Here is a 56,796-nt window from a genome sequence, read left to right as displayed (position 1 = left end):
CACAGGGCCGTGCCGGGGGTGAGCGCCTTGACGCGGTACGGCATCGGCTCGCCGCGGGTCCAGGCGCCGAGGTCGAAGAACTGGCCGTCGCCCGCCACTTCGAGCAGCGCGTCCTCGCCGTACCGGCCGGTGACGCGCTTCTCCGCGCGGCCCTGCACGAGCACCCACAGCCGCTCGGCGGGGTCGCCCTCCTGGGCCAGGACCTGCCCCGCCTCGAAGGTCACCGGGGTGAAGGCGGCCGCGAGTTCGGTGAGCAGGGCGTCCTCGGCGTCGCGCAAGAAGGGCAGCTCGCGCAGGTCGCCCGGGATGACGCGCGGGGTGCCGTCCTCGTCGTACGTGCTGATCCGGTCGTCGCCCAGGACGAACGTGCGGCGGCGGTTGACGCGGTAGACGCCGGATTCGACATCCACCCAGGGCAGCGCCCGCAGCAGATAGCGCGGGGTGATGCCGCGCATCTGCGGAACGGTCTTGGTGGCGGTGGCGAGTTGCCGCGCCGAGTCCGGGCCGAGACTCATCCGCGGGTTATTCACAGGAGCATTCACCGGTACCTCCTCGATGGGGCTGGACGAGGACCGATCGTGTTCCTGGATGACGAAGACCACAAGATGTCATGTGCCACCGGCAGGCCGGAAAAGGCCGTGCAGGGGCCGCGAAAAATCGCTTCTGCGCAGGTCAGAGCGGATCTTGTGGACGCAATATGCGACTCATTATCAACTGAATGTACAGGCTATTAGATCCTGAAAGCCAAGCTTATGGGAACGGTAATTCAAGTCTAATTCTGGGGCTCGCGGCGTGAATTCACCGCCCATCAGCCGGACTGCGGCCCGCCGTCGGTCACGTACGTGATGAGGCGTTCGAGAAAGATCTGTTGACCGGTGATGAGCATTGGGGCCGCTGTTTCGGGGGGCAGCCAGGCGAAGCGGTCCATCTCGGGGAACTCGCGCAGCGTGCCCGATCCCCTCGGCCATTCCATGCGGAAGGTGCCCGGCACCGCGTCGGCCGGATCCAGGTCGCCCTCCAGGGCCCACACCGTCACGGTCTTGCCGCCGCGCTGCCGCGTCTCGCCCAGCGGCACGAGCGCGCCGTCGGGCGGCGGCAGACCGAGCTCCTCCGCGAACTCCCGCCGGGCGGCGGCCTCCGGCTCCTCGTCCGGACCGTACTCGCCCTTGGGGACCGACCAGGCGCCCGCGTCCCGCCCGGCGAAGAAGGGACCGCCCATGTGCCCGACGAGCACCTCGATGCCGTCCCCCGCGCTGCGGTACACCAGCAGCCCGGCGCTGCGTTTTCCGGCCATGCCGCCCAGTCTGCGGGCCCGCCGCGCGCGCCGCCACGGGGGCCCGGCCGCGCTCGGCCGACCCGCGCTCCTGTACGGCGGCTAACGCCCTTGCGCGCGCACCGTGTCCAGATATCCGCGGATCGCGTCCCGGTTCCGGCTGAGGCACTGGATCTTGGCGTCCATCTGCGCCCAGTGCCGCTCCAGGTTCTCGATCAACTCGGCGCTCGGCCCGTTCACATGGATCGAGCCCGGACCGTCGAGACACGGCAGGATCTCCTTGATGATCCTGGTCGGCACCCCCGCGTCCAGCAGCCCGCGGATCTGCACGACGCGCTCCACCAGCCGCTCGTCGTAGTCGCGGTAGCCGTTGGCGGCGCGGTCCGGGGTGAGCAGCTCCTGGGCCTCGTAATAGCGCAGCAGCCGCGTGGGCACCCCGGTGCGGGCGGACAGCGCTCCAATGCGCACGACGGCACCTCCTCCTCGGCGGGACTTTCCCGGTCGGGCTTCCCTTGACACTAGTGTCAAGGTTCCACGATGGGTTCATGATCATACGGAGACCGTCCGCCCCGGCGGCGACCCTGGCCGTCCTCTCGGTCGCGCAGTTCCTCATCGCCCTCGACTACTCGATCATCTACATCGCGCTGCCGAGCATCGCCGCCGACCTGCACCTCACGCCCTCGCTGGCCCCCTGGGTGGTGAGCGCCTACGCGGTGTTGTTCGCGGGATTCCTGGTCGTGGGCGGCCGTCTCGCGGACCGGATCGGCGCGAAGCGCCTGTTCGTCGCGGCGATCATCGCCTTCGGAGCGGCCAGCGCGGTCGGCGGCGCCGCCCAGGACGGCGCGGTCCTCCTGGCCGCGCGCGGCGCACAGGGGCTCGGCGCCGCCCTGCTCCAGCCCGCCGTCCTCGCCCTGATCGGCACGACCTTCCCGGCCGGCCCGGCGCGCGGCAGGGCGCTCGCGGTGTGGGGCTCGGTCGGGGCCTCCGGGCTCGCCGCCGGCGCCATCCTCGGCGGACTGCTCACCTCCGCCTCCTGGCGGCTCACCTTCGTCATCAATGTGCCGCTCACCCTGCTCTGCGCCCTCGGTGCGGCCCTCTGCGTGCGCGCGGCCCGCGAAACCTCCCCCGCCGCACGGATCCCGGTCCTCGCATCGCTGCTCGGCACCGGCACCGTCCTCACCCTGGTGCTCGCCCTCACCCTCGGCTCCGGCGAAGGCTGGGCCGCCACCCCGACCCTCGTCTGCCTGGGCCTCGCGCTGCTCTTCCTGGCGGCGTTCCTGCGCGGCGAGGCGACCTCGCACACCGTCCTCGTCGAACCCGTCCTGCGCCGCATCGCCTCGCTGCGCATCGGCGCGGCCGCGACCGCGCTCTACATGGCGAGCGTGGGCTCGGAGTTCTACCTCCTGACGCTGCTGCTCCAGTCCCTCAAGGGCTATCCGCCGCTGGCAGCGGGCCTCGCCTTCCTGCCGCTCGCCGTCATGGTGACCGCGGGCAGCGCGACGGCGGGCCGGGCCGTCCGCCGCACCGGCCCCGCGACCGTCCTCGTCGCCGGATTCGCGCTGGCCGCCGCGGGACTGCTGTGGATCGCGCTGGCCCTCGCGGGCGACTCGTACGCCGTGGACCTGCTGCCCGGTCTGCTGCTGAGCGGATTCGGCCACGGCGCCATCTACACCTCCATGTTCATCATTGGCACCCACGACGTGCCCGCCGCCCACCAGGGCACGGCCGGCGCCCTGTTGACCACGTCCCAGTACCTGTCGGGGGCGGTCACCGTCGCCGTGCTCACCCTCGTGCTCGGCCCGTCCCCGGACGACGCGCGCTTCCGGACCGCCTTCTGGCTCACCACAGTGGCGGCCGCGGCCGGTGGCGCACTGGTGGCCGCGCGGCGCGCGGCGGCGTCAAGGACGCGCAAATCCGCAGGCCCCCGGCGTCAGGAGAGCGTCAACGAGGGCCGCCCGTCGAGCTGTTGAGCCCGATGCTGGTGTGCACACGGGACCGTACGAGCGGGCCGTGGCGCGAGGCCGGAGGGCGAGTGACCATCACCGCCGCCGCCGAGCAGAGCCGGGGAACGAGGGTCCCCGGCACCTGCCGACATCAGCCTCGCACCGGCCGCTCGTAACGGAGTTGGCCCGTCGTCGCGGCCCGGAGGGGTCCGCCGCGACCAGCACGGTCGGGGCGACGGTCTCCCATCACCGCCGCCCCGGCCGTCCGCCTGCTGCGGGAGGCGGTCGCAGGCCGCTGGGCGACCGTGCCATGCGGCCCGAGGATTCCGCCGACCGGGTCCCGGGGCGAGGGGGAGCGGCCCCCGCGGCATCAGCATCCCGTCAGCACTCGCCCCCTTCCCGTCAGCATCGCGTCATGACGCACCGGCGGACCGGGGCGCGGGCATAGCGTCGGTGCCGTGCCCCGGCCCGCCTCCCCGTGCCGGGGCCACCCGCCCACTCCCCGGATCCGCCAGGAGCGACCCCATGGCAGAGCCCGTCAGCGGCGACGATCCCGAACCCGGCGCCCGCGCCCCGTGGTTCGGCTGAGAAGGGACGTACGTACGCCATGACCACCATGCACCCGCCGACCGCCACCACCCCGGCCGCCCCCGACGACCTGTCCGTCTGGCCGGCCTCCACCACCCGCCACGGCCACGGCGGGCTCTGCGTGGGCGGGGTCCCGCTCACCGAGATCGCCGAACGCTTCGGCACCCCCGCGTACGTCCTGGACGAGGGCGAGGTGCGCGACCGCTGCCGCACCTATCGCGGCGCCTTCCCCGAGGCCCAAGTCCTGTACGCGGCCAAGGCGTTCCTGTGCCGGGCGCTCGCCCACTGGGTCGAGGAGGAGGGGCTCGGCCTGGACGTGTGCTCGGCGGGCGAGCTCGAACTCGCCGTCACGGCGGGCTTCCCGCCCGAGCGGATCGTGCTGCACGGCAACGCCAAGTCCCCCCACGACATCGAGGCCGCGCTACGGCTCGGTGTCGGACGCATCGTCATCGACAGCCCGTCCGAGATCGCCCGCCTTGCCGCGGCGGTCGGGCCCGGCGGCCACCAGAAGGTGATGGTCCGCGTGGTGCCCGGCATCAGCGCGGGCGGCCACGACAAGATCCGCACCGGCACCGACGACCAGAAGTTCGGCCTCTCCCTCACCGACGGCCACGCCCAGCACGCCATCACCCGCATCCTCGGCCAGCCCCAGCTCGAACTGACCGGCCTGCACTGCCACTTGGGCTCGCAGATCACCACCGTCAAGCCGTATCTGGCGGCCGTGCGCCGCATGGTCGGCCTGATGGCCCGCATCCGCGACACCCACCAGGTGGTGCTGCCCGAACTCGACATGGGCGGCGGCCACGGCGTTGCCTACCGCCCCGGCGAGGAGGCGCTCGACATCACGGCGCTGGCCCGCCGCATGCGCGCCGAACTCATCGAGAGCTGCGCCGCGGCCGGGCTCACCGTGCCCCGGCTGCTCGTCGAACCGGGCCGCGCGATCGTCGGGCCCGCGGGCGTCGCCCTTTACCGCGTGCTCGCGGTCAAACACACCGGCGACAACGTGTTCGTCGCCGTCGACGGAGGCATGAGCGACAACCCGAGGCCCGCCCTGTACGGAGTGCGCTACGCGCCCCGGCTGATCGGACGGGCCTCCACCTCACCGCCCCGCCGGGCGACCGTCGTCGGCCGGCACTGCGAGGCGGGCGACATCCTGGCCGCCGGGGTGGAGCTGCCCGGCGACATCCACCCCGGTGACCTGCTGGCCGTACCGGTGGCGGGCGCCTACCACCTGTCCATGGCGTCCGGATACAACCTGGTGGGACGGCCGCCCGTGGTCGCCGTCGCCGAAGGACACGCCCGGCTCCTGGTCCGCCGCGAATCACTGGAGGACTTCCGCAGCCGCGACGTCGGGCTCTGAGGGCGGGCCGCAGAGCAGGCACGCCGGGGGCCCATTCGCCTCAACTACCCGTCTCGGCCAGGCTGTTGTAGCGCAGCAGATACTCCGCGAACCGGTCCAGATCCGCCGGGGCCCAGTCGGCGAGCCGGTCGTGGAAGGCCTGGCGGCGCAGTTCGGCCGCCTCCGCGAGCTTCGCGGTGCCCGCCGGGGTCAGCTGGAGCAGCTGGATGCGGTGGTCGTCCGGGTCGCTGATGCGCCGCACGAAGCCGAGCTTCTCAAGCGCCGCGACCTGCCGGCTGATGGTCGACTTGTCGAGCATGTAGTAGGCGGCCAGATCGGTCGCCCGGCAGCCCTGCTGGTCCTCCAGATGGGAGAGCAGGGTGAACGAGACGAGCGAGAGCTCGGGGTGCATCCGGGCGGCGGCGGCCCGGGCGCGCCGGGCGAACGCGGTCAGCTCACGCTGAATGGTGATGACCGACTGGTCTCGGCTGAGCACGGCTGTTCCTCTCCACGGTTCAGTTGTAGAATACAACGCCATCGTGGAGGCCGGACCCGCCGCGCCGGGCGGTGCGCTTGGGGTGTGACCGAGATACGCGCCAAAGGGGCAACGGGATGATCTTGAAGCCCTGAGCGCCCGTCGCCCGTCACCCATTCGGCTCAGTGTCGTTGGTGGTGATGTTGAGCGTCGTCTGGGGCCTGGGGTGGGTTGTGACATCGGTTGAACGGACCGCGTATCCGCGGTTCAAGCGGCTGATCACTGCGCATGAGCTGCATCTGTTCTTCTCGCCGAGCCGCGATGAGCTCGCCGAGCCGCGATGAGCTGGAGTGGGCGGCCGATGCCACGGACTGCGATGAACATCTGCTGGCCCTGCTGCTGATGCTGAAGTCATACCGGCGTATGGGGTGTTTCCCGGCGCTGGAGGACGTCCCGGAGATGGTGTGGACTTCGTGCGGCGAGCGGTGGAGCTGCCGGAGGGCACGCTGCCGGCGTACCGGGCGGAGCGGACCGCCAAGCACCACCGGGGCCCGGTCCGCAAGCAGGCTGGCGTGACGTACGACCAGGCCAAGGCCCGGCAGATCGTCGAGCAGTCGATCCGCAAGGAAGCAGCGGCGAAGAACCGCCCGGCGGACCTGGTCAACATCGCGCTGGAGAAGGTGGTGGAGGCCGGACTGGAGCTGCCCGGGTTCTCCACCTTCGACAAGATGGCCTCGAAAATCCGCACCGAGGTGAACGCCTCGATCCGTACGGGCATCCACGACCGCATGAGCGCCGCTCAGCGGGCGGGGCTCATGCGGCTGCTGGATGAGCGCGACGGCGACGGGACGACGCTGTTCAACCGGCTGAAGAAGCCCGCGCAGGGCCCTACCTGGTCGCACTTCAAGAACCTGACCAAACGTCTGGAATGGCTGGACGAGCTGGGCGACACCGATGTGTGGGTGGACGGAGTCGCCGCGGGGAAGGTCACCGACTTCGCTGGGGAGGCGGACGCGGCGGATGCCTCGGAGCTGCGGGACTTCGTCCCCGTCAAACGCATCGCGCTGGTCGCGGCCCTGACGCACAAGGCGAGGATGCGGGTGCGGGACGATCTGGCGACGATGTTCTGCAATCGCTTGGCGACAAAGATCAAGAAGCCCAAGGCGGAGCTGGAGGAGATCCGGCTCGCCGAGCGGGAGATCGTTGAGGCCCTGATCGGGAACTACCGCACGGTGCTCAAGTACATCGACGAGGGCGGCCCGGCCCAGGAGGCGCTCACGAAGGCCGCGGCCATGACCGCCGAGGTCCGCCAGACCCTGGAGGGTCTGGACGAGGAGGCGTCGGTGGACGAGGTCGCGACGCGGCTGGAGGGCAGGGTCTCCCCGGCGGTCCTCGCCCTGGTGAAGGCCCAGGTGGTGCAGGCCGGCGGGTTCGGCGCGGTCACCCGCGCGGTGGACGGCTTCGGCGGGTTCGCGAAGCAGTACGAGCAGATCGAGAAGGTCTCCGCCCACCATGGCAGCTTCTGGGAGGTGCTGCTGTACGGGCAGATAGGCCGGGACCGGGCGGTGATGTTCGACCTGGCCGACAACGACAAGCTGAAGTTCACCGCGACCAGCGAGGACAGCCGGGTACTGGACGCCCTCGCGCACGCCCAGCGGCACCAGGCGGCCCGCGGCGAATACATCACCGCCTTCAACGAGGAGGGCAAGGAGGTCGACCTCTCCTTCACCACCCAGAACTGGCGCAAGGCCGTCCTCGACAAAACCCGGACCGGGCAGTTCGTGCGCAAGCACTTCGAGGCGATGGTCTTCACCGCGCTCGCCGAGGAGCTGCACACCGGCGACGTCGCGGTGGTCGGCTCGGAGGAGTATGCCGACTGGTCCGAGCAGCTTCTGGCCTGGGAGGTCGTCCAGGAGACGCTGGGGTCGTACCTGGTGGAGGTCGGCCTCGCCGAGGCGGGCGAGAGTGCCGAGTTCGACGCGAAGTGCTTCCGCCGGCAGTTGGAGGACAAGCTGCGAGGTGCCGCCGCGGCGGCGGATGCCGGGTACCCGGAGAACGAGGGCCTGGTCATCGATCCGGAGACGGGCATCCCCTCGCTGAAGGCGTTCCGGGCTGACGGCCAGCGGCCCTCGGCGAAGCGGCTGGAGCAGGAGATCAAGGCGAGGATGCCGGAGCGTTCCCTGATGGGGATCGTGGCCCGGACCGCCTACTGGGTGGAGTGGTGGCGCCGTTTCGGCCCGCCGTCGGGCAACGAGCCCAAGCTCACCGACCCCTTGGGCCGCTACGTGATCGTCACGTTCGTCAAGGGCACCAGCATGGGTCCGTACGAGGCCGCCCGGCACATCCCCGGCGTGAGCGGGCACGAGCTGTCGTACGTCGCCAACAAGCACTTCTCGATCGTGCTGCTGAACGAGGCGATCTCCGACCTGGTGAACGCGCCCGCCCGCCTGGACATCTCGCAGGCGTGGGGAGATGGGACCGCCGTCGCGGCGGACGGCACCCACATGGACACCTATCTCGACAACCTGCTCTCCGAGACAAGCGTGAGGTACGGCAAGCCGGGCGGTATCGCCTACCACCATGTCTCGGACACCTACATCGCATTGTTCACGCACTTCATCCCATGCGGGGTGTGGGAGGCCGTCTACATCATCGAGGGCCTGCTGAAGAACACCAGCGAGGTGCAGCCGACCACCGTGCACGCGGATACGCAGGGCCAGAGCTTCCCTGTCTTTGCGCTCGCCCACCTCTTGGGCTTCGACCTGATGCCCAGGATCAGAAACTGGAAGGAACTGACCTTCTACCGGCCCTCCAAGCAGAGCGAGTACGTGCACATCGAGGCCCTGTTCGGGGAGCCGGGCAAGAACATCATCGACTTCGACCTGATCGAGTCCCAGTTCCGCCATCTGATGCGCGTGGCCGTCTCCGTACGCGAGGGCACCATCTCCTCCTCCACGCTGCTCAAGCGCCTGCGCTCGGGCTCGCGGAAGAACGCCACCTACGCCGCCTTCCGCGAGGTCGGCCGCGTGATCCGCACCGTCCAGCTGCTGCGCTACCTCTCCGACGCGCCGCTGCGCCGACGGGTGACCGCGGCGACCAACAAGGTCGAGTCGTTCAACCGGTTCTCCCAGTGGATCGGCTTCGGCAACCGCGGAGTCATCGCCGACAACGACCCCATCGAGCAGGAGAAGGCGATGAAGTTCAACGCGCTGCTCACGAACGCGGTCATTTTTCACAACGCCCTGGACATCGCGGAGATCGTGCGGCAGCTGCTGGAGGAGGGATGGGAGATCGACCCGGAGGACCTGGCCCATATCTCGCCCTACCTGACCGAGCACATCAACCGGTTCGGCGAGTACTCCACCCACGAACTCGGCATCCAGCCCGACGCGTACGACCCGAAGCTCGACGTCGACTTCACCCCGCTGCGCGAGCAGGACCTGAGTGCCGCCGGTCTCGGCTGGGCTGCCTGAACCGTGAGGTGAACCAGCTAGTGACGCACTTCACGGGAGCGGGCCGGTATACGCCAGAATCCTGCTGCGAGGGTCAGTCTCCAACACCGTGGCCTGGGCGGGTGATTCGATAGCGCCGCCGTGGGGACGGGGTTTGTGACGTTCTTGTGAGCCCTCGCCGTATTTCAGAGGGATACCCGCGCTGTTCTGCCAGCGGCAGAACACCGGCCGGACCGGGCTCGACGATCACTACAGTCCAGTCACATGACGACGATTGCGACGCGTACGGTCGAGTATCCGGCCGACGGTTTGACGATGATCGGGCACCTCGCTCTCCCGGCCGGTGTCGACCGCCGGCCCGCGGTGCTGCTCGGACCAGAGGGCATGGGGCTCAGCGACGTCGAGCGCCGCCGGGCCGATGCTCTCGCCGAACTGGGATATATAGCGCTGGCCTTCGACCTTCACGGCGGGCGCTATTTGGGCGACCCCGAGGAGATGCTGGCCCGTTGCCTGCCGCTGCTCGCCGACCCCGACCGGATGCGAGGCATCGGCCACGCGGCGCTCGACGTGTTGCGCACCGAACCGCGGACCGACCCCGACCGGATAGCCGCCGTCGGCTACGGCACCGGAGGCGCCATCGCGCTGGAACTCGGGCGCGATGGCGTCAACCTGCGCGCGATCGGGACAGTCAACGCAACTACCACGGGCCGACCGGGCGAGGCGGCGCGCATTCGCTGCCCGGTGTGGGCCGGGGTCGGGTCGGAAGACCCGATCATGCCGCCCGCGCAACGGAACGCGTTCACCGCTGAGATGCAGGCCGCGGGCGTCGACTGGCGCCTCGCGGTCTACGGCGGCGCCTTGCACGCCTTCCACCACCCGCCGGTCGACCACCCCATGGTCCCCGGCGTCGGCTACCACCCACAGCACGCGCAGCGAGCCTGGCGCGACGTCGTCGACCTGCTCGCCGAGTGCCTGCCCGTGACGGAGGATCTGGGGCATGACCCAGGTAAGCATGCTGACGCCGGGCACTGACAGCCCCCTCCCCTCAAGTCCGCACAGCAGAACCACATTTGGGCAGATGCTCGATCGCGGAGACGTATTCACAACTGCCGCAGTAAATACCGCATTTACCGCGGCGGAGCCCCTACCGTGATCATCGCGACCTGCGGCGGGGCAATCCGGCCGCCGGGGCGAGGTGTACGCATTTACTGCGGCAGTGCCGGGAGGACGGGGCGGGCGTGACGATCGAACCAGTGACCGAACTCGGAGCCGGGGACGCGTTACGGTTGCCGCGCGCCCGCGTCGTGCCCATGTCCGCTCCTCCGGCCACGTACATCGCGGCGGTCGAGCGGTACCTCACCGGTGCGGGTATCGCGAAGTCGTCCGCGCGGATCTACCGGATCTCGCTGACGACATGGGGGTGGATGCTCACCGGCGAACCGGCGCCGACCGGACCCGCCCGCCGGGGCGCGAAGCCGCCCCTCTTCCCCGTCGCCGCAATCGACGATCCGGCGCTGCCGGAGGTGCTGGCCGAGCTGGCGGCGGCGCGGGCGGACGAGATGGACGCCGACACCGTCAACCGGGAGCTGTCCATCGCGTGCAAGGCGATCGGCTGGTGGCAGCGCCAGGGCTGGATCGAAGGCGATCCGACGATCGGCATCGAACGGCGGCCGGCACCGCCGGACCGCACCAAGGCCCTGGCGGAAAGCCAGATCGCCGCCCTGTGGCGCCTGGACGTCGGGCTCCGGGAAAAGACCTGCTGGAAGATGCTCTACGAGTCCGCCGCACGGGCCGACGAGGCGCTGTGCCTGAACGTGGAAGACCTGTACCCGCAGGACAAACGTGGCAGGATCACCGCCAAGGGTGGGGCCACGGAGTGGATCCACTGGCAGGCCGGCACCGCCCAACTGCTGCCCCGGCTCATCACCCGGCGCACCCGCGGCCCGCTATTCCTCACCGACCGCAAGGCCCCGGCCGGAACACCGACACTGGACGTGTGCCCCGAGACGAGCCGGGCCCGGCTCTCCTACCGCCGGGCCGAGGAGATCTTCGAGGAGAACACCCGCCTGCTGGCCAACCTCCTCGCCTCCCCGGACGACATCGAGGACCTGGACGGCTGGACCCTGCACCGGCTCCGCCACAGTGCCCTGCCACACGACGCCGAGGACGGCACTTCCACCCCCATGCTGCTGGTCCGCTCCCGTCACGCCTCCGTCCGCTCCCTGGAGCGGTATGCCCGTCCCGGCGTCGACTCGGTCGCCCGACACGTCGCCGAACGCGACCCCGCCGCACGTCGCCGCACGTAAATCCGAGCGGATCAGGGCTTCAAGATCATCCCGTTGCCCCTTTGGCGCGTATCTCGGTCACACCCCCGCTTCACTTCTGCGGGGCTCTGCACCCCGTGTGCGGAGGGGCTCGGTCAGCCGGGCTCTTCGCCCAGCGTGTCGAGGGCCTCGGTCAGCCAGCCGATCCAGAACGTCTCCAGCTCGATGCCGCCGCGCAGCACCAGATGCCGCAGCCGGTCCTGCTCACTGTCCCGCTCGGGCGGGAAATCCTTCGTCTCGATCGCCCGGTACGTCGCCAACTGCGCGCGGTGCAGGGCGAGATGACGCTCCAGCTCGCCCCGCAGACCGCCCGTGCCGATCACCGCCGCCGCCCGCATCCGCAGCAGCAGCGGATCCCGCATCGGCTTGGGATCCTGGCCGGCCGCCGCCCACTGGGCCAGCTCCGCGCGGCCTGCGGGCAGCACCTCGTACTCCTTCTTCTGCCCGCGGGCCGGTGCGGCGGACGGCAGTGCGCGGATGAACCCGGACTGCTCCAGCTTTCCCAGCTCGCGATAGATCTGCTGGTGCGTGGCCGACCAGAAGTAGCCGATCGACTTGTCGAAGCGGCGGGTCAGCTCAAGCCCCGACGAGGGCTTTTCGAGCAGTGCGGTCAGGATCGCGTGCGGGAGAGACATGACCGCATCCTAGGTTCGGCCCCGCTTCTCAGACCGACGCGGCGAGCCGGGTGCCCTGGTCGATGGCGCGCTTGGCGTCCAGTTCGGCGGCCACGTCGGCGCCGCCGATGAGGTGCACCTGCGCCCCGGCCGCGCTCAGCTCCTCGTACAGGCCGCGCCGCGACTCCTGGCCCGCGCACAGCACGACGGTGTCGACGGCGAGGACCGACGACTCGCCGCCGACGGTGATGTGCAGGCCCTCGTCGTCGATCCGGTCGTAGGTCACGCCCGGAACCATCGTCACGCCGCGGTGCTTGAGCTCGGTGCGGTGGATCCAGCCCGTCGTCTTGCCGAGCCCCGCGCCGACCTTCGACGTCTTGCGCTGGAGCAGGTGCACCTGGCGCGGCGGCTTGGGCCGCTCCGGCTTGCGCAGTCCGCCGCGCTCGGCGTACGCGGTGTCGACGCCCCACTGGCGGAAGTACGTATCCGCGTCCAGGCTCGCCGCGTCTCCGCCGTCGGTGAGGAACTCGGCGACGTCGAAGCCGATGCCGCCCGCGCCGACGACAGCGACCCGCTCGCCGACCGGCGCCCCGTCGCGCAGTACGTCGAGGTAGGTGACGACGCTGGGATGCTCCGAGCCCGGGATCTCGGGGGTGCGCGGAGTGACACCGGTCGCGATCACGATCTCGTCGTACGAGCCGTCACCCAGGTCGGCCGCGCTTACCTCGGTGTTCAACTTGACGTCCACACCGTGCAGTTCGAGCTGCGTACGGAAGTAGCGCAGCGTCTCGTCGAACTCCTCCTTGCCGGGCACCCGCTTGGCGATGTTCAGCTGGCCGCCGATCCGGTCGGAGGCGTCGAACAGCGTGACGGCGTGCCCGCGCCCGGCCGCCGACACGGCGAAGGCGAGCCCGGCCGGGCCCGCACCGACCACCGCGAGGCGCTTGCGCAGCTTGGTGGGGGACAGGACCAGCTCGGTCTCGTGGCAGGCGCGCGGGTTGACCAGGCAGGAGGTGATCTTCCCGCTGAAAGTGTGGTCGAGGCAGGCCTGATTGCAGCCGATGCAGGTGTTGATGGTCTCGGCCCGGCCCGCACTCGCCTTGGCCACGAACTCCGGGTCGGCGAGGAAGGGCCGCGCCATCGACACCATGTCCGCCCGTCCCTCGGCGAGCAACTGCTCGGCCACTTCAGGGGTGTTGATGCGGTTGCTGGTGATCAGCGGGATTGACACCGACCCCATGAGCTGCTTCGTCACCCAGGTGTACGCGCCCCGGGGCACCGAGGTCGCGATCGTCGGGATGCGCGCCTCGTGCCAGCCGATGCCGGTGTTGATGATCGTCGCCCCGGCCGCCTCGATCGCCTTCGCGAGCGTGACGACCTCCTCCAGCGTCGAGCCGCCGGGCACCAGGTCCAGCATGGAAAGGCGGTAGATGAGGATGAAGTCCGGGCCCACCCGCTCCCGGGTGCGGCGCACGATCTCGACCGGGAACCGCATCCGGTTCTCGTAGGCGCCGCCCCAGCGGTCGGTGCGCCGGTTGGTGGCTCCCGCCACGAACTCGTTGATGAGGTAGCCCTCGGAGCCCATGATCTCGACGCCGTCGTATCCCGCCGACTTCGCGAGCTCGGCCGCCCGGACGAAGTCCTCGACGGTCCGCTCGACCTCGTCGTCGCTGAGGGCGTTCGGCACGAAGGGGCTGATCGGCGCCTGGAGCGCGCTCGGCGCCACCAGGTCCTCGTGGTAGGCGTACCGCCCGAAGTGCAGGATCTGCATCGCGATCCGGCCGCCCTCGCGGTGCACCGCGTCGGTGACGGTCCGGTGCTGGGCGGCCTCCGCCTCGGTGGTCAGCTTGGCGCCGCCCGCGTACGGGCGGCCCGCGTCGTTGGGCGCGATGCCGCCGGTGACCATGAGGCCGACCCCGCCGCGGGCCCGCTCGGCGTAGAAGGCGGCCATCCGCTCGAAGCCGTTCTCGGCCTCTTCGAGCCCGATGTGCATCGAGCCCATCAGCACCCGGTTGGGCAGGGTGGTGAACCCGAGGTCGAGGGGGCTGAGCAGATGGGGGTACGCGGTCATGGGGGCGCCTCCGGATGGGGTGTCGTCGCCTCCAGTTGTAGACCAGCGGGTCCAGGTTATGCAACAAGTTGCATAACCTGGACCGGGCGTGATCTCGCTCTCACACCCAGGGCGGCGGCCCGTCGGGGGCGAGCGGATGGACGTCGAAGAGCACGGCCGCCTCCACGCCCATGGCCGGGCCCGACGCCCGGGCCATCCAGGTGAGGAAGGGAGCCGGGGCGAACGTGTCCGCCTCCGCGCCCAGGCCGTTCGCGTACTCCGCGTGCGCCGCCAGGGACGCGATGCCCCGCTCCAGTGGATCGCCGGTCACCTCCACCCCGTGGGTGGGCCGCTCGGCACCCGCGAACGCGACGAAGCGGATCCCGCCCCAGGGTTCGAGGCCCTCCTCCGCCAGCTCGGGGAAGATCCAGCGGTTTCCCGCGTCCCGCGCCGCGTCGAGCGCCGTGAGGCCCACCGCCCGGTGGTCGGCCTGATTGACCAGACCGCCGATCATCCGCACCGTGTACGCCCCCGACACCACCACCTCCGGACGGAATCGGCGCAGGGCCCGCACGATGTCCCGCCGCAGCTCGATGCCGTACTCGACGACCCCGTCGCGATGCCCCAGGAACTCGACGTCCGTGACGCCGACCTCCCGCGCACCGGCCCGCTCCTCCGCCTCGCGCAGCGGCGCCGCCCGGTCCGGATGCATCCCGTCGATGCCCGCCTCCCCGCGCGTCGCCAGGAGGTAGCCGACCTGCTTGCCCTGCGCGGTCCAGCGGGCCACCGCGGACGCCGTGCCGTACTCGATGTCGTCCGGGTGGGCCGCGACGGCCAGAGCGCGGTTCCAGTCCTCCGGCAGCGGGGGGAGCGGCTGCCCGCCGGCAGCGCCCCATTCGGTGAAGGCACTCATGCCCTCATGATGACGCGGGGACGGGGGCCGCGACAGCGGAGCGGAGGCCGCAGGGGGCGGGTCTGTGTCGTCGGCAGCTGGATGCCGGGGGCCGCCCCCGGCACCTGGCGGCTCCGGGGGCCCATCGTCGGCTGGCGGGGGTGGGCCTGCGGTGGCGGCGGCCGGATGCCGGGGGCCGCCCGCCGGCGGATGGCGCCTTCGCGGACCCACCGCCATTCGGCGCCTGCCCGGTGCCGACGGCAGCGAGGCGGCCCGCCGCCCGCCCTCACACCTTGCGGTACCCGTACGCCTCCACCGCCGCCGTCTCCACCGCGTCCAGGTCCGCGCCCGCCGACGCGCTGACGACCGCGGCGACCGCGCCCTCCACGAACGGGGCGTCCAACAGCCTTGTCCCGGCCGGGAGTTCATCGCCCTCCGCGAGGAGCGCCTTGACCGTGAGGACGGCGCTGCCCAGGTCGACCAGTACGGCGACGCCCGCCCCCTGGTCCACGGACTCCGCGGCCCGCGCGATCAGTTCGGCGCTGGTGCCGAGGCCGCCGTCGGGCAGCCCGCCCGCGGGTGCCACGGGAGCGGTGGCCCCGCCGCCCGCGAGGCCCCGGGCCAGCTCGGCGACGGCCGCGGCGACCGCCGAGCTGTGCGAGACCAGCACCACCCCTACCAGCCCTGCGGGCCCGCTCACGCCGCGGCCTCCGCGACTTCCGCGAGTGCCCCGATCAGCAGCGCGGACGAAGCCGCCCCCGGATCCTGGTGTCCGATCGACCGCTCACCGAGATAGCTGGCCCGCCCCTTGCGGGCCTGCAGGGGTACGGTCGCGAGCGCCCCCGCGTCGGCTGCCGCGGCCGCCGCATCGAAGGACTCGCCGAGCGCCCCGACCGCGGGCAGCAGGGCGTCCAGCATCGTCTTGTCCCCGGCCGCCGCCCCGCCCAGCTGCGAGACCGCCGCGACCCCGGCCCCGAGCGCCTCGGCCAGCTGCTCCCTGGTGACCTCCGCGGCCTCCCCGAGCGCCTTGCCGGTACGCCGCAGGAGCGTCCCGTACAGCGGACCCGACGCACCCCCGACCGTGGAGATCAACTGCCGCCCGGCCAGCGCGAGTACGGCCCCCGGTGTGCCGGGCTCCTCCTTCTCCAGGACCGCCGTCACGGCGCGGAAACCGCGCTGCATATTGGCGCCGTGGTCGGCGTCGCCGATCGCCGAATCGAGATCGGTCAGCCGGGCCGCCTCCCGGTCCACGGCGGCGGCAGCGGTGGACATCCAGCGGCGGAAGAACGCGGCGTCGAGCACAAGCCCTCCTTCGGGCATCGGTTCACCGACCCCACCGCAGTGCGGGCGTGTCCACCGGGGCGTCCCACAGCCGCAGCAGCTCCTCGTCGACCTGACAGAGCGTCACCGAACAGCCCGCCATGTCGAGCGAGGTCACATAGTTCCCCACGAGCGTACGGGCCACCGCCACACCCCGCTCGGTGAGCACCCGGTGCACCTCGGCGTTGAAGCCGTACAGTTCGAGCAGGGGAGTGGCGCCCATCCCATTGACCAGCAGCAGTACGGGACTTGACGGCCGCAGATCCTCCAGAACGGCGTCCACCGCGAAGTCGGCGATCTCCCGCGACGTCATCATCGGCCGCCGCTCCCGCCCCGGCTCGCCGTGGATGCCGACCCCCAACTCCAGCTCGCCCGGCGGCAGATCGAAGGTCGGGCTGCCCTTGGCGGGCGTGGTGCAGGCGGCGAGTGCCACCCCGAAACTCCGCGCGCTCCCGTTCACCTGCCGGGCGATCGCCTCGACGCGTTCGAGCGGCGCACCCTCCTCGGCGGCCGCCCCCGCGATCTTCTCCACGAACAGGGTGGCGCCGGTACCGCGCCGTCCGGCCGTGTAGAGGCTGTCGGTCACCGCGACGTCATCATTGACCAGCACCTTGGCGATCCGGACGCCCTCGTCCTCGGCGAGCTCGGCCGCCATGTCGAAGTTGAGCACGTCGCCGGTGTAGTTCTTGACGACGAACAGCACTCCGGCGCCGCTGTCCACGGCCGCCGCCGCCCGCACCACCTGATCCGGCACCGGCGAGGTGAACACTTCGCCGGGGCAGGCCCCGGACAGCATCCCCGGTCCCACGAACCCCGCGTGCAACGGCTCGTGCCCGGACCCGCCGCCGGAGACCAGAGCGACCTTTCCGGCCACGGGCGCGTCACGGCGTACGACGACGCGGTTCTCGACGTCGACCGTGAGCCCGGGATGCGCGGCCGCCATCCCGCGCAGCGCGTCCGCGACGACGGTCTCGGGCACATTGATCAGCATTTTCACGCGTACCTCCACGGTGCGCCGGCCGCGGGGGCCGACCTCTTGCCAAGGTTCCTGCGGGACGGCCCCCAGTATCACGTCCAGGTGGGCTCCCGGCACATGCGGCACCGCGCGGCCCGGCGGCGACCCCAAGAACCCGTCGCTTTTCGGTCATGTACAGCTCATGTAGAGGTAAGGATTCAGCACGTCGTCATCTGTTCACTTCCAGGGTCTACTCGCATAGACCGCAGGGGTGGTGTCATGCCGTCAGAAGCCCGGCACACCCGGCCGGGCCCGACTCACGGAGCACCCCACATGCGTCCGATATCCCGATTCGGCTCTGCCGCCTGCGCGTTGACCCTCGCCGCCGCGGGTCTCGTGCTCGGCACCGCCACCGCCCATGCCGCTCCGGCGAGCACCGGCTCGTCCTGCTCGCAGGCCCGTCTGCCGCTGCCCGACCCGGTCTGTACGCCGGGCGCCTGGAATCCCGCTGTCACCCAGGCCACCATCAAGTCCACGATCTGCGTGTCCGGCTGGACCTCGACGGTGCGCCCGCCGACGTCGTACACCAATCCGCTGAAGGTCCAGCAGATCGCCGCCTACGGCTACAGCGACACCAACACCGCGGACTACGAGGAGGACCACCTCATCCCCCTCGAACTCGGCGGCGCCCCGCGCGACCCGCACAACCTGTGGCCCGAGCCCCGCTACGGCAGTGAGCCCGCGCAGAGCAAGGACCTGGTGGAGACCCGGCTGAAGACCGCCGTCTGCAAGGGCAGGGCCGGCCTCAACGACGCGCGCAACGCGATCGCGACCGACTGGACCACGGCGCTGGCCAAGCTCGGCCTCTGACGTACCAGGCGGACAGCAGCCCGGCGCGGGCGGTTCGGCGCGAAACGACCGCCGTCCGCCCGCGCCGTCCCTGTGCGCACAATGTCCCCGGTTGCCCCTGTTCGCGCCCGAGTTCAGGGGGGCCTCGTGTGCCCCTCGTGGAGCGGGACGGCACCCTGGTCCCATGCACTCGCTCTTCAGGCGCGCCCGCCCTCGCCGTCGCGCCCTCGTCCTCACCCTCGTCGCATCCCTCGGCGCCGCCGGCGCCCTCTGGTACGCGCTGCCCTCCGGCCGAGCTCAGCCGGGCCCCGTCGTCATCCGGGTCGACCAGGCCGGATACCTTGCCGACGCGAGCAAGGAGGCGTTCGTCATGGGCGGCGAGGACAGACTTGCCGGGGCGCGCTTCGAGGTGCTGGACGACGCGGGCCACAGCGTCCTGAGCGGCCCGACCGGACCGAGCACCGGCGCCTGGAACGACAGCTACGACTCGGTGCGGACCCTCGACCTGTCGGCGCTGACCCGGCCCGGCACCTACCGGGTCCAGTTGTCCGGCACCGCCACCGCCACCTCCCCGCGGTTCGAGGTCGCCCCCGCGGGCGAGCTGATGAAGGGCCTCGCCGAGGACAACGTGCGCTTCTTCCAGGCCCAGCGGGACGGCGCCGACATCGTGCCCGGCGTACTGGACCGCAAGCCCTCGCACCTCGCGGACCGGGCCGCGACCGTCTACGCCGCGCCGCACTACAACAAGGACGGCACCGAGCTGAAGGAACCGCTGCGCAAGGCCGGCGGGCCGGTCGACGTGTCCGGCGGATGGTTCGACGCGGGGGACTTCCTCAAGTTCACCCACACCGCCGCGTACTCGACGGCCCAACTCCTGCTCGCCCAGCGTTCGTTGCCCGCCTCGCCGGGTCTGGCGGCCGAGGCCCGGCACGGGGTCTCCTGGCTCGACAAGATGTGGGACGGCCGCACCGGAACGCTCTACGCGCAGGTCGGCATAGGCGCGGGCAACAAGGATGTCCAGAGCGACCACGACGTGTGGCGGCTGCCGCAGGCGGACGACGTGATGAACGCGGGTGCCGGCGCACCTGGCCACGCGCTCAAGTACCGGCCGGTGTTCCGCGCCAACGAGCCGGGCGCACCCATCAGTCCGAACCTGGCGGGCCGGGTCGCCGCCGTGTTCGCGCTGGCCGCGCAGACCGATGCCAAGAGCGACCCGCAGGGCGCCCGGCAGTGGCTGGAGAAGGCGGCGGCCGTCTACAAGCAGGCCGACACCCACCCCAGCGGCGATCTGGTCACCGTCTTCCCCGGCAACTTCTACCCGGAGGACTCCTGGCAGGACGACATGGAGTTCGGCGCCACCGAACTGGCTCTGGCCGCAAAGGAGTTGGGCGACGGGCGGGGTACGAAATGGCAGGGGGAGGCCGGTGACTGGGCGCGCAGGTACATCGCCTCGGACGCGCGCGGCACGCTCGGCGTCGCCGATGTGAGCGCGCTCGCGCACGCCGACCTCATCAGGCTGGGGCCGTCGGGCGCGGCCGTGGGTGACCTGCGCAGGCAGCTCGCCGACGGCGAGCGGCGCGCCGCGAAGGATCCCTTCCAGGCTGGCGCGGTCTACACCGACTTCGACGCCGTCCCACACACCTTCGGCCTCGTCGCCACGGCCCGCCTCTACGCGAAGGCGACCGGCGACCACCGCTACGACGCGTTCGCCGAGCAGCAGCGCGGCTGGGCGCTCGGCGCCAACGCCTGGGGCACCAGCTTCATGATCGGTGCGGGTGAGGTGTACCCGCACTGCCCCGGGCATCAGGTCGCCAACCTGGCCGGCAGCCTCACCGGCGAGGGGAAGATCCTGCGCGGCGCGGTCGTCAACGGCCCCAACGGCGCCCGGAATGTCACCGAGCACAACTCGTTCGACGGGATGCGCACATGTGAGGCCGGCGCGGCCGACTGGAAGCGGTTCGACGGGAAGGGCGCCCGCTACCTGGACCACGTCGGCGCCTGGCAGACGGTGGAACCCGCCGACGACTTCACCTCGACCGCACTGCTGGCCTTCGCGCTGACGGCGGGGTGAGACGCGGACCCGGCCGGTGTCCCGGCCGGATCACTCCTTGCCCTCGTAGCGGCGCTCGAAGCGGGCGATCCGGCCCTCCGTGTCCACCGTCCGCGCCTTGCCGGTGTAGAACGGGTGGCTCTCCGCGGAGATCTCCACGTCGATGACCGGGTAGGTGTTGCCGTCGTCCCAGTCGATCGTCTCCGCGCTCGTCGCCGTCGACCGGGTCAGGAAGGCGAATCCGGCCGCGCGGTCACGGAAGACGACCGGCTGGTACGGGGGCTGCTTGTCGCGCTGCATGGGATCTCCGGGGGCTTGGCGGGAATCGGTGCGGGCGGGGGGAGTTGGCGCCGCAGACATCGGTGGGCGTCGGAGTCGTCGGGGTCGCCCGCGTACCTACATGACGGCCGCGTCGTCCTCGTCGACGATGTGCATGGCCGCTTCCTCGGCCGAGGCGGCGGCGCCGTCCACACCCACGTCGGTGGCGATCATCCTGCTCTCCTCGTCGGGGTGGGCGCCCTCGTCGGGAGCCACGAGACGCCCGGCGCGGACGCCGCCGACCTCGTTGTCGTGCGGCTCGCCGTCGGTGTCCCAGGTGTCGCCCATGCCGTCGCCCTCGGGCGCGGACACCTCCGGAAGCTCGTCCGTCAGGCGCTTGTCCAGGCTGTCGCCGCGCAGCCGCTCGGCGGCCGTCACGCCGGGGCGCTCCACGGCCCAGGACCGTTCCGGTGGCGAATAACCCTCGTCCAGGGGATCCGGAACCCCGTCGTCCAGGGTGTCCTCGGCGCTGAGGAGGCCCTGGTCGTCCTGCACCTCGGAGCCGTCGGGCTGGTAGACCTCGTCTCCCCACGCCTTACTGTCGACCACGGCTACCTCCTGGGTTGCGACCAGTGGCTCGCACGCCGCGGGGCCGGACCCGGCAGCCGCCCCCAGTGTCGGCCCGCCCGGCCCCCACTCACCACCGTACGCGCGCCACCCGGGTGAGGGGCAGACGTCGGCGACATCATGGGCCTGGCTACTTTGAACGCGTTCAAGTTCGTGCGCTAGGGTCGCCCCATATCGAGGGGGCGCAATGAAGGCAGTGATTCCCGGGGGAACCGGGCAGGTCGGCGCGATCCTGGACCGGGCGCTGACCGCCGCGGGCCACGACGTGGTGATCCTGACGCGACGGCCGCGGCGCGAGCGTGAAGTGGGCTGGGACGGCGCGACGCTCGGCGCGTGGGCGCAGGTCATCGACGGCAGTGACGTGGTGATCAATCTGGCGGGGCGCAGCGTGAGCTGCCGGTACACCGAAGCGAATCTGCGCGCCATGATGGACTCGCGGGTGCGCTCCACCGAGGTCGTGGGCGAGGCGATCGCGGCCGCCGCACGGCCGCCGAAGGTCTGGCTCCAGATGAGCACCGCGACCGTGTACGCCCACCGGTTCGACGCGGCCAACGACGAGGCGGCCGGACTCGTGGGCGGCAGCGAGCCCGATGTTCCGGCGTACTGGGCCTACAGCGTCGAGATCGCCAAGGCCTGGGAGGCGGCCCAGGAGCAGGCCCGCACGCCGGGCACCCGCAAGGTCGCCCTGCGCTCCGCGATGGTGATGAGCCCCGACCGCGAGGGGGTCTTCGACGTGCTGCTCCGGCTGGCGCGGCTCGGGCTCGGCGGTCCGGTCGCGGGCGGGGCACAATATGTGTCCTGGATACATGACCGCGACTTCGTCCGCGCGGTCGAGTTCCTCGTCCGGCGGGACGACTTCACCGGCCCCGTGAACCTGGCCGCGCCCGCCCCGCTTCCGCAGCGGGCCTTCATGCGCGCCCTGCGCGACGCCTGGGGTGTCCCGGTGGGCCTGCCCGCGACGCGATGGATGGCGGAACTCGGCGCGTTCGCGCTGCGCTCCGACACCGAGCTCCTCCTGAAGAGCCGCCGTGTCGTGCCCGGACGGCTGCTCGAAGCAGGCTTCACCTTCGAGTACGGTGCGTGGCCGGAGGCCGCCGGTGACCTGGCCCGGCGGGCCCGCGCCGAACGCCGAGGCCCCAAGTGACCGTCCTCACCGGCCAGTTGGGGGCCCGGGCCGGGTTCAGCGGGCGCTGATCTTCCGTACGAACCCCGCGAACGCCAGCACCCATGTCGCCAGCGCGATCCACAGCAGGACCTGGCCGAGCGTGTGCAGCCAGTCGATCTTTGTGGCTGCCGCAGTGGAGAGCGAGGCGACCGCCGTCATGCCCAGCGGGAAGACGGTGGACCAGCGCCGGATGTCGTAGCGGAAGCGGGGCCAGCGCGTTTCGGCGATCAGCAGCGCCGCGCACCAGGCGAGATTGAGCGCGAGCAGGACCAGTGTGACCGTCCGCAGGGCCGTGTGCGCGGCGCCGGTCCACAGGGGGGGACAGGGTCAGTTTCGACGCGGCGAGCGCCGAGATGGCCAGCGCGCCGCCGCCGATCCACTGGTCGCCCGCCCCGGCGCGCACCTGCCGGAAGTCGAACCGCGCCAGCGCCTCCGCGTAGAGGACCAGGCCGAGCACCAGGGCGGCGAGCGCAGCCCAGGCGAGCGAGTCGCCCCGGCCGGCCAGGGAGAGCGTGGCGGCCAGCACGGCGAGACCCTGGGTGGCCACGCACACCAGGAAGGCCGCCCCGGGCATCCGCCGCTGCCAGTGGCGTACGACCGCGATCAGCAGCCCCGGCCAGATCACGGCCGCCAGGGCGAGCAGGGCGCAGGCCACCACTTGCCAGCCGGGCACCGAGAGCCGGGTGCCGAGCACCGTGGTGGCGGCGACGGCGGTGAGCGCGGGCGGTGTGTCCGCCTCGCTCGACCAGCGGTCCCGGTCCCGCAGCAGCCGCGAGACGAAATCGCGGGCGAGCAGGCACCACAGCGCCGCGGCCATCGCCAGCCACACCCGGGAGACCACGTCGGCGCCGCTCAGGTGCAGCCCCACGGAGACGATCGCGGTGGCCATGACGGCGGCACCGGCCGCCGGGGGCAGCTCGGTCCACCACGCGGCGGCCCGACCGGGCCCCAGCCCGTCACGCGTGCCGGTCGAGCGGGTCATGGCCCCATCACAACGCGGCCGGACCGGCGCCGCCAGCGAGGGTGGCTTCCCCGAGGAGATACTTGTGTAGTACAACTGATAGCAGTTGTAAAAGCCAACCATAGGGTCCACCGCCGACCGCGGTGGTGGGTTCGATCGTGAAGGGTCCTGTCATGTCCGGAGGCCACAAGGCCGGTCGGGTCGGTGCGCCGGGCGACGTGCGTACGGCGCCGTCGAATCCCGCGCTGCGGCACGTCCTCACCCACCTGATCACCCCGCTGCTGATGTGCCTCGGCATGGGGCTCGCCTATCTGGGTGCGTTCGCCACCCCCGAGCCGCACGACCTGCCGGTCGCCGTCGTCGGGTCGGGGCCGCAGGCGAAGGTGTTCGCGCAGACGGTGAAGGACAAGGCGGGCGACGCGCTCGACGTGCGCACCCTCGCCGACCGCGCCACCGCCGTCGACCAGCTGAAGTCCCGCACCATCACCGGCGCCTACGTCCTGGACGCGAAGGCCCCCGAACTCATCGTCGCCTCGGCGGGATCCGACATGAGCGCCACCGCCGTCGAGAAGGTCTTCACCCCGGTGGCCACCGCCCAGGGCGTCCCGCTGAAGGTCACCGACGTCGTGCCGCCGGTCTCCGGGGACCCGACGGGGTCGGGCATCTTCTTCCTGCTCATCGCCGTGAGCATCGGCTCGTACGCCTCTGTCGCCGTGCTCGGGGCGGCCGGCGCCGGGCTGTCGCTGCGCATACGGGCGGGCCTGGTCACCGGGGTTTCGCTGGCGGTCTCGCTGATCGGCGCGGCCTTCGCCGGACCGCTGTTCCACCTGGTCGACCACGGCCTGTGGGGCGTGTGGGCGATGTCCTGGCTGTACTCGGCGGGCATCCTCTTCCTCGGCGTGGGCCTGCACACCTTCCTCAAGCGCTGGACCACGCTCGCCGTGATGGTGCTCTTCGTGATGCTCAACTTCACGAGTTCCGGCGGCCTGTTCTGCCCCGAGCTGCAGAACGGCTTCTTCGGCAGCCTGCACGCCTTCTGGAACGGCGCGGGTCTCCTCGAAGGCATCCGCAACCTCGTCTACTTCGGCAGCCACGACCTCGCCCGCAACATCTGGGTGCTCGCCGCGTGGCTGGTCCTCGGCCTCGCCGTGCTGGCCGTCGCGGCCGTGGTGGAACGCGGCCGGAGCCGGGCCGTTGGCGTTGGCGCTGCGCAGACCGTGCCCGTCGCGTCCGCCGTGCCTGCCGCGTTCGCCGAAGACGAGGAGGAAGAGGAAGTGGAGGAGGCCGTCGGCGTCTGATCCGCGCGCCCCGTCCGGCGGTCGCGGAACCGGCGGGGCCGGGACACTGTGGGGGAGGCGACACCTAGGAGGAACCGATGCCGGGACAGCGCACGATCCGGGTCCGCCGCGTCTACGACCCGCCCGCCAAGGCCGACGGCGTACGCGTCCTGGTCGACCGGTTGTGGCCCAGGGGCCTGTCCAAGGAACGCGCGGCGGTCGACGAGTGGCCCAAGGAGCTCACCCCCTCGACGGAACTGCGCACGTGGTACCACGAGGACACCGCGCGCTTCTCCGCCTTCCAGGAGCGGTACGAGGCCGAGCTGGCGGGCCCCGAGCAGACCGGGGCCGTCGACCGGCTGCTCGAACTGGCCAGGTACCGCACCGTCACCCTGGTCACCGCGGTGAAGGACGTCGACCACAGCCATGTGCCGACGCTGGTCGCGGCCCTTGAGCGAGCACGTCCCGGCCACTGACAAGTGCCCGGCCGGGTGAAGCGGGCGGACGGTGCGAGCGGGCGCACCGCCCAACTCCTGTCGTCAGAAGGTAAGTTGACGGGATCTGTCAGTCGTGCATGGGCGCTCGGCTCCGAGCCGTGACCGAGTCGCGGGCGCCACGGGCAGGCGGCGCCGGTGGGGTCGGCGTCGGCGGTGCGGGTTCCGGCAGGGTGCGTGCGAGGAGCCAGGCCAGGGCGGGGAAGGCGATCAGCGGGGCGAGCGCCGTGGTGAGCGACGTCGCGTCGGCCGCCGCGCCGATCAGCGGGCTCGCCACACCGCCCACGCTCACGGTCAGGCCGAGGGTGACCCCGCTCGCCGTGCCGATCCGCGTGGGCAGGTAGTCCTGCCCCAGTGTCACCTGGAGCGAGAACGGCACGTACAGCGCGGCCGAGGTCAGCGCGACGAAGAGGTAGAAGGCCGGGCCGGGTACGCCCACCACCCCGGCGACGGCCGGTACCGCGGCCGCGTACGACCAGCGCACCACCCGGACCCGGTCCCAGCGGGCCGCGAGCCTGCCGCCCACGACGGTGCCCACGGCGCCGCCCGCGTACAGCACGAACAGGGCGGCTGAGCCCGCCACCGCACCGCCGGTCACCCGCTGGCGGGCGTACAGCGCGATGAAGGCGCTCAGCCCCACGAAGACCAGCGAGCGGCAGACGACCACCAGGCACAGCTTCAGGAACGAGGCCCGGTCGTCGCCGCCGGCGGCCCGCGCGGTCGCGGCCGGAGCCGGGCCGGGGACCCGTACCGCGCGGAGCGCGAGCAGGCACAGCACACTGCCGAGGGCGGCGGGCGCCACGAGCAGCGGGGCCGCCCGCAGCCCGCCCGCGCCGACCACCCCGGCGACCAGCAGCGGCGCGGCGGCGAAGCCCAGGTTGCCGCCCAGCGAGAACCAGGCCATCGCGGTGTGGCTCCCGGCGCTCGCCGCGCGGGCCACCCGGGCGGACTCGGGGTGGTAGGCGGCCACCCCGATCCCGGCCACGGCGACCATCGCCAAGGTCAGGGCGTACGTGCCGGCACTGCCGCTCAGCGCGATGCCGGTACCCGCCACCGCCGTGCTCACCGGCAGCAGCCACGGCATCGCCCACCGGTCGGTGAGCGCGCCGAACAGCGGCTGGACGACGGAGGAGAGCAGGGAGGCGGCGAGCACGATGCCGGACGCCGCGGCGTAGGAGTAGGCGCGCTCGGCGACGAAGTACGGCACGAGGGCGGCGACGGCACCCTGGTACACGTCCACACAGGCATGGCCGAGGGCCAGCAGGAACACCGGTCGGCCGAGCAGCCCCCCGCCCCGGCCGCGGGCCGCGGGCCCCTGCCCGGTGCCTCCGTCCCGACCGCAGACTCCGGGTACTCGCCCGGCACCTCCGCCCCGGCCGCGGGCTGCGGGCGCTTGTCCGGCCAGGACATCACCACGCTGCTTCTTCGACTTCTTCGACTTCTTCCGCACGGCCCGATCATCACCAACCCCGGCCCTGTCCCGCTTCCGATAAATTGCCAAGCGATGTCGAATATCCGCCACACTCCCGTCGCCCCCACCCGCGCCCAGCAGATGGCCCCCGGCGACAGCATCGACGCGCACCGACACGACGATCACCAGATCGTCTACGCGAGCCGCGGCGTGCTGGCCGTCACGACCGGCGCCGGGACCTGGGTGGCGCCCGCCACGCGCGCGATCTGGGTGCCGGCCGGGACCGTGCACTCCCACCAGGCGCACGGCAGGCTGGAGTTGCACCTCATGGGGATCGCGGCCCACGAGAATCCGCTGGGTCTCGAAGTCCCCACCGTGCTGATGGTCGGGCCGCTGCTGCGCGAGCTGCTCCTCGCCCACACCCGCTCGCCCGACGACGCAAGCCCCGAACACGACCGGCTGCGCGCCGTGCTGCTCGACCAGCTCCGCGCCTGCCCCCAGCGGCCCGTCCACCTGCCCGCGCCCAGCGACCCCCGGCTTGCCGCGGTGTGCGCGATGCTCCAGGCCGACCCCGCCGACCGGCGCGGGCTCGCCGAGCTCGGCGCACAGGCGGGCGCGAGCGAACGCACCCTGACCCGGCTGTTCCGCGCGGACCTCGGCATGACGTTCCCGCAGTGGCGCACCCAGCTCCGCCTGTACCGCGCCCTGCAACTGCTCGCCGAGGAAACTCCGGTGACCAGCGTGGCCCACCGCTGCGGCTGGTCCTCGACCAGCGCGTTCATCGACGTGTTCCGCCGGGCCTTCGGGCACACGCCGGGTGCGCACACCCGCTTGCGTTAGAGCACGCTCCAACTCGTAGCGTCAGCTGCATGAACAGCGCAGAAGACGCAGCGAACACCGCCAACACCTCCGCCCCCGCCCGCACCGCAGCGCACGACGACCGGTTCGAGCGCGGGCTCGCCCTGCTGCGTACCGTCGGCGGCCAGGAGAACCCGGCCGTACTGGACAGCCTTGCCGACATCGCGCCCGACCTCGGCCGCATGACCGTCGCCTTCGGATACGGCGACCTCCTCTCCCGCCCCGGACTCACCCTGCGCCAGCGGCAGATCGCCACCGTCGGCGCGCTGGCCGCCATGGGCAACGCGGCGCCCCAGCTGCGATTCCACATCGACGGCGCGCTCAACGTCGGGGTCAGCCCGGCCGAGGTGCTGGAGATCCTGATCCACACCGCCGTGTACGCGGGTTTCCCGGCCGCGCTCAACGGCATCGCGGCCGCCCGCGAGGTGTTCGAGGCCCGTCCCGGTCTCCCGGTCGCGCCGGTCGACACGGCGCCGGTGCCGGGCGACCGGTACGAGCGGGGGCTCGCCAAGCTGGCCGAGGTCGACGGGCACGCGGGTGACCAGGTGGTCGCCTCGATGCGGGACATCGCGCCCGATCTGACGCGCTACATCATCGAGTTCGCCTTCGGGGACGTGTACTCCCGCTCCGCGCTGGACCTCAAGTCCCGCGAACTCGCCAGCGTGGCCATGTGCACCGCGCTCGGCACGGCCGCACCCCAGCTGCGCGTCCACATCCACGGCCTGCTCAACGTCGGCGGCACCCGCGAAGAGGTGGTCGAGGTCATCACGCAGATGGCGGGCTACGCGGGTTTCCCGGCCGCGCTCAACGGTATCGCGGCCGCCCGCGAGGTCTTCGAGGAGCGCGGCGGGGAGTGAGCCGGGCAGGCCGACGGCCCCTCGCCCGGCGGGCGGCGCGGACGGGAGGTCTTCAGGGGAGCAGTTTGTCGAGGGCGGCGGGGCCCTCCGCGGCCAGCTTGCGCTCGGCCCAGGCCAGGTTCTGCGGGGTGATGTCCCGCCCGGAGGCCAGCACGAGGTCCTCGGCGGTGACCTCGCCGCCGGATCCCGTGTGCAGCAGGGCGTCCGGGGTCACGGCGTCGGGCCGCCGGGTGGAATCGGGCCGGTCGTTCATACCGCCTCCTACGTTTCGTCCGCTCATGCACCATTCTGGCCCCCGCCTACCCGGACCGCATCCGGCCCACACGCCCGCCCGCGCCGCGGTGCGCACGGGGCGGGGCGCGGTTCACGGGGCCGCGTAGACCCGGCCCGCATAGCTCGCGAAGGCCTCCGCCGTGAGCTTCCGCGCCAGGTCCGCCTCGGTGATCACACCGACCGGCTCCCCGCCCTCGACCACCACGATCCGACGGATCCGCGCCTCGCTCATCGCCTTGACCGCCGCGGCGGCGCCCGCGTCCGCGTCCACGGTGTGCGGCGGGCCCTCGGCGAGGTCGCCCGCGGTCACCTTGGACGCGTCCTTCCCGGCGGCCAGAGCCTTCACGACGATGTCGCGGTCGGTCACGATCCCGGTCAGCCGGCCGTCGCTGCCTCTGACCGGCAGCGCGCCGATCCCGTGGTCGCGCATCAACTGGGCGGCCCGGTCAAGGGTTTCGGACGCCGGGATGCAGCGCAGGTCGCCGGTCATCAGATCACGGGCAGTGGTCATGGGGGCCTCCGGGGGGTGCGGAACGTCCATGGATGCGGCACACATGTCTCGGCCAGGCTGGTAGGGGTGCGGCGCACACCTCTCGGCCATGCTGACGGGGCCCCGTCAGCGGGGCGACCGCTCAAGGGCGAACGGGTGACGGCCCGCCGCCCGGGAAGCCGCGACCTGCCCAAGTGGCCGCCGAGCCAGGGAACTTGGGCGCAAGACGGCCCGGCCGGGCCGCCTCGCCCCCGACGCGTGCGCTCCCGTGATGCGCACTCCCCTTCCGGATTCTTGAAACACGTTCTACTGTGTGCGCCGCCGTACCGCGACCGTCCTGGAGGGGCCGTGCACCTCGAATACACGCCTGAGCAGCAGCAGTTGCGCACCGAGCTGCGCGCCTACTTCGCCGGCCTGGTGCCGGACAACGTGTACGCCCGGTACGCCGACCCCGCCGCCCAGAAGCGGTTCTACCGCGAGACCGTGCGGCGGCTCGGCGGGGACGGCTGGCTGGGGGTGGGGTGGCCCAAGGAGTACGGGGGCCGCGGGCTCACGCCCATGGAGCAGTTCATCTTCTTCGACGAGGCCGCCCAGGCCGGCGTCCCGCTGCCGCTGATGGCGCTGAACACCGTCGGCCCGACGATCATGCGGTTCGGCACGGACGAGCAGAAGGCGTACTTCCTGCCGAAGATCCTCTCCGGCGAGATCGACTTCGCGATCGGCTACAGCGAGCCCGACGCCGGGACCGACCTCGCCGCCCTCAAGACCCGCGCCGTCCGGGAGGGCGACGAGGCAACCGGCCACTACACGGTGAACGGGCAGAAGATCTGGACCACCAACGGCGACACCGCCGACTGGGTCTGGCTCGCCGTGCGCACCGACCCGGACGCGCCGCCGCACAAGGGCATCACCATGCTCCTCGTGCCGACCTCCGACCCCGGCTACAGCTGCACCCTCATCAACACCCTCGCCTCGCACGACACCACGGCCAGCTACTACGAGAACATCCGGGTACCGGTCTCGCGCCGGGTCGGCGAGGAGAACAAGGGCTGGCGGCTGATCACCAACCAGCTCAACCACGAGCGGGTCACCCTCGCCGCCCACGGCACCATGGCGATCCGCGCGCTCCACGACGTCCAGCGCTGGGCGGCCGACACCTTGCTCGCCGACGGCCGCCGCGTCATCGACCTGGGCTGGGTCCGCAAGAACCTCGCCCGCACCCACACCCGCCTGGAGGCGATGAAGCTCCTCAACTGGCAGATGGTCAACGCCGTCCAGGAAGCCACCCTCACCCCGCAGGACGCCTCCGCCGTCAAGGTGTACGGATCCGAGGCGCGCCGGGACGCCTACGCCTCGCTGATGGAGGTCGTCGGGGCGGCGGGCCCCATGAAGGAGGGCTCGGCCGGCGCCGTCCTGCACGGCGAACTGGAGCGCGGCTACCGCTCCGCCGTGATCTTCACATTCGGCGGCGGAAACAACGAGATCCAGCGCGAAATCATCTCCTGGATCGGCCTGGGGATGCCGAGGGTCCGCCGTTAACCTGGCCATGGGGGCTCACGCGCTGGAGGTGGCCGATGGCTGACGCCGACCCGGGCTACTTCGGCCCCGAATCCGTCACCTGGCAGCTGCACGGCGACCCCATGATGTGGATCGCGGGCATCCGGGCGCTCTACCTCCAGGCCCTCCACCCACGTGCCGTGCGCGGCGTCATGCAGAACTCAGACTTCAGGAAGGACGCCTGGGGCCGTCTGATGCGTACGGCCGACTTCGTCGGGACCGTCACCTACGGCACGAAGGAGGCGGCCGAGCAGGCCGGCGCGCGCGTGCGCCGCATCCACGCCCGCCTCACGGCGGACGACCCGGCGACGGGGGAGCGGTTCGGCGTCGATGAACCCGAGCTGCTCCGGTGGGTGCACTGCGCAGAGATGGACAGCTATCTCACCGTGGCCCGGCGCTCGGGGTTCCGGCTGAGCGACGCCCAGGCCGACCGCTACATCGCGGAACACCGCGTCGACGCCCGCCTGGTGGGCCTCGACCCGGCAGGAGTGCCGGGCAGCGTCGCCGAACTCGCCGCCTACTTCGACTCCGTACGCCCCCAGCTCGCGCTCACCGCCGACGCACGGGCCGTCGACGACTTCCTGCGGCGGCCGCCCACCCATGCGCTCCTGATACCGGCGCGCGAGCTGCTGTGGCGGCGCGTGGTCCGCCTCGCCTACGTCTCGCTGCCCCCGTACGCCCACGAGCTGTACGGCCGCCCCGCCCCCGCCGCACGCACCGTGGACCGTCAACTGGCCTTCACCGGAAGGGCGTTGCGCTGCGTTCCCGCTCGGCTGCGCTGGCAGCTGCCGCCCGGCCACATCCTCAAGGCGCTGGCCCGGCTCGGCCCCGGGACCCGCCCGGAGCCGTACAAACTTCGCAGACAGGCGGCCATACTGGACGAGCCGGGGAGGGCGCACTTTCAGTGACGGGGGCGGCGGCACGAAATGGCGGACACCAGGCTGATCCACGGCCGCTACCGGCTGCTCGATCTGATCGGTCGCGGCGGCATGGGGGAGGTGTGGCGGGCCCGCGACGAATCGCTGGGGCGGCGGGTCGCGGTCAAGCTGCTCAAACCGCTGGCGCCGAGCCGCGAGGAGTCGTTCACCCGGGTGCTCAGGGAGCGCTTCCGGCGCGAGGCCCGCGTCGCGGCCGCGCTCCAGCACCGCGGTGTCACCGTCGTCCATGACTTCGGGGAGTACGCGGGCGGGCTCTACCTCGTCATGGAGCTGCTCGACGGCCGCAACCTCAGCCAGCTCCTCGACGACAACAAGCAGCGGCCGCTGCCGGTCCCGGACCTCGTGGACATCGCCGAACAGATCTCGGACGCCCTCGCCTACACGCATCAACAGGGCATCGTCCACCGTGACTTGAAGCCCGCGAACATCATGCGGCTCGCCGACGGTACCGTGAAGATCTGCGACTTCGGCATCGCCCGGCTCGCCGCCGACATCGGCTTCACCGCCCGCCTGACCGGCACCGGCGTCGCCATGGGCACCCCGCACTACATGTCGCCGGAGCAGATCGCCGGCGAGGAGGTCGACCACCGAAGCGACCTCTACTCGCTCGGCTGCGTGCTGTACGAGATCGCCACCGGGGCGCCGCCGTTCGACCACGACGACGCCTGGGCGGTGCTCGTCGGCCACCGCGACACGCCGCCCCGGCCGCCGAGCGAGCACCGCGCCGAACTCCCCGGGTTCCTGGACCGGGCGGTGCTGGATCTGCTCGCCAAGTCCCCGGACCAACGCCCCGACGACGCGGGGGAGTTGGGCCGCCGGCTCGCCGAGGGGCGGGCCGCCCTTCGACCGCTCACCGACCCCGTGCCGCTGACCCCGCGGCGCGCGCCCCGGCTTCCCTCCTGGACCAAAGGGATGACCACCGGCCACAAGGCGACCCGCGCGCTCACCCCGGCCACCCCGCCTGACCCCTCCGCCGGCCTCAGCAGCGAGTGGACCACCGCGACCGCCGGCCGGCGCCGGCTGCCCCCGGAAGGCGAACCGCGGGAAGCGGACCGGCCGACCCCGCCGCCGGACGTCCTCGCCGCGCTGAACAGCCGCCACAACGCCGGGCTCAGCCTCGGCCGGCTCGGCCGGTGGGCGGAGGCGGGCGAGGTGCACCGGGCGGTCGCCGCCGAGCGCGCCCACGTCCTCGGCCCCGACCACCCCGACACCCTCGCCAGCCGCTGCGAAGTGGGCTTCACACTCAGCAGGACCGGTCGCGCGGCCGCCGCGCTGCGCGAGTTCGGCGAGGTCGCCGACGGCCGGGCCCGCTCGCTGGGCCCCGACCACCCCGGGACGCTCGACGCCCGCCAGGAGATGGCGTACGTCCTCGGGCGGCTCGGCCGGGCCCTCGAAGCGCACCAGGTGTACACCGCGGTCCTCGCCGCCCGCGAGCGCACCCAGGGCCCCGACCACCCGGACACCCTGCGCTGCCGCCACAACCTCGCCTTCAACCTGAGCCGGCTCGGGCGCCTTGAGGACTCCTGCCGGACGGCCCAGGAGGTGGCCGCCGCCCGCACCAGGGTGCTCGGCGCCGGACACCCCGACACGCTCGTCACCCAGTACGAAGTCGCCTACGCACTGGGGCAGTTGGGGCGCTGGGTCGAGGCCCTTGCGGCCTATCGCGAGGTGGCGACGGGCCGCGCGGCGGCGCTCGGGCCCGACCACCCGGACACCCTGGCGGCCCGCTACGAGGTCGGCATCAGCCTCGGCCGGCTCGGGCGCAGCCCCGAGGCCCTGGTGCTGTACCGCGATCTGGTCGAGGACCGGCTGCGGACCGGCGGCCCCGACGACCCGGAGACGCTCCGCGCCCGGCACGGCCTCGGGGTGAACCTCGGGCGGCTCGCCCGCTGGGAGGAAGCCCTCGGGGAAGCGCGGGAGGTGTGCGCCGCCCGCGAACGGGTCCTCGGCGCCGACCATCCGGACACCCTGATCAGCCGCCGCGAGATCGCCGTGGGCCTCGGCTGGCTGGGCCGCTGGTCCGAGGCGCTCGGCGTCTACCGCCGGGTCGCCGACGCCCGCGAGCGGGTCCTGGGCGCGGACCACCCGGCCACCCTGGCCAGCCGCAACGACGAGGCGCACTGCCTGGAGCAGCTGGGCCGCGGCCCGGAGGCGACCGACCTGTACCGAAGAGTGGCGGCCCTGCGCCACCGGAGCGCCGACCGCCCCTGACCCGCACGGGGCCCGTCCCGTCACGCCGCGGCGCCGGTCGGCCCCGGACGGGGTTCCGCGGGCGGTCGTCCCGTGTTACGAAGGGGCATGCCCGCACGCACCGCGTTCACCCGTGACCGGTATGACGCCGTCGTCGTCGGAGGCGGCCACAACGGTCTGGTCGCCGCCGCCTACCTCGCCCGCGCCGGAAAGTCCGTCCTCGTCCTCGAACGCCTCGGCCACACCGGCGGCGCGGCCGTCTCCACCCGCCCCTTCGCGGGCGTGGACGCGCGGCTATCGCGCTACTCGTACCTGGTCTCGCTGCTGCCCCGCAAGATCGTCGACGAGCTGGGGCTCGACTTCGCGGTCCGCAAACGGACGGTGTCCTCGTACACGCCGACCGACCGCGGCGGGCGCCCCGGCGGCCTCCTGGTCGGCGGCGGCCCGGACCGCACCGCCGCCTCCTTCCGCCAACTGACCGGATCCGACGCCGAGTTCAGGGCCTGGCAGGACTTCTACGGCACCACCCGCCGGGTCGCCGAACGGGTCTTCCCCACCCTCACCGAACCGCTGCCCACCGCGGCCGCGCTGCGCGAGCGGATCGCGGACGACGAAGCCTGGCGGATGCTCTTCGAGGAGCCCATCGGCGTCGCCGTGGAGGACCGGTTCAGTGACGACCTCGTGCGGGGCGTCGTCCTCACCGACGCCCTGATCGGGACCTTCGCCGACGCCCACGACCCCTCGCTCGCCCAGAACCGCTGCTTCCTCTACCACGTGATCGGCCAGGGCACCGGCGACTGGGACGTCCCGGTCGGCGGCATGGGCGCCCTCACCGACGCGCTCGCCGGGGCGGCGCGGGCGGCGGGCGCGGAGATCGCCACAGGCCACGAGGTGACCGCGATCCGCACCGACGGCAGCGAAGCGGAGGTCGCCTTCACCACCGCCGAGGGGCCCGGCACCGTGGCCGCCCGCCACGTCCTGGTGAACGCCTCGCCGCAGGCCCTGGCCGCACTCACCGGTGACGTGGCGCCCGAACCCGCCGAGGGCGCCCAGCTGAAGGTCAACATGCTCCTGACGCGGCTGCCCCGGCTCCGGGACACCGCGGTCGACCCGCGCGAGGCCTTCGCCGGAACCTTCCACATCGCCGAGGGATACGGCCAGTTGGCGACCGCGTACGCCGAGGCCGCACGCGGTGAGCTGCCCACCGCGCCGCCCTCGGAGATCTACTGCCACTCGCTCACCGACCCCTCGATCCTGGGCCCCGGCCTCGCGGCCCGCGGCTACCAGACCCTGACCCTGTTCGGTCTGCACACCCCGGCCCGGCTCTTCGCCGACGACAACGACAAGACGCGCGAGCAACTCCTCGCCGCGACCGTCGCCCAGTTGGACGCCCACCTCGCCGAACCGCTCGCGGAGTGTCTGGCGAAGGACGCGGAAGGCCGCCCCTGCATCGAGGCGAAAACCCCGCTGGACCTGGAGCGGGACCTGCGGCTGCCCGGCGGCAACATCTTCCACCGCCCCCTCGCCTTCCCGTACGGCGACGGGTCGACGGGCCGGTGGGGTGTCGAAACCGCCCACCCGAACGTGCTGCTGTGCGGCGCGGGCGCCGTGCGCGGCGGCGGTGTGAGCGGCATCCCGGGCCACAACGCGGCGATGGCGGTGCTCGGCCGCTGAGGGCCCGTGCCCGAACTCCGCCCGGGTGTGGACGCGGGCTCTGAACTCCCGGCGAAGTCCGCTCAGTCGGCCGAAGCCGTCCAGCCCGCCGCCTCGATCCGGGCGGCGTCCCGCGGCCGTGCCTCGTCGAAGAGCGCCCTGCCCTCCTCACAGACCCGCAGCGCGTCGACGTACACGCCGCGCCCCACGTACGAGGGTCCCGTCGTGTGGCGCCAGCGCAGCCGCACCTCGTGTCCGCGCCAGGCCACCAGATCCGCCGCCACCCGGTGCCAGACCCGCCCGGACCACCCCGTCACCGACCCGGCCGGATGCTCCAGAGCCTGTTCCCCGTCCCGTACGGTGGTGAACGGCACGGGCCGCCAGCCGGCTCCGCCGTCCGCCGAGGCCTCCAGGAAGACGCTGGCCGCGCCCGGCTCGGTGTCCCACCACAGGGAGCAGTCAAGGCGGGCCCGGTCGGTGGCGACGGGCAGTGCGGGCAGCGTGAGCGTGGCACTGGTCGCGTTCGCCATTCCGGCGAACCAGGCCGTCCCCCCGTTTTCGGGGCGGACCGCGACGGCCCGCGCCAGCGCGTTCGCGGCGGCGACGCGAGGCGCGGAGCCGGAGCGCCAACTGCGCACCGGGTGAACGGAGTTGCCCAGCATCACGAGGAACGTGTCGGTGCTCGGGTCGATGACGATGCTGGTGCCGGTGAACCCGGTGTGCCCCGCGCTGTGCGGCGTCGCCATCGCGCCCATGTACCAGTGCTGGTAGAGCTCGAAGCCCAAGCCGTGCTCGTTGCCGGGGAAGGCGGTGTTGAAGTCCGTGAACAGCAGGTCCACGGATGCGGGGGAGAGGATGCGGGCCCGCCCGTAGGCGCCGCCGTTCAGGAGCGTACGGGCGAGGACCGCGAGGTCCCAGGCGCAGGAGAACACCCCGGCGTGGCCCGCGATCCCGCCGAGGCCGTACGCGTTCTCGTCGTGGACCTCGCCCCACACCAGGCCCCGGTCGATGCCGGACCACGGCTTGCGGGCGTCCTCGGTGGCCGCGATCTTCGGCTTCCAGGAGGCGGGCGGGTTGTAGCGGGTGCGGTGCATCCCGAGCGGAGCGGTGATCTCGTCGTGGAGCAGCGCATCCAGACGGCGCCCGGTGATCTTCTCCAGGACCAGCTGGAGGGAGATCAGATTGAGATCGGAGTAGAGGTACCGGGTGCCGGGCGGGCTCGCCGGGGCCTCGTTCCAGATGAGCTTCAGCATGTCCTCGTACGTCGGCGCGCCGTACAGCGGGATCCAGGCGCGGAACCCCGAGGTGTGCGTGAGCATTTGACGGATCGTCACCCGCTGCTTGCCCGCCGCGCCGAACTCGGGCAGGTACGAGGCGACCGTCGCCTCCAGGGCCAGCGTGCCGCGCTCGATCTGCTGCACCGCGAGCAGCGCGGTGAACAGCTTGGACACGGAGGCGAGGTCGTACACCGTGTCCTCGGCCGTCGCGATCCGCCGCTCGGCCGGGAACTCCACCGCCGTGTCGGTCTTCTCGTCGTACGCCGCGTAGCGCACCGCGCTGCCGATGGGGTGGTGCAGCGCGACCGTGCCGCCCCGCCCGGCGAGCAGCACGGCGCCCGCGTACCAGGGGTGCGCGGGCGAGGGGCCGAGGAACTTCTCGGCGTCCGCCACCAGCCGGTCCAGGTATTCGGGCAGCAGCCCGGCCTGTTCGGCGGAGCCGCGACGCAGCGTCCGCCCGTGCCCGGCGGCCCGCGCGGCCGTCGGCAGTGAGCCCGTCACCAGGGCACCTCCCAGCACCATGGCCGAACCGGCCAGCCGTCGTCTGCTGATACCCCGGGCTTCGTCGGCCATCGGTGCGCGAGCCTTCCTGACGCGGTGAAAGTATCTTTCGGGATCACCTGCAACATCCGGAACTTCCTTCCCGCGGCTGGCTCCTGTCAATCAGGGCGCGGCTGCCGATGGTGTGCGGCAAAGAATCGGCCGGCAAAGAATCTGACGCAGCATCAGAAAATCTCTTCCCTCGTCGCTCCGGCTGCGGCATCCTGCGCCCCATGCAGACGGAGCTGAGCAAGAAACTGGGAGTCGAGCACGCCGTCTTCGGCTTCACGCCGTTCCCGGCGGTGGCCGCGGCCATCACCAGGGCCGGCGGATTCGGTGTGCTCGGCGCGGTCCGCTACACGGCCCCCGATGACCTCGCGCGCGACCTCGACTGGATGCAGGAGCACACCGAAGGGCTGCCGTACGGCCTCGATGTGGTGATGCCCGCCAAGAAGGTCGAGGGCGTCAGCGAGGCCGAGGTCGAGGCGATGATCCCGGCCGGGCACCGGCAGTTCGTGCGGGACACCCTCGCCAAGCACGGCGTGCCCGAACTCGCCGAGGGCGAGGCGTCCGGCTGGCGCATCACCGGCTGGATGGAGCAGGTGGCCCGCGACCAGCTCGACGTCGCCTTCGAGTATCCGATCAAGCTGCTTGCCAACGCGCTCGGTTCGCCGCCCGCCGATGTCGTGGCGCGCGCCCACGACAACGGCGTGCTCGTCGCCGCCCTCGCGGGCAGTGCCCGGCACGCCCGCCACCACGCCGACGCGGGCATCGACATCGTCGTCGCCCAGGGCTACGAGGCCGGCGGCCACACCGGCGACATCGCCTCCATGGTGCTCGTCCCCGAAGTGGCCGAGGCCGTCGCCCCGCTGCCGGTGCTCGCGGCCGGGGGCATCGGCAGCGGCGAGCAGATCGCCGCCGGGCTCGCGCTCGGCGCCCAGGGCGTCTGGCTCGGCTCGCTCTGGCTCACCACCACCGAGGCCGACCTGCACTCCCCGGCGCTGACCCGCAAGCTGCTCGCGGCCGGTTCCGGCGACACCGTCCGCTCCCGCGCGCTGACCGGCAAGCCCGCCCGCCAGCTGCGTACCGAATGGACCGACGCCTGGGACGACCCGAGCGGCCCCGGCACCCTGCCCATGCCGCTCCAGGGCCTCCTTGTCGCCGAGGCCGTCTCCCGCATCCAGAAGTACGAGGTGGAGCCGCTGCTCGGCACCCCGGTCGGCCAGATCGTCGGGAAGATGAACGCCGAACGCGGCGTCCAGGAGGTCTTCGACGACCTGACCCGGGGCTTCGAGCGGGCCGTCGACCGCATCAACCGCATCGCGGGGAGGGAGCCCCGATGAACCAGCCCCTCAACGGCTTCTGGGCCCAGGCCGCCGCCGACCCCGACCGCCGCGTCCTCATCGCCCCGGACGGCGAGGAGTGGACCGCCAGGCGGCTGCACTCCGCCGTCAACCAACTCGTCCACGGCCTCCGGGCCGCAGGCCTTCGGCCCGGTGACGCCTTCGCGGTCGTGCTGCCCAACGGGGTCGAGTTCTTCACCGCGTACCTCGCCGCCTCCCAGGCCGGTTTCTACCTCGTCCCCGTCAACCACCACCTCGTCGGCCCGGAGATCGCCTGGATCGTCGCCGACTCGGGCGCCAAGGTGCTCATCGCGCACGAGCGGTTCGCCGAGTCGGCCGCGGCGGCCGCCGACGAGGCGAAGCTGCCCGCCTCCCACCGGTACGCCGTCGGCACGGTGGCGGGATTCAAGCCGTACGCCCAACTCCTGGACGGCCAGGCCGAGTCGGTGCCCGACGGCCGGACGCTGGGCTGGGTCATGAACTACACCTCCGGCACCACCGGACGGCCGCGCGGCATCCGCCGCCCGCTGCCCGGAAAGCCGCCGGAGGAGACCTACCTCGGCGGCTTCCTCGGGATCTTCGGCATCAAGCCGTTCGACGGCAATGTGCACCTGGTGTGCTCGCCGCTCTACCACACGGCGGTCCTCCAGTTCGCGGGCGCCGCCCTGCACATCGGACACCGCATCGTCCTCATGGACAAGTGGACGCCGAAGGAGATGCTGCGCCTCATCGACCAGCACGCCTGCACCCACACCCATATGGTGCCGACCCAGTTCCACCGGCTGCTTTCGCTGCCCGGCGAGGTGCGGGCGCGGTACGACGTGTCCTCGATGCGGCACGCCATCCACGGCGCCGCGCCCTGCCCCGACCACGTCAAACGAGCCATGATCGACTGGTGGGGGAGCTGCGTGGAGGAGTACTACGCGGCCAGCGAGGGCGGCGGGGCGTTCGCCACCGCCGAGGACTGGCTGAAGAAGCCGGGCACGGTCGGAAAGGCCTGGCCCATCAGCGAGTTGGCGGTCTTCGACGACGACGGCAACCGGCTGGCCGCAGGGGAACTCGGCACCGTCTACATGAAGATGTCGACGGGCGGCTTCAGCTACCACAAGGACGAGGGCAAGACGAAGAAGAACCGCATCGGCGACTTCTTCACCGTCGGCGACCTCGGCTACCTGGACGAGGACGGCTACCTCTTCCTGCGCGACCGCAAGATCGACATGATCATTTCGGGCGGCGTCAACATCTACCCGGCCGAGATCGAGGCGGCGCTCCTGACCCACCCGGCCGTCGCGGACGCCGCGGCCTTCGGCATTCCGCACGCCGACTGGGGCGAGGAAGTGAAGGCGGTGGTCGAACCGGCGGAAGGCCATGCGGCCGGTGACGCCCTCGCCGGCGAGATACTCGCCCACTGCGCACGCCAGTTGGCCGGGTACAAGCGCCCCAGGACAGTCGACTTCATCGAGGCGATGCCGCGCGACCCGAACGGCAAGCTGTACAAACGCCGACTGCGCGAACCGTACTGGGAGGGTCACGAGCGCGCGATGTGACCCGGGGAACACCGGCCCGGCCCCGCTGGCGAAGCTGCCCGCCGTCGAGTTGAATGGCGCGGCGGCCGCGTCGGGCGGCGCCGTACCGGGAGGTGGCACAGTGGTGGTGGCGGAGCACGCCGAGGAGTTCGAGGAACACCGGCCGGTGCTGCGCGGGCTCGCCTACCGGCTGCTCGGCTCCATGTGGGACGCCGAGGACGTCGTCCAGGACGCCTACCTGCGCTGGAGCCGGGTCGACCGCGCCGAGGTCAGGGACGCGCGCGGCTTCCTCATCACCGTCGTCTCGCGGCTCGCCATCGACCAGCTGCGCTCGGCGCGGGTGACCCGCGAGGCCTACGTCGGTCCGTGGCTGCCCGAGCCCGTCGCCACCGACGTGCTCGGCCCGCTGGACACCGCCGAACTGCGCGACACCGTCGCCTACGCCACCGTCCACCTCATGGAGCGGCTCTCGCCGCCGGAGCGCGCCGTGTTCGTGCTGCGCGAGGCCTTCCAGCTGCCGTACGAGGAGATCGCGGCCATCGTGGACGCGAGCGTCGTCAACTGCCGCCAGATGTACAGCAGGGCCGGGCGCCATCTGGCCGCCGGGCGCGACCGCTTCCCGCTGTCCGGCGGCGAACACGCCGAACTGCTCACCCGCTTCCTGCAAGCCGCCCAGGGCGGCGACCTCGGCGCGCTCACCGAACTGCTCGCCGAGGACGTGGTGGCCTGGTCGGACGGCGGTGGCAAGGTCACGGCGGCGCGGCGCCCGGTCACCGGCCGCAAGAAGGTGCTCGCCTTCCTCACGGGCCTGCTCAACAAGTACGAACTGGAAGGCTTCGAGGTCCTCGACATCAACGGCGCCCCGGCCCTGTCCATCACGGCGGACGGCCAGCGCCAGATCGGTGTGCTCTCCTTCCGCGACGGCCGGATCGACGGCATCTACGCGGTCCGCAACCCCGACAAGCTCACCCGCCTGGACGGCCCCGCCCGGTGAGAGCCGGTGTGTGGGGCGGGCCGCCCGGCTCAGCGGCGTAGCGGTCGTGTTCGGGGCTCAGGATGATGGGGGTCTGGTCGGCAACGGTGCCAGCGTAGAAGAAGCAGTCGAGCACGGGGCCGGTGCCGAGGACGTCGACGCGGTGGTCGATTCCGATCAGCCGCGGGACAGGGGTGAGTTGGATGCCGGTCTCCTCGTGTGTTTCGCGCCTGGCTGCGGACCATGGGTCTTCGCCGTGGTCCAGCATCCCGCCGGGGAGCCACCAGGCGCCGGTGTTCGGCTGTCCTGGGCCGTAGCGCAGCAGGAGGATCCGTCCCTGTTCATCGAGGAGCAGGACGCAGGAGGCGAGGAGTGCCTGCGGCTGTGTCTTGATCCACTCGTCGCGGGGCATCCAGACCATCGGGGGTGGGTCCTCGGGGCTGGGCGCGGGCTGCGGCGGCAGGGTCACGGACTGTCTGCTTCCTTCTCGTGCGGGGATACGAGGGCAGGTTGCGGCACGGGACTGGCACCGTGAGTTGGGTGTGGCTCTGAGCAGCCCCATTCCGACCGTTAGCCGGTCAGGCGGCGCTGGGGAGCTCCGTGCGGGTGCGGTGTATCAGGTCGGAGACGCGGGGGTCGTTCTTCCACGGGGCCAGTACCGCGTTGAGATCGTGCATGTATCCGTGTGCCCGGGCGGAATGGACGGTGCTGAGGACTTCAAGGGCCCTGGTACCGACGTCGAGTCCTTGGTCGAGGTCGTGGTTCTGGATGTGGCTGGCGGCCAGGACGGCGAGGCGGATCCCGGTGGCGCGGGTGAACTGGCCGACCGGCATGGGCTCGGCCTGCTCGCTCCAGGTGAACGCTGCGCTCGGGTTGGCCAGGTCGCGGTGGATTTCGGTGGCGTCGGTGGCCAGCCGGGCATGGGTGAAGTAGGCCAGGCGCGCCGGGTCATGGGCTCCGTCCCGGATGGAGCCGAGCAGTTGCTCCGAGAGGCCGAGGGCGGCTTCGGCGGGCTTGGCGTGGCCGGCACGGGCGTGGGCGCGGGCTTCGGCGAGTTTCGCGAACGCCAGGACCCGCGGAGCGGCATGCCCCTTGGCCCGCTCATACGCGCCCTCGGCCATGTCGGCCGCCTGGTCGGGGTAGCCACGCAAGAAGGTCTGGAGCGCCATGGTGGTCAGGACATAGCAGCCGGTCTCCACATCACCGGCGGCGCGGGCCAGGCGCAGGGCTTGGACGAAATGCCGCTGGGCGACATGGTGGTGGCCGATGTCGAAAGCCGACCATCCCACGACGCGGGAGAGTTCGGCGGTCGCTGCGAACAACTCCTTGCCGACGGCTTCGGTGTAGGTACCGGAGAGCAGGGGAGCGGCGCGGAGCTTGAGGCACTGGGTGACGGAACTTGTCTTCCAGTTACCGCCGCCGTATCGGGAGTCCCAGAGCCGGGCCTCGTCGGCGGCCTGCCACAGCTCATCCAGGTCACCGCGGCCGACTCGGCGGTCTCCCTGGTGGGCGAGCGGGGCGTCGGCGGGATTGGTCAGCCAGCGGGTGACGGGTGTGCTGAAGGCAGTGAGGGCGAAGCCCCCGTTGCTGATGAACTGCCGTCGGTCCACGGTTCTCCAGTAGGTCGCGGCGACGCGAACGGCGTCGGCGGGGTCGCGAGCGAAATCCAACCCCATATCTGGGTTTCCACCCGTGCGGCCATACATGCCGATTTCCTCGACACCGACCGTCCTGCCCAGGCGTTCTCCCAGAGCTGCGGCCAGGAACTCCGGCACGCGGCCGCGCGGAGTCATCCCGCAATTCACCCAATTGGCGACACTCGTGTGCTCATAGACAAGGGCGACGCCAGCCGCTGCGCCGAGCTCGTTGACCCGGCGAGCCAGCGACTTGTGGCTGGCACGGGCGGCTTTGATGACCCGGGCGAGGTCCTCATTGGGTTCGCCTCGGCGGCGACGCTTGGGGTCTGACACCCGAGCCCCCCGAGCTGATGCTCCGCGGCCCCGATGCCGCACAGCGGGTATCCGAGCTTAGGCCTCGGGGCTCACGCGGGGAACGAGATGCGATTGGTTCGCCCCCCTTGTTCGCCTCCCCGACCCCGCGGGCGGGCGGTTGTGTGGAACCACAGCGGCCGTGCGCCAGCCGCTCGGCACTAACGCCCGTATCGATGCGGCGACTTGTCCTCAAGGAGTCCCATGAACTACGCCCCGCCCGCCCCCGCCTCCCCTGCCCTCGCCCATGTCTCTGCGCCTGCGCCTGCGCCGGTCGAGCGGTTCGTCCGTCGGACCTATGCGGAGCGCGCGGCCCGCTACCGCATCGCCGCAGACAGGCTGGCCACCGGCGGCCTGAGCGACCGCCACAGCGTGGCCGACATCGGTGCCGGTCACACAGAGCTGGACGTCTGCCTGCGCGTCGAACACGGCTGGCGCGGCCGCTACCTTCCGGTGGACCGCTGGACCGACGCGGTGGATCTGGAGAGCTGGGTGCCGCCGATGCGCTTCGACTGGCTGGCAGCCCTCGAAGTGATCGAGCATCTGGCCCACCCGGACCGTCTGCTGGCCGCGCTGCTGGAATGCGCGGTCCTGGGCGTGGTGGTCACCACCCCCAACCCGGCGGTGGTCGACGTCCTGGCGATGGACCCCACCCACATCACGCCGGTCACCCGCGAGCACCTCGCCGACCTGGGCTTCTACACCAGCCTCCACAACCTCTACGGCGCCGTGGACGACGGGATCTGCGGCGTCTGGTACCGCGAGGGCCTGCACTTGATCGAGCGCGAGTTCACCCCGCTCCCGTTCGTCGCGGCGACAGCCGAAGGGAACACACGATGATCAAGGAAGGCCAGTACACGTTCATCGCCGAGAAAGGGCCGGTGGAGCCGTTCCTCGGCAAGTACGCCGTCAAGCGCGCCGACGTCTTCGACGTCATCACGCGGCGCTTCGCTGCGGCCGGCCTGGACCAGATGCGGTACCGGCCGTTGCGGATCGAGCTGGAGATCACCACCAAATGCAACGACTCCTGCCCGTCCTGCGGCATGGGAGCCCTCCCGCTCGCCGCGGGCATCACCCTGACTCCCGATCAGCGGGCCCGGCTCGTCGACGGGTTCGACTCCATCGGGTTGCCCTCGGCCGTGGTGACCGGCGGCGAGCCATTCGTGGCCGTCCACGCCCTGATGCCGCTGATCAAGGCGCTGAACGGCCGTGGCATCGACATCTCCAAGCTCACCACCAACGGCGTCTGGGGCGCCCCGCGGAGCTGCGAGCGGACCTTCGAGCGTCTGGAGAAGGCCGGGTTCCTCGACAACCGGCTGTTCGTTCCCCTGCTGATGCTCTCCGTGGGCGAGCAGACGATGCCGCTGGAATGGGTCGCGCGGATCCTGCACCACACCGTCACCCACTACAGCCACCAAGACCTCAACGTGGCCGTCTCCTCGCTGGCGGACCCGGCCGACCGCACACACAAGATCTACGAACTCATCGAGGTGTACGAGCAGGCATACGGCACCTTCCCGCACGACCGGGTGCACTCCACCATGCGGGTCTACCTCGACAACGACCGCCTGCCCGAGCAGCGCAAGGCCGACCGGCCGGGCCACACCACGGTCAAGCGGTGGATGGACGCCTGTTTCGACTGCTTCGCTCCCACCGTCGGGACCTACATCCTGCCCTCCGCCCTCCTCAAGCAGGACGGCCGCTGGTATGCGTGTGCCTCCTTCGACGTTCCCGAGTCGCTTGGCTTCGGCAACGTCTTCACCGACGGGCTCCGCACGATCCTTGAGCGCGCCAACGACTCCTCCTACCTGCAGACGATTGCTCAGGGCGGCGGCCTGCGCGGCCTGCACGGGACCGTTCCCGCCGAGTTCACCACCTCCACAACGTGCGGCGGGTTCTGCGCATCCTGTTCCCTGCTCAGCGACAAGTACCGCGAAGCCAACGGCCTTCCGCCAGCTGTCCCCCTGCCCGTGGTGCCCGCGGATGCGCTGATGGCCCGCCTGCGCCCAGCCGCCCCAACAACCCACTGACCACAGGGGGAGCCGTCAATGCCGGATACAACAACCACCGAGCAGATTCTCCGTACCGCGCTCGCAACTGCCGCCACCACGGGCGCCGATACGATCCCGGACAACGGACATCTCGAGCGCGATCTCGGAATCGACAGCCTGGCCCTGGCCGAGCTGGTCACCATCCTGGAACAGCGCCTGACCCTCACCATCCCGGACGAGGAGACCGGCCGCCTGCAGACCGTCGCCGACGTGCGCGCCCTCCTTGCCCGCCTCATCCCCTCCAGCGGAACGGACCCCACCCTGTGAGTCTCCGGCACATCGACCCGAAGCAGCGCGGCTTCCTGATCGTCAACTCCCACCCCACCGGCTCCGCCACGACGGTCAATCGGATGTGGGAGCAGATCCCCGCGCGCCGCGACGGCCACAGCCCCGTGGTGCTGCTGCTCGGCCACAGCGCGGGCTACGGCCTGGCCACGCTGCTGACCGGGCTGCGCCAGCACGGCATCCGGGGCGTCGGCGTCGCCTACGAAGCCCCCGAGACCGAGCGGCGCACCGCCAGCGCCGGCTGGTACCGCACCGCCGCCGCGGCCCGCCTCGCCAACGAGGCCGCAAGCGACTTCGTGTTCGTCAACACCGACGCCTTCTCCGACAAGGGTAAAGACGAGGTGCTGGACCTGGTCGAGGAGCGGTTCGGGAAGGTCGACTACCTCATCTACAGCCTCGCAGCCCCCCGCCGTACCGACCCGGCGACCGGCACCGTCCACCACTCGGTGATCAAACCGCTCGGCCAGCCCTACGAGGCGCCGGCACTGGATTTCAGCGACGACACCCCCAAGGTCACCAGCGTCCGTCTGGAGCCCGCCGGCGCACAAGAGAAGCAGGCGACCGAGCAGGTCATGGGCGGCGCCGACTGGCAACTGTGGGTCGAAGCCCTCGCCGAGAGGGACCTGCTCGCCGACGGCTTCACCACCGCCGCACTGACCTACATCGGCTCCGAGCTGACCGCCCCGATCTACCGTCAGGGCACCATCGGCGCCGCGAAGGAACACCTGGAGCGCACCGGCCGGGACCTGAACACCGGCGTACTCGCCGACAGAGGCCGGGCCTTCACCGTCGTCGCCGGTGCCGCCGTCACCCAGGCCTCCAGCGCCATCCCCTCCATCGCCCTCTACACCACCTTCCTGCGCACCGTCCTGGGAGAAGGCTTCCGCACCACCGCCCAACAAGCGCAGGACCTGTGGGACCAGCTGACCGGCGCCGCCCCCCTCGTCACGGACGACGAGGGCCGTATCCGCCTCGACGGTTGGGAACTCGACCCGCACGTACAGGACCAAGTCCGCGAGCTGTGGTCCGACCCGCAGAGTGGGCTCGCACGCTCGGCGGCCGGAGCAAACTGGTTCATCAACCAGGTCCGCGAACTGTACGGCTGGGGTGTCGAGGGCGTCGACTACGACCAGCCCGCCGAGACCACCGTCGCCTGGCCGCAGCCGTAGGGCTCGGCCGCTGCGCCGCAACTGAGAGAGGCTGTCGCCGGCCACGGCGGCGGCCTGTCGCGGCGGGCGGCGTGGTTCGTACCCTGCCCGTGCACCCGTCAACACCCCGATCGGCGGGCCGTGCGGGGAACACCTTGACCTGGTGCGCGCGGCCGCCCAGGATCCAGCCATGGACGACGTACGCAGCAGCACCGTCGACGGCATCGTGCGCCGCAGCGCCCGCCGCACCCCCGAACGCACCGCCGTCCGGTACGCGGACCGCGCCTGGAGCTATGCCGGACTCGACGCGGCCATCTCCACCGCGGCCGCCGACCTCGCCGCCGAAGGACTGCGCAGGGGCGACCGGGTCGCGGCGTACGGCCACAACTCGGACGCCTATCTGATCGCGTTCCTGGCCTGCGCCCGCGCCGGGTTCATCCACGTCCCGGTCAACCACAACCTCACCGGCGAGGACCTGGCGTACATCCTCGGGCAGTCCGGCAGCGCCCTCGTCCTCGCCGACCCCGCGCTCGCGGACCGGGTGCCCGCCGGGTTCCCGGTGCGGCACCTGCGCGACAGCTCGGACTCGCTGCTCGCGGCGCTCGCCGAGCCGCTCCCGTACGAGTCCGAGGGCGGCGCGGACGACCTCGTGCAGCTCCTCTACACCTCGGGCACCACGGCGCTCCCGAAGGGCGCGATGATGACCCACCGGGCCCTCGTGCACGAGTACGTCTCCGCCATCACCGCGCTCGATCTGCGCGAGGGCGACCGGCCCGTCCACTCGCTGCCGCTCTACCACTCGGCGCAGCTGCATGTCTTTCTGCTGCCGTATCTGGCGGTGGGCGCGGAGAACACCATCCTGGACGCGCCGGACGCGGGCCGGATCTTCGACCTGGTGGAGGCCGGGCGCGCGGACTCGCTCTTCGCGCCGCCCACCGTGTGGATCGGCCTCGCGGGTCACCCCGAGTTCGAGACGCGCGACCTCAGCGGCCTGCGCAAGGCCTACTACGGGGCCTCGGTCATGCCGGTGCCGGTACTGGAGCGGCTCCGCGCACGGCTGCCGGGGCTCGCCTTCCACAACTGCTTCGGGCAGAGCGAGATCGGGCCGCTCGCCACGGTGCTCGGGCCCGCCGAGCACGAGGGGCGAATGGACTCGTGCGGGCGGCCCGTTCTCTTCGTGGAGGCGAAGGTCGTCGACGAGAGCGGCAAGGAGGTGCCCGACGGCACGGCGGGTGAAGTGGTCTACCGCTCCCCGCAGTTGTGCGAGGGCTACTGGGACAAGCCCGCCGAGACCGAGGAGGCGTTCCGGGACGGCTGGTTCCACTCCGGCGACCTCGCGGTGCGCGACGGCGAGGGCTACTTCACGGTGGTCGACCGGGTGAAGGACGTCATCAACTCCGGCGGCGTGCTCATCGCCTCACGCCAGGTCGAGGACGCGCTGTACACCCACCCGGCGGTCGCCGAGGCCGCCGTTGTCGGGCTGCCCGACGAGCGCTGGATCGAAGCGGTGACCGCGTTCGTCGTGCCGCGCGGCGCGGTGACGGAGGCCGAACTCATCGACCACGCCCGCGCGAAGCTCGCCTCCTTCAAGGCCCCCAAGCGGGTCCTGTTCGTGGCCGAGCTGCCGCGCAACGCGAGCGGAAAGATCCTCAAGCGCGAACTGCGTGACCGGTTCGCCTGACACCGGGCTCCGTCCTGCGACGCAGGCCCCGGGCGCCGCTCAAGTCCCTTGGTCCGCCCGGAAGTTCCCGCACTCACCCCCGTCCCGGCCGCAGGTCGACGATGCGCTTGAACTTGCCCACCGAGCGCTCGATGGTCTCGGGGTCGACGACCTCCACCGCCACGGAGACGCCGATCCCGTCCTTGACCGCCGCGACGATGGACCGCGCCGCCTCCTCCCGCCGCGCGGGCGGCGTGTCCGCGCGGGCCTCCACCCGGACCGTCAGCGCGTCGAGCCGGCCCTGACGGGTCAGCCGCAGCTGGAAGTGCGGGGCCAGGCCCCGCGTGCGCAGCACGATCTCCTCGATCTGGGTGGGGAAGAGGTTCACGCCGCGCAGGATCACCAGGTCGTCGCTGCGCCCCGTGATCCTCTCCATCCGCCGGAAGACCCGGGCCGTGCCGGGCAGCAGCCGCGTCAGGTCCCGGGTCCGGTAGCGGATCACCGGCATCGCTTCCTTCGTGAGCGAGGTGAACACCAGCTCGCCCCGCTCCCCGTCCGGCAGCACCTCACCCGTGAGCGGGTCCACGACCTCCGGAAAGAAGTGGTCCTCCCAGATGTGCAGCCCGTCCTTGGTCTCCACGCACTCCTGGGCGACGCCCGGGCCCATCACCTCCGAGAGCCCGTAGAGGTCGACCGCGTCGATCGCGAAACGCTCCTCGATCTCGCGGCGCATCTCCTCCGACCACGGCTCGGCGCCGAAGATGCCGACTTCGAGGGAGGTGGTACGGGGATCGACGCCCTGGCGCTCGAACTCGTCGAGCAGCGTCAGCATGTAGGAGGGCGTCACCATGATGATCTCGGGGCGGAAGTCCTGGATCAGCTGTACCTGACGGGCCGTCATGCCACCGGACGCCGGGATCACCGTACAGCCGAGCCGCTCCGCGCCGTAGTGCGCGCCGAGCCCGCCGGTGAACAGGCCGTATCCGTACGCCACATGGACCTTGTGGCCGGGCCGGCCGCCCGCCGCGCGGATCGAGCGGGCCATGACGTCCGCCCAGGTGTCGAGGTCGCGCTGGGTGTAGCCGACGACGGTCGGCCGGCCCGTGGTGCCGCTGGAAGCGTGGATGCGGCGGATGTCCGTCTCGGGTACCGCGAACATCCCGAAGGGATAGTGGTCCCGCAGATCGGACTTGGCGGTGAACGGGAAGCGGGCCAGATCGGCGAGCGAGGTGCAGTCCTCGGGTCGGAGGCCGGCCTTGTCGAAGGCCTCGCGGTAGAACCCGACGTTCTCGTACGCGTGGCGCAGCGTCGCCCTCAGCCGTTCGAGCTGCAGGGCTTCGAGCTCCGCGCGGCTCATCAGTTCCGCCGCGTCCAGCCGAGGTGCCATGGTTGCGCTCCCGTCCTCACTCCGCCCCGCAGGGTGCGGCGAATCGGACGACCGATCATTCGGTCGATCTGTCTCGCATCAGTAATCCAGCAGCCCCAGGGGCACGTCAAGGCCTGTGGACAACCGGTGCCGGCGGTTCGTTCGCGCTCTGGGCGAAAGCGTTTGCCCGACCGCCGGGCGCCTGTGAAGATCGTCCGCATGCCGACGTTCACCAGCTCCGACGGAACCGGACTCGCCTACCGGCTGCGGGGAGAGGGCCCACCCCTCGTCTGCCTCCCCGGCGGCGCGATGCGCGCCTCCGAGTACCTGGGTGACTTGGGCGGCCTCTCGGCGCACCGGCAGCTGGTCCTGCTCGATCTGCGGGGTACGGGGGATTCGGCGGTGCCGGAGGACCCGGCGACGTACCGCTGCGACCGCCAGGTGGCCGACGTCGAGGCGCTGCGCACGCACCTCGGCCTGGAGCGCATCGATCTCCTCGGGCACTCCGCCGGTGGCAGTCTCGCCATGCTGTACGCGGCGGCCCACCCCGCGCGGATCGGCCGGCTCGTGCTGGTCACGCCGTCGCCCTGGGCGGTCGGGATGCCGCCGACGCGCGAGGAACGGCTCGCGGCGGCGCGGCTGCGCAAGGGCGAGCCGTGGTTCGAGGAGGCGTACGCCGCGTTCCTCCAGGTGCTCGACGGGCTTGAGCCGGAGGCGGATTACGACGCGTTCTTCTACGGCCGGTGGGATGCCGTGGCGCAGGCGCACGCCGCCGCGAACGACCGGCAGGAGAACGCCGAGGCGGCGGACATCTACGGCTCCGCCGGTGCGTTCCGGCCGGCGCAGACCCGGGCGGAGCTGGCCCGGCTGGCCGCCCCGGTGTTCATGCTCGCCGGGGAGTACGACGGCGGCCCGTGCCCCGGGCTCGCGGCCAGGGCGGCGGCCTGCTTCCCGGACGCCACCCTCGAAGTCCAGCCGGGGGCCGGGCACTTCCCCTGGCTGGACGACCCCGAGCGGTTCGCGGCGACCGTCGCCGGGTTCCTCAGCTGACATCGGCCTCCGTCGCCACCGTCCGGGCCCAGCGGTAGTCGGCCTTGCCGCTGGGCGAACGCTGGATGCTGGGCGCGATCACCAGCTGGCGCGGCACCTTGTAGCCCGCGAGCCGGGTGCGGCAGTGCGTCTGGATGTCGTCCAGGGTGGGTGCGTCCGCGCCGTCGCGGATCTGCACCACCGCCGCCACGTGGCTGCCCCACTTCGCGTCGGGCACCCCGGCCACCAGCGCGTCGTACACGTCCGGATGCGACTTGAGCGCCTGCTCGACCTCCTCCGGATAGACCTTCTCGCCGCCCGTGTTGATGCACTGCGAGCCGCGTCCGAGGACCGTGACGATGCCGTCCTCGTCCACGGTCGCCATGTCACCGAGCAGCACCCAGCGCTCCTCGCCCTTCTGGAAGAAGGTCTCGGCGGTCTTGGCCGGGTCGTTGTAGTAGCCGAGCGGAACGTGCCCGCGCTGGGCGAGGCGCCCCGGCTCGCCGACCGGCACCGGCTCGTGCGTCACCGGATCCACCACCTGCGTACGCTCGTTGACCTCCAGGCGGAAGCCCTTCGCCGGGCCCGAGTCGTCCGTGGCCCGGCCGTTGGACCCGGACTCCGACGAGCCGAAGTTGTTCAGGAGCAGCACGTTCGGCACGAGCGCCTGGAACTGGGCGCGCACCGTCTCCGACATGATCGCCCCGGACGAGGAGACGCTGAACAGCGAGGACAGGTCGATGCCCCGGAGCGGGCCGTGCAGCGCGTCGATGAGCGGCCTGAGCATCGCGTCGCCCACCAGGGACACGCTGGAGACCTTCTCCTTCTCGATCGTACGGAGCACTTCCTCGGGCGCGTACTTGCGGTGGATGACCACCCGCTGGCCGTAGTTGAACGCGATGAACGAGGTCAGCGTCGATGTGCCGTGCATCAGCGGGGGAGCCGGGAAGAAGGTGAGCCCGGCGCCGCCCTTCGCGACCCGCTCGGCCAGCTCCTCCGGCCGCTTCACCGGCTCGCCCGACGGCTCGCCGCCGAACAACCCCGCGAAGAACAGATCCTCCTGACGCCACATCACCCCCTTGGGCATGCCGGTGGTGCCGCCCGTGTAGATGATGAAGAGGTCGTCGGCGGAGCGCGCCCCGAAGCCCCGCTCGGGGGAGCCCGCCGCCTCCGCCTCGGTGAACGGCACGGCGTCGAGGGCCGGTGCGCCGTCCGGGACCGGTCCCACCCGGACCAGGTGCCGCAGCTTCTCCGTCTGCGGCAGCGCCCCCGCCACCCGCTCCGTGAACTCGGCGTCGAAGACCAGCGCCGCGAGATCGGCATCCCGGTAGAGGTAGACCAACTCGTCTTCCACATAACGGTAGTTGACGTTGACCGGGACCAGCCGTGCCTTGAGCGCGGCGAGTACCGTCTGGAGGTACTCGACGCCGTTGTAGAGGTGCAGGCCCAGGTGTTCGCCGGGCCGCAGGCCCGAGTCGGCCAGATGGTGCGCCAGCCGGTTCGCCGCCGCGTCCAGCTGGCGGTACGTCAGTCTGCGCTCGGCGCCGGTACCGGGATGGTCGACGTACAGGAGCGCCTCGCGGTCCGGAACCACGTCGACGACGGACTCGAACAGGTCGGCAAGGTTGTACTCCACCATTCCTCCTGACTCCGGCCCCGACTGACTCGGAGGTCATCAGAGCAAAGCCGCGCACAACTGGGAAGGGGGGCCGCAGAAGAAATCTGACTGTCTGTCAGAAAACTATTGAACTGGCACCGCCGCTACTGCAACCTGTTCTAGGTCTTGAGACGGGAGGACGGCAATGGGTGGTACGGAACACCTCACTGTGCAGCGCAAGGGCGCCACACTGGTGCTCACCTTGAACCGGCCGGAGGCGAAGAACGCGCTCTCGCTGCCGCTGCTGGTGGGGCTGTACGACGGTTGGCTGGAGGCCGACGCGGACGACTCGATCCGCTCGGTCGTCCTCACCGGCGCGGGCGGCGACTTCTGCGCGGGCATGGACCTCAAGGCCCTCGCGGGCCGGGGCATGGCGGGCGAGCAGTACCGGGACCGGCTGAAGGCCGACCCCGATCTGCACTGGAAGGCGATGCTCCGCCATCACCGGCCCCGCAAACCCGTGATCGCGGCGGTCGAGGGGTTCTGCGTGGCCGGCGGTACGGAGATCCTCCAGGGCACCGACATCCGGGTCGCCGGGCAGGGTGCGACCTTCGGTCTCTTCGAGGTGAAGCGGGGTCTCTTCCCCATCGGCGGCTCGACGGTCCGGCTCCAGCGGCAGATTCCGCGCACGCACGCACTGGAAATGCTGCTGACCGGGCGGCCGTACAGCGCCGAGGAGGCCGCGCGGATCGGGCTGATCGGGCAGGTCGTGCCGGACGGCGGGGCGCTCGAACGGGCCCTGGAGATCGCCGAGTTGATCAATGCGTGTGGGCCGCTGGCGGTCGAGGCGGTCAAGGCGTCCGTGTACGCCGCCGCCGAGATGACGGAGACCGACGGGCTCAAGGCCGAACTGGAGCGGGGGTGGCCGGTGTTCGCCACCGAGGATGCGAAGGAGGGGGCGAAGGCGTTTGCGGAGAAGCGGGCGCCGGTGTATCGGCGGGCCTGAAGTTTCCCCACCCCGCCCCTTCCCGCTGTGACATTTTGCGGCTCCGCCGCGTGGGGGGCTCTGCCCCCGGACCCCCGCTCCTCAAGCGCCGGAGGGGCTTGATTTGTGACCCTCTCTCGGAAGGCGGAGGGGGCTCGATGCGTGACCGTCCATTTGCCAGCGAGAAACAGGAGCCCGCCCATGGCATCTGCCTCCTCCCCCGACCTGCTGCGCGCCCCCCTCGTCGTGGAGTTTCCCTTCACCCGGTCCCTCGGGCCCGTCCAGAGTGCCTTTCTCACCGGGCTGCGGGAGCGGACCGTGCTCGGGGTGCGGACCGGTGACGGGAAGGTGCTCGTTCCGCCCGTCGAGTACGACCCGGTCACCGCCGAAGAGATCCGCGAGCTGGTCGAGGTCGCCCCCACCGGCACCGTCACCACCTGGGCCTGGAACCCCGCCCCGCGCCGCGGCCAGCCCCTCGACCGCCCCTTCGCCTGGGTCCTCGTACAACTCGACGGCGCCGACACCGCGCTGCTCCACGCTCTCGACGCCCCCGGCCCCGACGCCGTGCACAGCGGGCTGCGGGTCCGCATCCGCTGGGCGGAGGAACGCACCGGCGCCATCACCGACATCGCTTGCTTCGAGGTGCATGAAGGCGGCCGTGATCGTCAACTCGCTCCGCATAGCGGCGAGTTCGCCGACCCCGTCACCGGCATCGTCGCGCCGGCCCGCCTCGACTACACCTACAGCCCCGGCCGCGCCCAGTCCGCCTACATCAACGCGCTGTCCGACCGCAAGACCGTCGGCGAGCGCTGCCCGTCCTGCCGGAAGGTGTACGTCCCGCCGCGCGGCGCCTGCCCCACATGCGGTGTCGCCACACAGGAACGGGTCGAGGTCGGTCCGGCCGGCACCGTCACCACGTACTGCATCGTCAACATCAAGGCGCGGAACCTCGACATCGAGGTGCCCTACGTCTACGCGCACATCGCGCTCGACGGCGCGGGACTCGCCCTGCACGGGCGGATCGGCGGCATTCCGTACGACCAGGTGCGGATGGGGCTGCGGGTCGAACCGGTGTGGACCGAGTCCTCGACAGGTGGCCGCTACCCCGACCACTACCGGCCCACGGGCGAGCCCGACGCCGACTACGAGACGTACAAGGAGCTGATCTGATGGCGCCCACCGGTCCCGCCGGTCCTGTCGGTCCCGCCCGGGACGTGGCGATCGTCGCCTTCGCGCAGACCGACCACCTGCGCCGCACGGACGAACTGTCCGAGGTCGAGATGCTGATGCCGGTGCTGCACCAGGTCCTCGACGCGACCGGCCTCAAGACCAGCGACATCGGCTTCACCTGCTCGGGCTCCAGCGACTACCTCGCCGGCCGCGCCTTCTCCTTCACCATGGCGCTCGACGGCGTCGGCGCCTGGCCGCCGATCTCCGAGTCCCATGTGGAGATGGACGGCGCCTGGGCGCTCTACGAGGCCTGGGTGAAGATCCTCACCGGCGAGGCCGACACCGCGCTCGTCTACGCGTACGGCAAGTCCTCGCCGGGCGACGTGCGCGACGTGCTGACCCGGCAGCTCGACCCGTACTACATGGCGCCGCTCTGGCCCGATCCGGTGGCCCTCGCCGCCCTCCAGGCGCAGTCCCTCATCGACGCGGGCGAGACCGACGAGGCCGCGCTCGCCTCGATCGCGGGCCGCAGCCGGGCGTCCGCCACCGCCAACTCCCATGCGCAGGTGCGGGGTTCGCGGCCGCAGGGCGACTATCTCGTACGCCCGCTGCGCACCGGCGACTGCCCGCCGGTCGGCGACGGCGCGGCGGCTGTCGTCCTGGCGGCCGGGGACAGGGCGCGCGACCTGTGTGCGCGGCCCGCGTGGATCCGCGGCATGGACCACCGCATCGAGGCGCACAGCCTCGGCGTGCGCGATCTCACCGACTCGCCGTCCACCCGGCTCGCTGCCGAACGCGCCGGAGCCTTCGAACGGCCCGTCGACACCGCCGAGTTGCACGCGCCATTCAGCTCTCAGGAGGTCGTCCTGCGCAAGGCGCTGAAGCTCGGCCAAAGCGTCGTCGTCAACCCTTCGGGGGGCGCGCTCGCCGCCAATCCCGTGATGGCCGCCGGGCTCATCCGGCTCGGGGAAGCCGCCGCCCGCATCCACCGCGGCGAGTCCGACCGGGCGCTCGCACACGCCACGTCCGGGCCCTGCCTGCAGCAGAACCTGGTCGCCGTCCTGGAGGGGGAGTCATGAGCAAGGAACCCGTGGCCGTCGTCGGGATCGGGCAGACCAAGCACGTGGCCGCCCGGCACGACGTCTCGATCGCCGGACTCGTCCGCGAGGCCGCCCAACGAGCCCTGGACGACGCCCAGTTGACCTGGTCCGACATCGACGCCGTCGTCATCGGCAAGGCGCCCGACTTCTTCGAGGGCCTCATGATGCCGGAGCTGTACCTCGCCGACGCGCTCGGCGCGGTCGGCAAGCCCATGCTGCGGGTGCACACGGCGGGCTCGGTCGGCGGATCGACCGCGCTGGTCGCCGCCAACCTGGTCGCGGCCCGCGTCCACCGGACGGTGCTGACCCTCGCCTTCGAGAAGCAGTCCGAGTCCAACGCCATGTGGGGCCTGTCGCTGCCCGTACCGTTCACCCAGCCGCTGCTGGCCGGCGCCGGAGGTTTCTTCGCGCCGCACGTACGGGCCTACATGCGGCGCACCGGCGCCCCCGACACGGTGGGCTCCCTCGTCGCGTACAAGGACCGCAGGAACGCGCTGCTGAATCCCTACGCGCATCTGCACGAGCACGACATCACCCTGGAGAAGGTCCAGGCGTCCCCGATGCTCTGGGACCCGATCCGCTACTCCGAGACCTGCCCGTCCTCCGACGGGGCCTGCGCGATGATCCTCACCGACCGCGCGGGCGCGGCCCGTTCGCCGCATCCGGCGGCCTGGGTGCACGGCGGCGCCATGCGCAGCGAACCGACCCTGTTCGCGGGCAAGGACTTCGTATCGCCCCAGGCGGGCAAGGACTGCGCCGCGGATGTGTACCGGCAGGCCCAGATCGCCGACCCCCGGCGCGAGATCGACGCCGTCGAAATGTACGTGCCGTTCTCCTGGTACGAGCCCATGTGGCTGGAGAACCTGGGCTTCGCCGCCGAGGGGGAGGGCTGGAAACTCACCGAGTCCGGCGTCACCGAACTCGACGGCGACCTGCCGGTGAACCCGTCCGGCGGCGTCCTGTCCACCAACCCCATCGGCGCCTCCGGCATGATCCGCTTCGCGGAGGCCGCCCTCCAGGTGCGCGGCCGGGCAGGCGAACACCAGGTGGCGGGGGCGCGCAAGGCACTCGGCCACGCCTACGGCGGAGGCGCCCAGTTCTTCTCGATGTGGCTCGTCGGCGCCGAACCTCCCACCCGCTGAGGACCGTACGCGGAGCAGGGGCCCCGGTACTCCCTCCGTGGCCTGTCCGCCGCGTCGGGCGATCGCTAGTCTGGCCCCGGACGACAGAACCGGGGAGGAGCACGGACGTGGCCGACAGCACCACCACCCAGCACACCTTGCAGACCCTTTCGGGACACACCCGTTCCGGCTGGGACAAGCCGGAGCTCGATCTGAGCAAGGCCGAGTGGCAGTCGAGCAGTCAGGGGGCGGGGGACGTCCAGATCGCCTTCGTCGAGGGCTTCATCGCCATGCGCAACAGCGGCAGCCCCGGCAGCCCATCGCTGATCTTCAGTCCCGCCGAATGGCGGGCCTTCGTACTGAACGCCCGCGACGGCGAGTTCGACCTCACGTAGCGGCGGGAGCCGGCGCGGGGGGGGGGGGGGGGGGGGGGGGGGGGGGGGGGGGGGGGGGGGGGGGGGGGGGGGGGGGGGGGGGGGGGGGGGGGGGGGGGGGGGGGGGGGG

Annotated in this window: 51 protein-coding genes and 1 pseudogene (1 of these 52 only partly in view); 30 read left to right on the top strand and 22 right to left on the bottom strand. The window is 71.8% G+C overall.

From position 1 onward, the window contains the following. The 3 genes from ACIBK6_RS14255 to ACIBK6_RS14245 form a co-directional block, all read right to left on the bottom strand. A protein-coding gene (locus ACIBK6_RS14255) for a family 2B encapsulin nanocompartment shell protein (protein ID WP_399051501.1) crosses the window boundary here: on the bottom strand, positions 1-515 show its start. It extends 856 nt beyond the left edge of the window; the window shows 515 of its 1,371 coding nt (coding positions 1-515); it begins with the start codon at positions 513-515; the stop codon falls past the left edge of the window. A gap of 293 nt (positions 516-808) precedes the next feature. Further along, entirely contained in the window at positions 809-1,294 is a 486-nt protein-coding gene (locus ACIBK6_RS14250) for an NUDIX domain-containing protein (RefSeq protein ID WP_399051500.1), read from the bottom strand. An 81-nt stretch (positions 1,295-1,375) separates the two neighbouring features. Further along, entirely contained in the window at positions 1,376-1,741 is a 366-nt protein-coding gene (locus tag ACIBK6_RS14245; RefSeq protein WP_399051499.1) for a MerR family transcriptional regulator, read from the bottom strand. 77 nt (positions 1,742-1,818) lie between these two features. Here ACIBK6_RS14245 and ACIBK6_RS14240 point away from each other — a divergent pair, with 77 nt between their 5' ends. Both ACIBK6_RS14240 and lysA read left to right on the top strand, forming a co-directional pair. Further along, on the top strand, positions 1,819-3,243 hold the full coding sequence (locus tag ACIBK6_RS14240; RefSeq protein ID WP_399051498.1) for an MFS transporter: 1,425 nt from the start codon (positions 1,819-1,821) through the stop codon (positions 3,241-3,243). Between the two features lie 580 nt (positions 3,244-3,823). Then, positions 3,824-5,164 carry a diaminopimelate decarboxylase gene (lysA, locus tag ACIBK6_RS14235; RefSeq protein ID WP_399051497.1) on the top strand — a complete coding sequence of 447 codons (1,341 nt, stop codon included), beginning with the start codon at positions 3,824-3,826 and terminating at the stop codon, positions 5,162-5,164. Between the two features lie 40 nt (positions 5,165-5,204). Here lysA and ACIBK6_RS14230 read toward each other — a convergent pair whose 3' ends face one another. Continuing rightward, positions 5,205-5,639 carry a MarR family winged helix-turn-helix transcriptional regulator gene (locus ACIBK6_RS14230; protein ID WP_399051496.1) on the bottom strand — a complete coding sequence of 145 codons (435 nt, stop codon included), beginning with the start codon at positions 5,637-5,639 and terminating at the stop codon, positions 5,205-5,207. A 443-nt stretch (positions 5,640-6,082) separates the two neighbouring features. Here ACIBK6_RS14230 and ACIBK6_RS14225 point away from each other — a divergent pair, with 443 nt between their 5' ends. The 3 genes from ACIBK6_RS14225 to ACIBK6_RS14215 all read left to right on the top strand — a co-directional run bounded on the left by ACIBK6_RS14225 (position 6,083) and on the right by ACIBK6_RS14215 (position 11,376). Then, on the top strand, positions 6,083-9,091 hold the full coding sequence (locus tag ACIBK6_RS14225) for a Tn3 family transposase (RefSeq protein WP_399051495.1): 3,009 nt from the start codon (positions 6,083-6,085) through the stop codon (positions 9,089-9,091). Between the two features lie 243 nt (positions 9,092-9,334). Then, on the top strand, positions 9,335-10,102 hold the full coding sequence (locus ACIBK6_RS14220) for a dienelactone hydrolase family protein (RefSeq protein ID WP_399051494.1): 768 nt from the start codon (positions 9,335-9,337) through the stop codon (positions 10,100-10,102). A 206-nt stretch (positions 10,103-10,308) separates the two neighbouring features. Then, positions 10,309-11,376 (top strand): tyrosine-type recombinase/integrase, encoded by a 1,068-nt coding sequence (locus ACIBK6_RS14215; RefSeq protein WP_399051493.1) that lies wholly within the window; start codon positions 10,309-10,311, stop codon positions 11,374-11,376. A 113-nt stretch (positions 11,377-11,489) separates the two neighbouring features. Here the strand turns inward: ACIBK6_RS14215 and ACIBK6_RS14210 are convergent, their stop codons facing one another. From ACIBK6_RS14210 to dhaK, 6 genes are all read right to left on the bottom strand, one after another. Further along, positions 11,490-12,029 (bottom strand): PadR family transcriptional regulator, encoded by a 540-nt coding sequence (locus ACIBK6_RS14210; RefSeq protein WP_399051492.1) that lies wholly within the window; start codon positions 12,027-12,029, stop codon positions 11,490-11,492. A 28-nt stretch (positions 12,030-12,057) separates the two neighbouring features. Beyond that, the gene (locus tag ACIBK6_RS14205; RefSeq protein ID WP_399051491.1) at positions 12,058-14,079 is read right to left on the bottom strand and encodes an FAD-dependent oxidoreductase; all 2,022 of its coding nucleotides are present in this window, start codon (positions 14,077-14,079) and stop codon (positions 12,058-12,060) included. Between the two features lie 100 nt (positions 14,080-14,179). Continuing rightward, the gene (locus tag ACIBK6_RS14200; protein ID WP_399051490.1) at positions 14,180-14,971 is read right to left on the bottom strand and encodes a PIG-L deacetylase family protein; all 792 of its coding nucleotides are present in this window, start codon (positions 14,969-14,971) and stop codon (positions 14,180-14,182) included. A 265-nt stretch (positions 14,972-15,236) separates the two neighbouring features. After that, entirely contained in the window at positions 15,237-15,650 is a 414-nt protein-coding gene (locus ACIBK6_RS14195) for a PTS-dependent dihydroxyacetone kinase phosphotransferase subunit DhaM (protein ID WP_399051489.1), read from the bottom strand. Then, complete coding sequence (dhaL, locus tag ACIBK6_RS14190; RefSeq protein WP_399051488.1) at positions 15,647-16,252, bottom strand: dihydroxyacetone kinase subunit DhaL; 606 nt, start codon at positions 16,250-16,252, stop codon at positions 15,647-15,649. Before dhaL ends, ACIBK6_RS14195 begins: the two co-directional genes overlap by 4 nt. Positions 16,253-16,274: 22 nt before the next feature. Then, positions 16,275-17,267, bottom strand: coding sequence for a dihydroxyacetone kinase subunit DhaK (gene dhaK, locus ACIBK6_RS14185; protein WP_399051487.1), 993 nt, complete (start codon positions 17,265-17,267; stop codon positions 16,275-16,277). A gap of 291 nt (positions 17,268-17,558) precedes the next feature. Between dhaK and ACIBK6_RS14180 the strand changes: the two genes are divergently transcribed. Together ACIBK6_RS14180 and ACIBK6_RS14175 are read left to right on the top strand one after the other, a co-directional pair. After that, positions 17,559-18,095: a hypothetical protein gene (locus tag ACIBK6_RS14180; RefSeq protein WP_399051486.1), complete on the top strand. Its 537-nt coding sequence runs from the start codon at positions 17,559-17,561 to the stop codon at positions 18,093-18,095. A 163-nt stretch (positions 18,096-18,258) separates the two neighbouring features. Beyond that, the gene (locus ACIBK6_RS14175) at positions 18,259-20,145 is read left to right on the top strand and encodes a glycoside hydrolase family 9 protein (RefSeq protein ID WP_399051485.1); all 1,887 of its coding nucleotides are present in this window, start codon (positions 18,259-18,261) and stop codon (positions 20,143-20,145) included. A 30-nt stretch (positions 20,146-20,175) separates the two neighbouring features. Here the strand turns inward: ACIBK6_RS14175 and ACIBK6_RS14170 are convergent, their stop codons facing one another. Together ACIBK6_RS14170 and ACIBK6_RS14165 are read right to left on the bottom strand one after the other, a co-directional pair. After that, positions 20,176-20,424: a type B 50S ribosomal protein L31 gene (locus ACIBK6_RS14170; protein WP_399051484.1), complete on the bottom strand. Its 249-nt coding sequence runs from the start codon at positions 20,422-20,424 to the stop codon at positions 20,176-20,178. 96 nt (positions 20,425-20,520) lie between these two features. Beyond that, a complete protein-coding gene (locus ACIBK6_RS14165; protein ID WP_399051483.1) occupies positions 20,521-20,991 on the bottom strand; it encodes a DUF5709 domain-containing protein in 471 nt (156 codons plus the stop codon). A 205-nt stretch (positions 20,992-21,196) separates the two neighbouring features. Between ACIBK6_RS14165 and ACIBK6_RS14160 the strand changes: the two genes are divergently transcribed. Beyond that, positions 21,197-22,153 (top strand): TIGR01777 family oxidoreductase, encoded by a 957-nt coding sequence (locus ACIBK6_RS14160; protein WP_399051482.1) that lies wholly within the window; start codon positions 21,197-21,199, stop codon positions 22,151-22,153. Positions 22,154-22,189: 36 nt separating this feature from the next. Here the strand turns inward: ACIBK6_RS14160 and ACIBK6_RS14155 are convergent, their stop codons facing one another. Then, on the bottom strand, positions 22,190-22,441 hold the full coding sequence (locus ACIBK6_RS14155) for a hypothetical protein (protein ID WP_399051852.1): 252 nt from the start codon (positions 22,439-22,441) through the stop codon (positions 22,190-22,192). 121 nt (positions 22,442-22,562) lie between these two features. Continuing rightward, positions 22,563-23,063, bottom strand: a pseudogene (locus ACIBK6_RS14150) (hypothetical protein); the annotation flags it as partial. A 356-nt stretch (positions 23,064-23,419) separates the two neighbouring features. Between ACIBK6_RS14150 and ACIBK6_RS14145 the strand changes: the two are divergent. Beyond that, positions 23,420-24,433 (top strand): hypothetical protein, encoded by a 1,014-nt coding sequence (locus ACIBK6_RS14145; protein ID WP_399051851.1) that lies wholly within the window; start codon positions 23,420-23,422, stop codon positions 24,431-24,433. A 77-nt stretch (positions 24,434-24,510) separates the two neighbouring features. Then, entirely contained in the window at positions 24,511-24,888 is a 378-nt protein-coding gene (locus tag ACIBK6_RS14140; RefSeq protein ID WP_399051481.1) for a DUF488 domain-containing protein, read from the top strand. 88 nt (positions 24,889-24,976) lie between these two features. On the opposite strand, the gene ACIBK6_RS14135 is transcribed toward ACIBK6_RS14140, so the two are convergent. Continuing rightward, entirely contained in the window at positions 24,977-26,176 is a 1,200-nt protein-coding gene (locus ACIBK6_RS14135) for an MFS transporter (RefSeq protein WP_399051850.1), read from the bottom strand. 234 nt (positions 26,177-26,410) lie between these two features. On the opposite strand from ACIBK6_RS14135, the gene ACIBK6_RS14130 reads away from it, so the two are divergent. Next, positions 26,411-27,157, top strand: coding sequence for an AraC family transcriptional regulator (locus ACIBK6_RS14130; protein WP_399051480.1), 747 nt, complete (start codon positions 26,411-26,413; stop codon positions 27,155-27,157). A gap of 29 nt (positions 27,158-27,186) precedes the next feature. Further along, positions 27,187-28,032, top strand: a complete 846-nt coding sequence (locus ACIBK6_RS14125; RefSeq protein ID WP_399051479.1) for a carboxymuconolactone decarboxylase family protein — start codon at positions 27,187-27,189, stop codon at positions 28,030-28,032. 52 nt (positions 28,033-28,084) lie between these two features. Here the strand turns inward: ACIBK6_RS14125 and ACIBK6_RS14120 are convergent, their stop codons facing one another. Then, positions 28,085-28,285: a hypothetical protein gene (locus tag ACIBK6_RS14120; RefSeq protein WP_399051478.1), complete on the bottom strand. Its 201-nt coding sequence runs from the start codon at positions 28,283-28,285 to the stop codon at positions 28,085-28,087. Between the two features lie 111 nt (positions 28,286-28,396). Continuing rightward, positions 28,397-28,816, bottom strand: coding sequence for a CBS domain-containing protein (locus ACIBK6_RS14115; RefSeq protein ID WP_399051477.1), 420 nt, complete (start codon positions 28,814-28,816; stop codon positions 28,397-28,399). A 327-nt stretch (positions 28,817-29,143) separates the two neighbouring features. Here ACIBK6_RS14115 and ACIBK6_RS14110 point away from each other — a divergent pair, with 327 nt between their 5' ends. From ACIBK6_RS14110 to ACIBK6_RS14095, 4 genes are all read left to right on the top strand, one after another. Further along, positions 29,144-30,334, top strand: a complete 1,191-nt coding sequence (locus tag ACIBK6_RS14110; RefSeq protein ID WP_399051476.1) for an acyl-CoA dehydrogenase family protein — start codon at positions 29,144-29,146, stop codon at positions 30,332-30,334. A gap of 35 nt (positions 30,335-30,369) precedes the next feature. Beyond that, a complete protein-coding gene (locus ACIBK6_RS14105; RefSeq protein ID WP_399051475.1) occupies positions 30,370-31,260 on the top strand; it encodes an oxygenase MpaB family protein in 891 nt (296 codons plus the stop codon). 18 nt (positions 31,261-31,278) lie between these two features. After that, entirely contained in the window at positions 31,279-33,501 is a 2,223-nt protein-coding gene (locus ACIBK6_RS14100; RefSeq protein WP_399051474.1) for a tetratricopeptide repeat protein, read from the top strand. A gap of 87 nt (positions 33,502-33,588) precedes the next feature. Further along, complete coding sequence (locus ACIBK6_RS14095) at positions 33,589-35,154, top strand: phytoene desaturase family protein (RefSeq protein ID WP_399051473.1); 1,566 nt, start codon at positions 33,589-33,591, stop codon at positions 35,152-35,154. Between the two features lie 62 nt (positions 35,155-35,216). Here ACIBK6_RS14095 and ACIBK6_RS14090 read toward each other — a convergent pair whose 3' ends face one another. After that, positions 35,217-36,983 carry a serine hydrolase gene (locus ACIBK6_RS14090; protein ID WP_399051472.1) on the bottom strand — a complete coding sequence of 589 codons (1,767 nt, stop codon included), beginning with the start codon at positions 36,981-36,983 and terminating at the stop codon, positions 35,217-35,219. Positions 36,984-37,183: 200 nt separating this feature from the next. Between ACIBK6_RS14090 and ACIBK6_RS14085 the strand changes: the two genes are divergently transcribed. The 3 genes from ACIBK6_RS14085 to ACIBK6_RS14075 all read left to right on the top strand — a co-directional run bounded on the left by ACIBK6_RS14085 (position 37,184) and on the right by ACIBK6_RS14075 (position 40,813). Further along, positions 37,184-38,293 (top strand): nitronate monooxygenase, encoded by a 1,110-nt coding sequence (locus ACIBK6_RS14085; protein WP_399051471.1) that lies wholly within the window; start codon positions 37,184-37,186, stop codon positions 38,291-38,293. Continuing rightward, a complete protein-coding gene (locus ACIBK6_RS14080) occupies positions 38,290-39,840 on the top strand; it encodes an acyl-CoA synthetase (RefSeq protein ID WP_399051470.1) in 1,551 nt (516 codons plus the stop codon). The genes ACIBK6_RS14085 and ACIBK6_RS14080 overlap by 4 nt, the downstream gene beginning before the upstream one ends. 103 nt (positions 39,841-39,943) lie before the next feature. Further along, on the top strand, positions 39,944-40,813 hold the full coding sequence (locus ACIBK6_RS14075) for an RNA polymerase sigma-70 factor (protein WP_399051469.1): 870 nt from the start codon (positions 39,944-39,946) through the stop codon (positions 40,811-40,813). Here the strand turns inward: ACIBK6_RS14075 and ACIBK6_RS14070 are convergent. Continuing rightward, positions 40,785-41,261 (bottom strand): NUDIX hydrolase, encoded by a 477-nt coding sequence (locus ACIBK6_RS14070; protein WP_399051468.1) that lies wholly within the window; start codon positions 41,259-41,261, stop codon positions 40,785-40,787. The two genes, ACIBK6_RS14075 and ACIBK6_RS14070, sit on opposite strands and share 29 nt — an antisense overlap. Before the next feature lie 109 nt (positions 41,262-41,370). After that, positions 41,371-42,402: a sporulation protein gene (locus ACIBK6_RS14065; RefSeq protein WP_399051467.1), complete on the bottom strand. Its 1,032-nt coding sequence runs from the start codon at positions 42,400-42,402 to the stop codon at positions 41,371-41,373. A gap of 582 nt (positions 42,403-42,984) precedes the next feature. Between ACIBK6_RS14065 and ACIBK6_RS14060 the strand changes: the two genes are divergently transcribed. From ACIBK6_RS14060 to ACIBK6_RS14040, 5 genes are all read left to right on the top strand, one after another. After that, positions 42,985-43,620 carry a hypothetical protein gene (locus tag ACIBK6_RS14060; RefSeq protein ID WP_399051466.1) on the top strand — a complete coding sequence of 212 codons (636 nt, stop codon included), beginning with the start codon at positions 42,985-42,987 and terminating at the stop codon, positions 43,618-43,620. Further along, positions 43,617-44,810 (top strand): hypothetical protein, encoded by a 1,194-nt coding sequence (locus tag ACIBK6_RS14055; protein ID WP_399051465.1) that lies wholly within the window; start codon positions 43,617-43,619, stop codon positions 44,808-44,810. The genes ACIBK6_RS14060 and ACIBK6_RS14055 overlap by 4 nt, the downstream gene beginning before the upstream one ends. An 18-nt stretch (positions 44,811-44,828) precedes the next feature. Then, positions 44,829-45,098, top strand: a complete 270-nt coding sequence (locus tag ACIBK6_RS14050) for a phosphopantetheine-binding protein (RefSeq protein WP_399051464.1) — start codon at positions 44,829-44,831, stop codon at positions 45,096-45,098. Continuing rightward, positions 45,095-46,285: an enoyl-[acyl-carrier-protein] reductase FabV gene (locus ACIBK6_RS14045; RefSeq protein ID WP_399051463.1), complete on the top strand. Its 1,191-nt coding sequence runs from the start codon at positions 45,095-45,097 to the stop codon at positions 46,283-46,285. Before ACIBK6_RS14050 ends, ACIBK6_RS14045 begins: the two co-directional genes overlap by 4 nt. A gap of 169 nt (positions 46,286-46,454) precedes the next feature. Next, the gene (locus tag ACIBK6_RS14040) at positions 46,455-47,945 is read left to right on the top strand and encodes an acyl-CoA synthetase (protein ID WP_399051462.1); all 1,491 of its coding nucleotides are present in this window, start codon (positions 46,455-46,457) and stop codon (positions 47,943-47,945) included. Between the two features lie 73 nt (positions 47,946-48,018). Here the strand turns inward: ACIBK6_RS14040 and paaK are convergent, their stop codons facing one another. After that, the gene (paaK, locus tag ACIBK6_RS14035; protein ID WP_399051461.1) at positions 48,019-49,311 is read right to left on the bottom strand and encodes a phenylacetate--CoA ligase PaaK; all 1,293 of its coding nucleotides are present in this window, start codon (positions 49,309-49,311) and stop codon (positions 48,019-48,021) included. 198 nt (positions 49,312-49,509) lie between these two features. Here paaK and ACIBK6_RS14030 point away from each other — a divergent pair, with 198 nt between their 5' ends. Then, entirely contained in the window at positions 49,510-50,340 is an 831-nt protein-coding gene (locus tag ACIBK6_RS14030; RefSeq protein WP_399051460.1) for an alpha/beta fold hydrolase, read from the top strand. Here ACIBK6_RS14030 and ACIBK6_RS14025 read toward each other — a convergent pair. Then, entirely contained in the window at positions 50,333-51,955 is a 1,623-nt protein-coding gene (locus ACIBK6_RS14025) for an acyl-CoA synthetase (RefSeq protein ID WP_399051849.1), read from the bottom strand. The two genes, ACIBK6_RS14030 and ACIBK6_RS14025, sit on opposite strands and share 8 nt — an antisense overlap. Positions 51,956-52,121: 166 nt before the next feature. On the opposite strand from ACIBK6_RS14025, the gene ACIBK6_RS14020 reads away from it, so the two are divergent. From ACIBK6_RS14020 to ACIBK6_RS14000, 5 genes are all read left to right on the top strand, one after another. Further along, a complete protein-coding gene (locus ACIBK6_RS14020; RefSeq protein WP_399051459.1) occupies positions 52,122-52,922 on the top strand; it encodes a crotonase/enoyl-CoA hydratase family protein in 801 nt (266 codons plus the stop codon). 180 nt (positions 52,923-53,102) lie between these two features. After that, positions 53,103-54,071, top strand: a complete 969-nt coding sequence (locus tag ACIBK6_RS14015) for a Zn-ribbon domain-containing OB-fold protein (RefSeq protein WP_399051458.1) — start codon at positions 53,103-53,105, stop codon at positions 54,069-54,071. Then, on the top strand, positions 54,071-55,150 hold the full coding sequence (locus tag ACIBK6_RS14010) for a thiolase domain-containing protein (RefSeq protein ID WP_399051457.1): 1,080 nt from the start codon (positions 54,071-54,073) through the stop codon (positions 55,148-55,150). Before ACIBK6_RS14015 ends, ACIBK6_RS14010 begins: the two co-directional genes overlap by 1 nt. Beyond that, positions 55,147-56,313: a thiolase domain-containing protein gene (locus ACIBK6_RS14005; RefSeq protein WP_399051456.1), complete on the top strand. Its 1,167-nt coding sequence runs from the start codon at positions 55,147-55,149 to the stop codon at positions 56,311-56,313. The genes ACIBK6_RS14010 and ACIBK6_RS14005 overlap by 4 nt, the downstream gene beginning before the upstream one ends. A gap of 107 nt (positions 56,314-56,420) precedes the next feature. Further along, complete coding sequence (locus tag ACIBK6_RS14000) at positions 56,421-56,687, top strand: DUF397 domain-containing protein (RefSeq protein ID WP_399051455.1); 267 nt, start codon at positions 56,421-56,423, stop codon at positions 56,685-56,687. Positions 56,688-56,796: the final 109 nt, after the last annotated feature.

The organism is Streptomyces sp. NPDC050485 (assembly GCF_044458185.1).
Lineage (GTDB): Bacteria > Actinomycetota > Actinomycetes > Streptomycetales > Streptomycetaceae > Streptomyces.
Note: the sequence above shows the minus strand (reverse complement) of the source record. Positions and strands in the feature narration are given on the sequence as shown.

Bases quoted from the DNA above. Each gene is read 5' to 3' on its own strand.
- ACIBK6_RS14250 (WP_399051500.1), bottom strand. From the start codon at position 1,294: ATGGCCGGAAAACGCAGCGCCGGGCTGCTGGTGTACCGCAGCGCGGGG.
- ACIBK6_RS14240 (WP_399051498.1), top strand. From the start codon at position 1,819: ATGATCATACGGAGACCGTCCGCCCCGGCGGCGACCCTGGCCGTCCTC.
- lysA (WP_399051497.1), top strand. From the start codon at position 3,824: ATGACCACCATGCACCCGCCGACCGCCACCACCCCGGCCGCCCCCGAC.
- ACIBK6_RS14220 (WP_399051494.1), top strand. From the start codon at position 9,335: ATGACGACGATTGCGACGCGTACGGTCGAGTATCCGGCCGACGGTTTG.
- ACIBK6_RS14210 (WP_399051492.1), bottom strand. From the start codon at position 12,029: ATGTCTCTCCCGCACGCGATCCTGACCGCACTGCTCGAAAAGCCCTCG.
- ACIBK6_RS14205 (WP_399051491.1), bottom strand. From the start codon at position 14,079: ATGACCGCGTACCCCCATCTGCTCAGCCCCCTCGACCTCGGGTTCACC.
- ACIBK6_RS14200 (WP_399051490.1), bottom strand. From the start codon at position 14,971: ATGAGTGCCTTCACCGAATGGGGCGCTGCCGGCGGGCAGCCGCTCCCC.
- ACIBK6_RS14180 (WP_399051486.1), top strand. From the start codon at position 17,559: ATGCGTCCGATATCCCGATTCGGCTCTGCCGCCTGCGCGTTGACCCTC.
- ACIBK6_RS14175 (WP_399051485.1), top strand. From the start codon at position 18,259: ATGCACTCGCTCTTCAGGCGCGCCCGCCCTCGCCGTCGCGCCCTCGTC.
- ACIBK6_RS14170 (WP_399051484.1), bottom strand. From the start codon at position 20,424: ATGCAGCGCGACAAGCAGCCCCCGTACCAGCCGGTCGTCTTCCGTGAC.
- ACIBK6_RS14160 (WP_399051482.1), top strand. From the start codon at position 21,197: ATGAAGGCAGTGATTCCCGGGGGAACCGGGCAGGTCGGCGCGATCCTG.
- ACIBK6_RS14145 (WP_399051851.1), top strand. From the start codon at position 23,420: ATGTGCCTCGGCATGGGGCTCGCCTATCTGGGTGCGTTCGCCACCCCC.
- ACIBK6_RS14140 (WP_399051481.1), top strand. From the start codon at position 24,511: ATGCCGGGACAGCGCACGATCCGGGTCCGCCGCGTCTACGACCCGCCC.
- ACIBK6_RS14130 (WP_399051480.1), top strand. From the start codon at position 26,411: ATGTCGAATATCCGCCACACTCCCGTCGCCCCCACCCGCGCCCAGCAG.
- ACIBK6_RS14125 (WP_399051479.1), top strand. From the start codon at position 27,187: ATGAACAGCGCAGAAGACGCAGCGAACACCGCCAACACCTCCGCCCCC.
- ACIBK6_RS14120 (WP_399051478.1), bottom strand. From the start codon at position 28,285: ATGAACGACCGGCCCGATTCCACCCGGCGGCCCGACGCCGTGACCCCG.
- ACIBK6_RS14115 (WP_399051477.1), bottom strand. From the start codon at position 28,816: ATGACCACTGCCCGTGATCTGATGACCGGCGACCTGCGCTGCATCCCG.
- ACIBK6_RS14105 (WP_399051475.1), top strand. From the start codon at position 30,370: ATGGCTGACGCCGACCCGGGCTACTTCGGCCCCGAATCCGTCACCTGG.
- ACIBK6_RS14100 (WP_399051474.1), top strand. From the start codon at position 31,279: ATGGCGGACACCAGGCTGATCCACGGCCGCTACCGGCTGCTCGATCTG.
- ACIBK6_RS14095 (WP_399051473.1), top strand. From the start codon at position 33,589: ATGCCCGCACGCACCGCGTTCACCCGTGACCGGTATGACGCCGTCGTC.
- ACIBK6_RS14090 (WP_399051472.1), bottom strand. From the start codon at position 36,983: ATGGCCGACGAAGCCCGGGGTATCAGCAGACGACGGCTGGCCGGTTCG.
- ACIBK6_RS14085 (WP_399051471.1), top strand. From the start codon at position 37,184: ATGCAGACGGAGCTGAGCAAGAAACTGGGAGTCGAGCACGCCGTCTTC.
- ACIBK6_RS14080 (WP_399051470.1), top strand. From the start codon at position 38,290: ATGAACCAGCCCCTCAACGGCTTCTGGGCCCAGGCCGCCGCCGACCCC.
- ACIBK6_RS14060 (WP_399051466.1), top strand. From the start codon at position 42,985: ATGAACTACGCCCCGCCCGCCCCCGCCTCCCCTGCCCTCGCCCATGTC.
- ACIBK6_RS14055 (WP_399051465.1), top strand. From the start codon at position 43,617: ATGATCAAGGAAGGCCAGTACACGTTCATCGCCGAGAAAGGGCCGGTG.
- ACIBK6_RS14050 (WP_399051464.1), top strand. From the start codon at position 44,829: ATGCCGGATACAACAACCACCGAGCAGATTCTCCGTACCGCGCTCGCA.
- ACIBK6_RS14040 (WP_399051462.1), top strand. From the start codon at position 46,455: ATGGACGACGTACGCAGCAGCACCGTCGACGGCATCGTGCGCCGCAGC.
- paaK (WP_399051461.1), bottom strand. From the start codon at position 49,311: ATGGCACCTCGGCTGGACGCGGCGGAACTGATGAGCCGCGCGGAGCTC.
- ACIBK6_RS14030 (WP_399051460.1), top strand. From the start codon at position 49,510: ATGCCGACGTTCACCAGCTCCGACGGAACCGGACTCGCCTACCGGCTG.
- ACIBK6_RS14020 (WP_399051459.1), top strand. From the start codon at position 52,122: ATGGGTGGTACGGAACACCTCACTGTGCAGCGCAAGGGCGCCACACTG.
- ACIBK6_RS14015 (WP_399051458.1), top strand. From the start codon at position 53,103: ATGGCATCTGCCTCCTCCCCCGACCTGCTGCGCGCCCCCCTCGTCGTG.
- ACIBK6_RS14010 (WP_399051457.1), top strand. From the start codon at position 54,071: ATGGCGCCCACCGGTCCCGCCGGTCCTGTCGGTCCCGCCCGGGACGTG.
- ACIBK6_RS14005 (WP_399051456.1), top strand. From the start codon at position 55,147: ATGAGCAAGGAACCCGTGGCCGTCGTCGGGATCGGGCAGACCAAGCAC.